This is a genomic window from Nocardia sp. NPDC050793, assembly GCF_040654065.1.
GTDB lineage: Bacteria > Actinomycetota > Actinomycetes > Mycobacteriales > Mycobacteriaceae > Nocardia.
On sequence record NZ_JBFAHG010000001.1, the window covers coordinates 344623 to 399946 of the forward strand.

Here is a 55324-nt window from a genome sequence, read left to right on the forward strand (position 1 = left end):
GTTCCGGCATGCGCCTCGCGCACTGGCACACGATTCGCTCACTTCGTTCGCTCATGCCCGCACCTCGCTGACGCTCGGCTCCGGCATGCGCGAAGCCGCTTTCCTCACACCGTTCGATCCGGTTCGCAGTCGGGACCCGGGCGGGTCGACGAGGTGTGCGCGCGCCGCGTCCGCAGGGCGTGACGAGGACGCCCCTCGGCGCTGCACGGTCTCGCGCGTGCCCCCGTCCTTCACCGCACCGGCCCTTGCCTGCATCGAGCCGCTACTGCTGGGCGGCCTGGCCCTTGTTCATCTGCGGCTGCGCCGGATTCGCCTGCGTCTGCGCGGGATTGATGGCGGACTGGCCGCCGCCCGCGGGCAGCGCTTCGCCGCGCATGGAGGCGCGGATCTGCTCTAGCTTGCTGTGGCCCGCCATCTGGATGCTGGCCTGCTGCACCTCGAGCATGCGGCCCTGCACCGAGTTCTGCGCGAGTTCGGCGGCGCCGAGCGCGTTGGCGTAGCGGCGCTCGATCTTCTCGCGCACCGCGTCCAGGCTCGGGGTGGTGCCGGGCGCAGACAGCGTCGAGTCCATCTGCTGCAGCGACGCGGAGACCTGCTCCTGCATCTTGGCCTGCTCCAGCTGGCTGAGCAGCTTGGTGCGCTCGGCGACCTTCTGCTGCAACAACATCGCGTTCTGCTCGACCGCCTTCTTGGCCTGGGCGGCGGCCTGCAGCGACTGGTCGTGCAGCACCTTCAGGTCCTCGACGGACTGCTCGGCGGTGACCAGCTGGGCGGCGAACGCCTCGGCGGCGTTGGTGTACTGGATCGCCTTCTCGGTGTCGCCCGCGGCGGTGGCCTGGTCGGCGAGCAGCACGGCCTGGCGCGCGTTGGCGTTGAGCTTCTCGACCTCGTCGAGCTGGCGGTTCAGCTTCATCTCCAGCTGACGCTGGTTGCCGATGACCGACGCGGCCTGCTGCGAGAGGGCCTGGTGCTGGCGCTGAGCTTCCTCGATAGCCTGCTGAATCTGCACCTTCGGATCCGCGTGCTCCTCGATCTTGGCATCGAAGAGGGCCATCATGTATTTCCAGGCCTTGACGAACGGATTAGCCATCGATTGATCCCGCCTCCATCTGATGTACCGCTTGACGCGGCCCGGGTACACGACCCTCGCGCACCCGCTTGTGCCTATCCTCCACCATGCGGCACCTGGACCGGGGCGACCCGGCCCAACCGACGCCTACTACAGAATCTATCCGTTTTCGGCGTCGGCCCGCAGCGTTGCCCGCGGCTGGGCGTCCGATGTTCTGTTGTCAGTTGCTCTTCACCAGGACCAGCATGTCGGCCTTCGGCGCCGGAATGACGATTCGGGTGTCCTCGGCGATCTGCGGCCGGGCAGCCGACATGCTCGCGGACGCCGGAGCCATGGCAGGCTCCTGCGCCGGGGCGACCTCGGTGGATTCCGCGGCGGCGGCCGTCTGCGCGGCATCGTCTGCGGGTGTCGCGGCGGCCTGCGCGGCATCGCCGGCCGGAACACCGTCGACGCCCGCCATGATCGTGCTCACATCCCATAAGACCCGTGACAACGGCACGTCGAGTGCGGCGCATATCGCGGCGAGCAGCTCGCTCGACGCCTCCTTGCGGCCCCGCTCGACCTCCGAGAGATACCCCAGGCTCACGCGCGCCGAGGTGGACACTTCACGCAGGGTCCGGTGCTGGGCGAGACGTGCACGCCGCAGACTGTCCCCGATCGCCTCTCGCAGCAGCGTCATCTCGATCTCCTTCGCTCCGAACACCGGGCGCCGCTTCGCGCAGTCGCCTGGCGCGCACCGTTCTTTCTGGCACAACGTCCCGGGGCGGCCCAATGGTTCCCGGCGGGCGAACTCGTCGAGCGATTACTCGCGCGACGCGCTCAGTCGCCCTGAACACACCGAAGCAGCTCCCGCACCGCGTTCTCGGTCGCGGTGAGTCTGATGGTCCACCGGTCGCCGGACAGTTGCAACCGCATCACTTCGGTGTGCCACGGGCTGGACAGCCCGAGGAAGACGGTGCCGACCGCGTGCCCGTCCTGATTGTCGGGGCCCGCGACACCGGTCAGGCCGATCCCCCAGTCGGCGGCGCAGCGGGTGCGCGCGCCGACGGCCAGCTGCTCGGCGGTGCTCGCCGCCACCGGTCCTTCGGCGGCGAGCAGGTCCGCGCTGACCCCGGCAAGGCTCGTCTTCAGGTCGGTGGCGTAGACGACCAGTCCGCCGCGCAGCACCGCGCTCGCGCCCGGCACTCCGGCGATGGTCGCGGCGACCAGCCCCGCAGTGAGCGATTCGGCGGTGGCGACGGTTTGGCGGGCCGCCACCAGGGCGCGCACCAGGTCGTCGGCGGGTACGGACGCGGTCAGCGGATCGGTCATGCTCCGCGCGCCCGGCCGGAGCCGCCCGCGAACCACACCCGCGCTGCCTGCCCGACGTAGTCCAGGCCGGTGACGACCGTCAGCACCACCGCCAGATACATCAGCGCCATGCCCGCGACCTCGAACCCGCCGGACAGCGGCAACAGCAGCACCCCGATGGCCAGCGACTGCACCAGTGTCTTCAGCTTGCCGCCGCGACCGGCGGGGATCACCCCGCGCCGCACCACCAGCAGCCGCAGCAGCGTGACGCCGACTTCGCGCCCGCAGATCACCAGGGTGATCCACCAGGCCAGGTCGCCGAGCATGGAAAGCCCGATCAGGGCAGCGCCGATCAGCGCCTTGTCGGCGATCGGGTCGGCCAGTTTGCCGAAATCGGTGACCAGTCCGTATTTGCGCGCCAGCTGCCCGTCGAAGCGGTCGGTGATGGCGGCCAGCGCGAACAGCGCGGCGGCGGCGATCCGCCATCCGGTCTCGTGGCCGCCGCCCGCGAACAGCGCGGCGACGAACAGCGGAACGATGGCGATGCGCGCCATGGTCAGCACGTTCGCGATGTTCATCAGCGGCACGGAGGTGTCGGCCGGTGCGGCCGCGAAACCCGCCCCCGAGCGCTCCGCTTCCTGGCGCAGCACTGCCGCGTCGGGCCAGCGACTATCGATCTCTTCGGGCTGCACGCTCATGCCCTCGCCTCGCGGGCGCGCGATCCGAAGACGGCCACGTCTCCATCCGGTTGCGCTACCCCGGCGCGATGCGGTGAGCGGAACGACAGGATGTGCGGCACATGTTCAGACTATCGGTAAGCGCGCCGACTACTGTGCACCCCATGACCTCTCGGGGACCACTAGGTGGTTCGACCAGCGACGCGCATCCCAGCGCGGCCTCCGCCGCGCCCGGCTCCGGGCCGATTGTGCGACGCGCCCGAACCTCCGACGTTCCCGAGATCAAGCGCCTTGTCGACGTCTACGCCGGCCGCATTCTGCTGGAGAAGAACCTGGTCACCCTGTACGAGTCGGTGCAGGAGTTCTGGGTCGCCGAGGTCGGCGGCCGGGTGGTCGGCTGCGGCGCGCTGCATGTGCTGTGGGCCGATCTCGGCGAGGTGCGCACGGTCGCGGTGCACCCCGATGCCAAGGGCACCGGCGTGGGCAAGCTCATCGTGCAGCGGCTCATCGCGGTGGCCAGGGAACTGGAGCTGCGCAAGCTGTTCGTGCTGACCTTCGAGGTGGAGTTCTTCGGCAGGCACGGCTTCGTGGAGATCGACGGCACCCCGGTGACCGCCGAGGTCTACGCCGAGATGTGCCGGTCCTACGACACCGGCGTCGCCGAGTTCCTCGATCTGAGCTATGTGAAGCCGAACACACTCGGCAACACCCGCATGCTGCTGACCCTCTGAAGCGCCGAAAGAAAGCGATACGCCGTGCCGATCTTCGCCGTCCACTACACCTACTCCGAGGCCACCGTTCCCGGCCGCGACACCCACCGGCCCGAGCACCGCGGCTGGCTGTCCGGGCTGGTCGACGCGGGCACGTTGCTGTCCAGCGGACCGTACCCGGACGGATCGGGCGCGCTGCTGATCTTCCGCGCCGACGACGAGGCGGCGCTGAAGGACCTGCTCGCGCAGGACCCCTTCGCCAGGGAAGGTCTCATCGACGCGGTGCGCGTGGTGGAGTGGCAGCCCATCATGGGGACTTTCTCCGCCTGACCTGACGAAGCGAGCCCCGCACCCTGTCGAGTGGGTGCGGGGCTCTTCGTTACACATCCCGGCAAGCCGCGGGGCTCGATACACCTACCGGGCGTCTTGCGGAGCCGTGCCTCGGGTCTTGATCAGGCTGGCGACGGTGGCAACAACCAGCACGCCGATGATGACGCCCAGCGAGACCGGGGTCGAGATCTCCGGCACGCTGACGTGCTCGCCGCCGTTGACGAACGGCAGTGTGTTCTCGTGCAGCGCGTGCAGCACCAGCTTGACGCCGATGAACGCCAGGATCGCGGCGAGGCCGTAGGACAGGTACACCAACCGGTCCAGCAATCCGCCGATCAGGAAGTACAGCTGGCGCAGGCCCATGAGCGCGAACGCGTTGGCGGTGAACACCAGGTACGGCTCCTCGGTGAGGCCGTAGATCGCCGGGATGGAATCCAGCGCGAACAGCAGGTCCGCGAAGCCGATGGCGAGCAGCGCGAGCAGCAGCGGGGTCACCGCCCAGCGGCCGTCGACCCGGGTGACGAGCTTGTCGCCGTCGTACTCGTCGGTGGTCGGCAGCACTCGCTTCGCCAGCGCGACGATGCGGCTGTCGCGCTTCTCCTCGGCCTCCACCTCGTGGCCGCTCTCGCGCAGCAGCTTGACTGCGGTGTAGATCAGGAAAGCGCCGAACAGGTAGAAGACCCAGCTGAACGCGCTGATCGCGGCAGCGCCGACCGCGATGAACGCACCACGCATGGCCAGCGCGAGCACGATGCCGATGAGCAGCACCTTCTGCTGGTAGATCCGTGGCACGGCGAAGGTGGTCATGATGATCAGGAAGACGAACAGGTTGTCCACCGAGAGCGCCTTCTCGGTGACGAAACCGGCGTAGTACTCGCCGCCGAAGGTCGAGCCCCACCGCCAGGCGACGAAGCCGCCGAAGGCAAGGGCGAGGCTGATGTAGACCGCCGACCAGAAGGCCGATTCACGGAAGGTCGGTTCGTGCGGGGTGCGCACGTGGGCGAAGAAGTCGAAGACGAACAGGCCGAGGATCACAGCGATGGTGATCCCCCATTCGAGTGCGGTCACATGCATGCTGCGGCCCGATCGGAGGCGGTAGTCATGACGGCCATAATGCCCGATTTGTCCGTTCTTGTCGGCTAGCGGGTTGGTTGCCGACCATCCTGTCACACTCCGCGGGGACGCCCGGCGGGCGCAAGAACACACGTCGGACGCCCGATATGTCGCATCGAGGTGATTGCGAGCACATTGCGGTGCTCGTCGAAATCGGACATACCAACCGGATCCGAAAAACCGGTTTCCCCTGGCGGATTCGGGTGTTAGCGTCGAAGGCGACGAAGCACCGCTCCCGAAAACCGAGAGGCACAGGCGATGACAGCGCGAATCCGGCAGCAGCGACAGTGGTCGCTCGGTGTCGCGCGCCCGAACGCCGCCCTGCGCCTACTCGACGACCGCTGGATGCGCGTCCGGAGCGGCCCCTGAGTTCTCGACCCGAGAACCTTTCCAGGGGTCATTCCGCGGCAACCCGCCGCGAATGGCCCCTTTTCCGTCTGCGGGGGTAGCTCAACCGGTAGAGCACCGGTCTCCAAAACCGAAGGTCGGGGGTTCGACTCCCTCCCTCCGCGCTGTCCAACTTCATATCGCCCCGGCAGCACGCCCGAGCGGACGACCGACCTGCTCGCGAGCCCCAAAGGTCCTGCTGCCACAAGAGTTTCGGCCTCGGGGCCGTACTCCCTCGTAGCCCAACTGGTAGAGGCACCGGCATTAGGAGCCGGGAGTTGCGAGTTCGAATCTCGCCGAGGGAACGAGTTCGCGGGAAACCGCGGACGAGCGTTTGTAGCTCAACGGGAGAGAGCGCCTGCCTACGAAGCAGGAGGCTGGAGGTTCGAGTCCTCCCAAGCGCGCCGATGGGGTGTGGTGTAACCCGGCAGCGCTGTCGAACATCGTGTCAGCGGACGTGTCAGGCATCTGTCAGGGCGGTGTCAGCCATGGCGGCGACAGTGTGTACATCGAACAAATCGACCGGAACCGGCAGCGGGCCGGTCGAAATCACAACGGATTCAAAGGAGTACACACCATGTCCACCATCACCATCACCCTCACCGACCAGGACAAGTCGACCGTCCGGACCGCCGCCTACGGTGCCGTGTCGCTGATGGCCGCCGCCGGCGCGCCTCACAAGGGCATCGCGAACGGCTCTATCGCCCTGACGTCGGCGACTGGCGCGGTCGGGCACGTCCTCGCCGCGAAGACCAAGGACATCGAACTGCGAGGCAAGTCCGTCGCCGCACTCGCCGACAACGTGCTGCCCGCACTGACCGCAGCCGTAAAGCTGCTCGAGCAGCAGGATCCGGCCGAGGCCGACAACTTCCGCGACACCGTTCTCGTCGCCATCGAAGCAGCCGCCCGGCCCCGGCAGAGCCAGCCCAGCCCCGCCGTGGCCGCGATGACCCGCAAGATCACCGCGGCGCTCGACGCCGCGTAAGCGAAGGTCCGCCGCGCGGCTCAGCTCGTCACTGGGTCCGGCCCCTCACAGCCGCCGACACACAGGGTCGCTCTCGCGCCAACCGCCGAGAGCGACCCTCTCGTCCATTCCGGTAGGCAGCCCGTCCAGCCAGTGCATCCCAGCGATGAGTTGCCATCGACGCCGACGCCGCCTGACACGCGCGTTGGATCGATTCCACGGTGGGCTACCAGTTCTTCGTATCGCCCTGCGCGGTCTATCGGTGTGACCGGGACTTCCAGACCAGCAGTGCGGCCTGCGCGATGAAGACGACGCCGCCGCCGGTGGCGTAGACGGATAGGACGTCGAGGGACGGGGACTGACCGGTGGCCTGGGCGACGTAGAACGCGCCGACCAGGAAGGACAGGCCACCGGAGATCAGGGTCGGCCATTGCTTGCCGAGGGCGGGGCCGCGGCGGTAAAGGCCGACGGCCAGTTGGGCCGCGCCGGATATCGTTGCCCAGACACCGAATACACCCAGCACCGCGGCCACACCGCCGACGGTTCCGGCAACTCCTAGGGCGATGGCGACCAGTGTGCTGAGTATTCCGTTGAGGGCGGTCACGCGACGTTCGGAGCCGTCCGGCACCGCGAGGAAGTCGATGGCGGACGACACCGCGTCGATGAGTGGATAGGCGATCAGGAGGATGAGCGCGACGGCGTTCAGGGTGTCGTGGGCCGCGGCGAAAGCGAGGGCCCACACTATTGCCAGGATGCCGCGACCCAGATACAGGCGGATCAGCGACGAGCGCCCGGATGTCGAAAGGGGCGGTGCGGCAGTGGTATTCATAGAAAAGCATCCATTCGGTAGGGGACTGAATTCCGCTCTCGCGCGGGACAGCGCGGCACGCACCCGTCAGGTTCTCGACGGATGTGACAGCCGCGGACTACGACGGAGGCGACGCCAGGGACGGGATGTACCGCCGGGTCGGACGACGGAGGCGACGCCAAGTGACGGACGTGCCGCCGGGTCGGACGACGGATCGCTAGTCGAAGAGATCCCGGACGGCGGGCCCCCGCCCGTGCAGCACCGCGATCTCCGCCCAGATCCACAGCGCCACCGGCGCAGCGAAAACCGGTGCCAGACCGGACCGGTCGCGCCAGCCGAGCGAACGAAACGAGGGCATGCCGATCATCCCTCCCGCGAGAAGACGAATTCCTTGATCACATCGGCGAAGCGCTGGGGCTCCTCCAGATGCCCCATGTGCCCGCTGTGTTCCAGGACGAGCAGGCGCGAATCGGGGATCAGCTCGTGCAGTTCCCGTCCCCAGCGCGGTCCGCAAATGACGTCGCGGCGGCCAACGAAGACCAGTGTCGGCACCTTCAGATTCGGCAGGTCGGCGCGGTCGTCGATGAGATCGGGAGACAGATCCGCGTCCAGTCCCGAGATGTAGCTCGCCCGCAGACCTTCCCGGAAAGGAGCCCACCGCTCTTCCTCGCCCCAGTAGTCGGCGAAATAAGACGGAAGGATGCCGCGTGCGACCGCGAGGGTCTGTTCGTCGCTCGAAATGTTCTGCATCGCAGCGAATGCCGCGACCACCTCGGTCAATCCGGGCCGGTCCGCGTGCGCGGCGGCGAACTCCTGGATTCGACGCGTGGCCTCGGCCCCGTGTTCGGGGCCGGTGACCGGCGCGCCCTCGTACAGGATGAGGCCCGCGAGCCCGGCCGGGCGATGCAGCGCGTGATAGGCGGCGACGAACGCACCGTGTGAGTGGCCGAGCAGATACACCTCGGGCACGCCGAGGTGGTCGATCAGCCGTTGCAGCGCACGGCTGTAGCGTTCCCGGGTGTAGCCGTGCGGATGCGTCGGCAGGCGGCCGGATTCGCCGGTGCCGAGCGCCTCGACGTACACCATGGTCAGGTGTTCCTCCAGCACGGGCATGCGCAGGTACTCCCAGAAGATCCCGGGACCGCCGGGATGGGCGAGGCAGACCGGCCCGCGGCCGTACACGTGATACCGCTGGGCGATGCCGTCGGAATCGAAGGTGTGGACGCCGGGTGCGAGCCGTTCGGTGTCCCGGATCGAGTGCGGTGCCGACATCACGCGGCCTTCAGCGGGCCTGCGAACGACTTGCGCAGTGAGGATGGGCCCACCAGCGGAAGCAGCGCCGCCAGGAGCTTGCCCTTGAACGTCCGCGGAGTCCGGGTCAGTTCGACATCGACGCGGGTGCCGTGCGGTTCGAGCGTGGCGCGGAAGACCCAGCCGCCGCCCGCGCCGAAGAGCTTGGAGTCCAGCGTGGTGATGGTGACGGTGTCGCCGGCCGGGTCCCACTGGTAGCGGGCGCGTTCCCAGGCGGCGGCGGTGCCTTCGGTGACCTCGGCCCAGGTGTCGCCACGGTCGTGGACGACGAAGTGCTCGGCGTCGATGGACGGCCACAGCTCGGCGCGAGCGGGTCCGAAGTCGGTGAGCACCCGCACGACCTCGGCGGGAGACAGAGTGGACAGGAGGTGAAAACGAACGGTAGCCATGGAAATACCTTCGCCGCCGTGGGCACGGCGGCGAATCAGTCAGATGACGCTGGGGTGACGTATTCGCTGTTTCGATAGGGTCGTGACGGGTCCCAGATGCCGTAGGGAGGATCCGGAGAAGGGATACCGCACGATGCCGATGTTCGGACGAGACACCGAGCTGAAAGACCTGGCCGCACTCGTGGACGGCCCCGGCGAGCAGAGCGGAATCCTGATCGAGGGTGAGCCGGGTATCGGGAAGTCGGCGCTGGTCGAGGAGACGATCGCCGCCGCGGCCGTCGCGCGGGTCAGGGTGCTGCGGACCGCCGGGGCCGAAGCCGAACAGAACCTCGGCTACGCCGGACTGCACCGCCTGTTGTACCCGCTCCGCCGTGGACTCGACACCCTGCCTGCACGCCAGTTCGAGGCTTTGACGAGTGCTTTGGGGATGTCGGACGGCGACTCCGATCCGAGCCCCTACCTGGTGGGTCTCGCCGCGCTCACCCTGCTGGCGGATGCGGCGGACGAGCGGCCACTGCTGATCGTCGCCGAGGACGTGCACTGGCTCGATCCCGCGAGCGCCGAAGTGCTCGCCTTCCTCGCTCGCCGGATCGACACCGAACCGATTGCCGTGATCGCCACCGTTCGAGACGGTTGCCGGTCCCCGCTGGGGGACGCGGGATTGACCGTCGTACGGCTCGGGCCGCTGCCGGACGACGACGCGATGGCGCTGCTCGACAACGCCGCACCCGAACTGCCCGCTCCGATCCGCCTGCGAGTGCTGTCCGAAGCCCATGGCAACCCCCTTGCCCTGACCGAGCTGCCCACGGCGGCCGCGAATCTCACCGAACCCGTCCCCACGCTGCCGTTGACCGAACGCCTGGAAGACGCCTTCTCGGCGCGCAGCGGCGCACTTCCCTCCCGCAGCCGAGCCGCGTTGCTGGTCGCGGCGCTGAACGACAGCGACTCCATCGCCGAAACACTCACTGCCACAGGCATTCTCCTAGGCTCGTCGGTCGAGGCCGAAATCCTCACCCCCGCGGTAACAGCCCGGCTGATCGACATCGATGCCGGCACCGTCACCTTCCGGCATCCGCTGATCAGGTCGGCGCTGACCGCCCGAGCCACGGCCGACGAGCGCCGTAACGCCCACCTCGCGCTCGCCGGGACGCTCGGCGCGCTGCCGGATCGTCAGGTGTGGCACCGTGCGGCCGGGACCGTGGGTCCCGACGAACAGGTGGCCGCTGAGCTGGAAGTCGTCGCCGAACGGGCACGCCACCGCCAGGGCGCGGTGGCGGCTCTGGAACGGGCCGCCGCGCTCAGCGACAGTCCGGACCGGCGCGCGGACCGCCTGCTGCGGGCGGCCGAATCGGCCGTCGATTCGGGTCGGCGCGACACCGCGCAACGACTGGTCGACGCCGCGCGCACGCTTCCCCTGACGGCCGGGCAGGGAGCCACCGCGCACTGGCTGCTCAGCGGTTTCGACGACGGGCTGCGCGAACACCCTTCGCGTATCGGTGAATTGGCCGATCTGGCGGCATCCGTCGCCGCCGACGAGCACATCGATGCCGCGATGCGAATCCTATGGGGCGCGGCCATGCGGTGCTTCTGGATCGAGCCCGGACCCGACACCCGCCGCTCCTTGCTCGCGGTCGCCGACGCGCTTCCCATCCCCGACAGCGATCCCCGCCTTGTCGCGGTCGAGGCGTACGTGGCTCCGTTCGACCGCGGCGACCGGGTCATCGGCCACCTCCGCGCGCTGGCCGCGACCACCGGACGTGATGCGGAAGTCGACCGCTTCCTCGGGAGTGCGGCACTCCAGGTGGGCGCGTTCGACCTCGCCGCGCATTTCTCCGCCGCCGCCGCTCCCGGTCTGCGCGCCGCCGGGCGGCTGGGGCTGCTGCCACGCGCGCTCACCGTGCAGGCATGGAGCCTGGCCCGGCTCGGGGATCTGGCCACCGCGGCGCCCGCGGCGGCCGAGGCCGCGGCCTTCGCCCACGAAACCGGCCAGCCGTTCATGCATGGACTCGCCAAGGCGGTACAGGCCGAAATCGCCGCCCTACGAGGGGACTACGCGCAGGCCGTGGCGCTCACGGCGGAAGCCGAAAGGATCGGGCTCGCCGCAGGCGCTCGCCCCGTGCTGGCCACCGTCCAGCTCACGCGCGGGCTCATCGCCCTGGGCGAGGGCCGCTTCGACGATGCCTTCGCCGATCTGCGCCGGATCCACGACCCGCGCGACCCCGCCCACGCACCGGCCCTGCGCGCGTATTTCCTCGCCGAACTCGCCGAGGCCGCGGTCCGGGCGGGACAGGCCGACCCCATGTCGGAGCTGCTGCGCGGACTGGAACCCGCGGCAGCGTCCACACCGTCGCCCGCACTGCACATCGGAATGCGCTATGCACGGGCCGTTCTCGCCGGGGACGCGGCCGAGGAGCCGTTCGGCGCAGCGCTGGCCGCCGACCTCACGGGCTGGCCCGCCGAACGCGGCCGCCTGCACCTTGCCTACGGCGAATGGTTGCGGCGCCAGCGCAGGGTCGTCGAATCCCGGACCCATTTACGCACGGCCAGAGAGACTTTCGACGCGCTCGGCTTCACCGCATGGAGCGAGCGGGCACGCCTGGAATTGCGCAGCGCGGGCGAATCGAGCCCGAACCGCAGCCCGGACGCCCGCGAACAGCTCACCCCGCACGAGCTGAGCATCGCGCACTTGGCGGCCCAGGGCCTGACCAACCGGGAAATCGGGCAGCGGCTGTACCTGTCGCACCGGACCGTCAGCACCCATCTGCACCGCATCTTCCCGAAGCTCGGGATCAGTTCGCGCGGCGACCTCGCGGCGCTGCTGCCCACCGAAACCGACACGCCGCGGTAAGTCGCGCGACCGACACCGATTACGTCATCCGACGCTCGCGACGGCCGCCACACCCTGCCTAGCGTCGGCGGGGTTGCGGTGCGGTCGCGATCCCCCGGACCTCATCGCACACCGGCCCAGTGACGACAGCTTCGCAGGAGTGCAGATGGACATCAGCAGACGATTTTTCGGTGGTGCGCTCGCAGCGGGCGCGGCGGGCCTTGCCGCGGCCTCGCTCAGTGCTTGCTCCACGGACTCCCCCACCGCGCCCGCGGCCGCGACGCCCGGTGGCGCGGATCTGCGGGCGGGATCGGGCGCGCACACCACGCTGGGCGCGACAAAGCACATCGACGCCGGTGTTCTGAATGTCGGCTACGCCGAATTCGGGCCCGGCACCGGGCAACCCGTCATCCTGGTGCACGGCTGGCCCTACGACCCCTACTCCTACGCCGATGTCGGTCCGCTGCTCGCGGCCGCCGGATACCGGGTGCTCGTCCCGTTCCTGCGCGGCTACGGCCCGACCACCTTCCTGTCCGCGCAGACCGTCCGCAACGCCCAGCAGTCGGCGATCGCGCGCGACATCGTCGACTTCATGGACGCTCTGCACATCGATAAAGCGATCCTCGGCGGATTCGACTGGGGTGCACGGACTGTCGACATCGTCGCGGCTTTGTGGCCGCAACGCTGCAAGGCGATCGTCGCGGTGAGCGGGTACATCGTCACGCAGCAGGCGGCCCAGCAGCAACCGCTGGCGCCGGAAGCCGAACTCGGCTGGTGGTATCAGTACTACTTCGCCACCGAGCGCGGTCGCCTCGGCTACAGCCGAAATCGGCACGACTTCAACAAATTGATCTGGCAGCGCGCCTCGCCGCAGTGGAACTTCGACGACGCCACCTACAACCGCAGCGCCGCCGCCTTCGACAATCCCGACCATGTCGACATCGTCGTCCACAACTACCGATGGCGGCTGAGCCTGGCACCCGGCGAGCCCCAATACGACGCCTACGAACAGCAACTTGCCACCGGACCGGCCATCACCGTGCCCGCCATCACCATCGCCAGCGACTTCGACGGCGCGGCAAAAGACGGAAAACCCTACCGCGGCAAGTTCACCGGGAAATACGAGCACCGCATCCTCGACAGCATCGGGCACAACGTCCCGCAGGAGGCCCCACGCCCGTTCGCCCAGGCGATCATCGACGCCGACCACCTCTGAAATCCCGAAGACCGCCGGGCCGGTGGCGCACCACCGGCCCGGCGGTCTCGGCAACTCGTCCCCGTCGAACCGAGGGCTGTCTCCGGAGGCGCTTCTACAGGGAGTCGCGCCGCTGGAAGCGGCCGCCGGCATCGAGCTCGACTACGGTGTCGATACCGATCCTGCGCAGGAACGGATAGTCGTGACTGACGACGAGGATCGCGCCGCGATAGTCGGCCAAGGCGTCGACGAGTTGGTCGACGCTGGCGATGTCGAGGTTGTTGGTCGGCTCGTCGAGGATCAGCAACTGCGCCGGAGGATCGGCGAGTAGCAAGCGCGCCAGAGAAACTCGGAAGCGTTCACCGCCGGACAGCGTCGAGACCGGCCGCTCGACGCTGGTGCCGCGCAAGAGCAGCCTGGCCAGCTGGTTGCGGATCGCGGCCGGTGGCGTGGCGGGGGCCACCGAGTGGACGTTCTCGAGGGCGCTGGCCTGTTCGTCCAGGCCGTCCAGGCGTTGCGGGAGATATCCCACCCGGTCCGTGAACAGGACGGCTCGCTCCGGGTGGTGACTGTGGATCAGATTCTCGATCAGCGTCGACTTTCCCGCACCGTTGCGGCCGATCAGGGCGACCCGTTCCGGGCCCTGTACCACGACGCTTCGGTCACCGTCGCGCAGTTCCGCGATCCGTCGACTGCGCGGCACATCGGGATCGGGCAGTTCGAGGTGGATGTGTTCCTCGCGGCGCACCCGAGCCGACGCGGTGTCCAGCAGTTCTTGGGCCACTCGGACTTTCGCGTCGAGCGTGGTGCGCAAGGCACCTGCCGAGCCCTGCGCCTTGCTGGCACGGTTGCCCGCCAGGATCCGGGGAATGCCGCCGTTCTGCTGGGTCGCCCGCCCCGTGCGCTCGCGTCTGGCGAGTTTGGTCTCGGCCTCGATACGCTGCCGTTTCTCGACCTTCAACGCCTGCTCGGCGCTGCGTGCCGCCTGCGCGGCCGCCGCCTGTTCCTGCTCGATGTATTGCTGCCAGGCGCTATAAGGGCCACCGAACACCTCCAGTGTCGAGCCGTGCAGTTCCGCGGTGGCGTCCATGTGCTCGAGCAGCTCGAGATCGTGGCTCACCACCACCAGGGTGCCGGGCCAGGCGTCCACGAATTCGGTCAGCCTGGAGCGGGTTTCGCGATCGAGGTTGTTGGTCGGCTCGTCGAGCAAGGTGATCGGTGTGCGCTGGATTCGCAGCCCAGTGATGGCGACGAGCACGGCTTCACCACCCGAGATCTCACCGACCTTGCGGTCGAGATCGGCCGCGCTGAAACCGATTTCGTGCAGCGCTTCGTCGGCGCGGGATTCGATGTCCCAGTCGTCGCCGATGGTCCCGAAGTGCTCTTCCTCGGTCTCCCCGGATTCGATCGCACGCAGAGCCGCCAGTTTGCCCGCGATACCGAGCAATTGCGCGATGGTGTCGTCGCGGCGGAGGGTGAGCGTCTGCGGCAGGTAGCCGACCTCGCCGGTGGTTTCGATTCGTCCGGACGTCGGGGTCAGGATTCCGGCCATCAGCCGCAACAGCGTCGATTTTCCGGCGCCGTTGCGGCCGACCAAACCGGTACGGCCGGTGGTCAGGGTCCCGGTGACCCCGGAGAGCGCGACGGTTCCGTCGGGCCATTCGAAGGACAGGTTCCGCAGCGTGATCGCGGATTGTGGGGATGTGGACATGGGTCGTCGACTCTTTCCTGCTCGCGAACGAGCGGCCGCAAGAATCGCGCCGAGGCCGCGGTGGCCATGGGCGCGCGTGATTTCGGGATTTGCGGAGGCAGACGAAGGCGAGGTGCGCGCGAGCGCGACGACCGCGGGCGGAAAGATCGCCGACGCGGTGGTGTACAGCTGCCGCTGATTCACACGAGAACATCTCGGGCCGTTCCCGATACGGGACACCCGGAGGAATGTGCAAACGGAAGCGCCGCCTTCGACCGGGCGGCTAGAGTCTGTCGACTTCCTCGATGAGCACGTCCTCACACTACCAATCGCGTCCGAGCCGTCGACGCCGAGGCTCCCCAGCGGCTTTGGCCGCAAAATCCCCCGTAGGTGATCATCTGCTTGCTCCTGGAATCGGCGAATTCTGTTGGTCGCGATAGGTTTCCAGCAGCCGCAGCCAGACTTCGCTGATGGTGGGGAACGAGGGAACCGCGTGCCAGAGCCGATCGACGGGGACCTCACCGGTAATCGCGATGGTGGCCGAGTGCAGCAGTTCGGCGACGCCCGGTCCCGCGAAGGTGGCGCCGACGATCACCTGCCGCTGCGGATCGATCAGAACACGGGCGTGTCCTCGGTAGCCGGGATCGTGTTGGATGGCGCCTGCGACCCGGCCGATGTCGTAATCGACCACCTCCACGACCCGCCCGGCGCGGGCTGCGTCCTCGGTGGTGAGGCCGACCGCCGCGATCTCCGGATCGGTGAACACGACCTGCGGCACCGCGTCGAGGTCGGCGGTCCCGGCGTGCTCGCCCCAACGGCGGGTGTCCAGCGCCAGTCCGCGCGCCCGGGCGGCGATGACCGCCCCGGCGACACGCGCCTGATACTTGCCCTGATGGGTCAGCAGCGCACGGTGATTGGCGTCCCCGACCGCGTACAACCACTCGCCTTCGACGGCGGTCACCGTGTACGTGTCATCGGTGCTGAGCCATTGGCCGGGTGTCAGGCCGACGGTGTCGAGGCCGATGTCATGGGTGCGGGGTGCGCGTCCGGTCGCGAGCAACAGTTCGTCGGCGACCAGCCGGGTGTCGTCGGAGAGGGTGAGGTGGATGCCGTCGTCGGGTCCGCCCGCGCGTTCCGCGGCGGTGATGGTGGTACCGAACCGCAGCTGCACACCCGCTTCCCGGAGCCGCTCGGCGACCAGGTCCGCGGCGAAGGCTTCCATGCGGCCCAACAGCCGAGACTCGCGGGCGATGAGCGTGACCCGCGCACCCAGAGCCTGCCAGGCGGCGGCCATTTCGGTGGCGACAACCCCCGCCCCGAGAATCGCGAGCCGGTCCGGCACTTCCCGGGCGCTGGTGGCTTCGCGACTTGTCCACGGCCGCACCGCATCCAGGCCCGGCAGCGGCGGCAGGGCCGCGGCGGTGCCGGTGCACACGGCAACCGCGTGCCGTGCGGCGAGCCGCACCGTGTCGCCCTCGGGCGTGTGGACCGTCACCCGCCGTGGTCCGTCGAGGCGGCCGTGACCGCGGACGAGTTCGACCTCGACGGAGTCGAGCCAGTCGACCTGGTCCTGATCGTTCCAGTCGGCCGCCATGCGGTCACGATGCTTCAGGACCGCGGCCGCGTCGAGCGGGCCGGTGACCGCGGCGCCGACGCCGGGAAAGCGCGCGGCCTCGCGGTAGAGCAGGGCGGGGCGCAGCAGGGCCTTGCTGGGTTCGCAGGCCCAGTACGAACATTCGCCGCCGATCAGTTCGGATTCGACGATCACGGTGCTCAGCCCGGCGGCGCGGGAACGGTCGGCGACATTCTCACCGACCGGCCCGGCCCCGATGACCACGACGTCGTAGGTACGAATTTCCTTGTCGGACATGGGTTCACCTTCGATGGGCGGATCAGCGGCCGGGCGCGCGCTGGGTGACTTCCTGCAGGAACCAGCCGTTGCCCTCGGAATCGATGAACGCGGCGAACGAACCGTAGCTGCGGCGCTGCGGATCCGCGCCCGGGACACGGCTTTCGGTTCCGGCGTGGTGGAAGACGCCGGTGGCGTCGCGGAACGGGCCGTCGACCGCGATCCCGCTTTCGGTCAGCTCCGCGACAGCGCGCTCGATATCGGTGACGATCAGGTGCAGGCCGTGCAAGCTTCCTGGCGCGGCCATGGTGACTCCGGTGCCGAAGATGATCGAGCATTCCGAGCCTGGCGGGGTGACCTGCACGACGCGATAGCCGTCGTCCACCGGGAAATCGGCGTCGAGACGGAACCCGAGCCGCTCGATGTAGAAGGCTTTGGCGCGGTCGACATCGGCGACGGGCAGGACGACGACTTCCAGTTTCATATCCATGATTCGTCTTCTCCTCGAGTCTCTTTCGCGATCGTCAGTGGCTGGTGTCCCGAGCGGCCTGCTCGATCACGTCGGCGACCAGATCGGGATGCGAGACAGCGACCGAGTGCGATGCGGCGACCTCGGTGACATGGGAACGAGCCCGCTCGGCCATGAACCGCTGCGCCGCGGCGGGGATGTTGAGGTCCTCGGTGGTGACCACATCCCAGCTGGGCTTATCGGTCCAGGCGGCGACGGTGGCCTTCTCCTCGAGCGCGGCCTGGACGATCGGACGCTGGGCCGCGGCCGCCAGAGCGGCGCGGTCGGCGGGCACGTCGGCGGCGAACTGCGCGTGGAACTTGTCCTGCTGGATGTACAGATCGGTGCCCGCACTGCCGTCGGGGTTGGTGAACGGGACCGGATCGAGCGTGCCGGGCAGGGTGGACCCGGGGAACCTGTTGGTCAGCTCGAGCGCGGTCTCACCGGACGCGGGCAGGAAAGCCGCCACGTACACCAGCGCCTTCACCTGATCGCTCCCGGCCGCGGCGGTGCTGATGACCGACCCACCGTACGAGTGCCCGACCAGGACGACCGGACCGTCGATATGGCTGATCAACCCGCGCAGTGCGGCGGCGTCGGAGGCGGGGCCGCGCAGCGGATTCGCCGCCGCGACAACCCGATACCGATCCTTGCGGAGCTTGTCGATGACGTCGTTCCAGCTCGATCCGTCCGCGAACGCACCATGGACCAACACGATGGTCGGCCTCGGCGCGTCCTCGGTCGGCCCGGCATGGGTGGTGCTCGCGGTGCACGCGACGGCGAGGCTACCGGCGGCCACTCCGGCCGTGATCGCCGCGACCGCCCGGGCAGCGCGCCGCATACGGGGGCGTCGGATGTCGACCATGTCGTTGTCCTTTCGGGGAAGCAGGTTGTGCGGATTCCACTGTGGGTCCCGCGACCCTGCCGCCACATCTGTCAACTGACGCCGACGATGACGTAGTCAGCACCCGCCGCTGGCCCGCGTCCGGCCTACGCACTTCCCGTCCCGAACCGGTTTCGACCGTCATCGATTAGGCCATTTGACGTTCGCCGAGACTCTCGAGGCTTGTGCGACGCCGGTGCGGTGACGCCGCCAGGCTGGTCCAAGCAGCGCGCGGCCTCGGTTGCGGCATCTGGCGGCCACTACACGGGTAACGTCGCAAGAGGGAGCCATCGGCGGAGGAGTACGTTATGAACGAAATTCCACCGAACGAAGTCGGGCGCAGGTTGCGCGAGATCCGTGCATGGCGCGGGCAAAGCCTCGAAGTTGTCGCGGGTCTGGCTGGTATCAGCTATGGGTACTTGGGCCGCCTCGAACGTGGCGAGCAACCGCTATCGAATCGGGCCACTCTCGAGGCGCTGGCGCGGGCGCTGAAGGTGTCACCCTCGGAGTTCAACGGTCAGCCGTGGGAGGTCGCCGATGGGCCGGCGGCCGAAGCGTACGCCGGTCTGATCGCTGTCGAGAATGCCTTGGAGGTGTGCGAACTCGGCATCGACCCCGGAAAAGAAGTACGCGAATGGCCCGAGATCGCTGCGGATTTGGCTGAGTTGGAAGTTGTGCGAGAGTCCACGGACTACGCCGCTGCTTGTTCCTTGGCCCCTGGGCTATTGACCGAGCTGCACTCGGCGTATGTCCGACGACCGCAGTGGCGGCGTCAGGTTCTTGTCGGCATCATCCGTTGCTACTACGCCCTGGCGCAGACAACCAAGCGCCTCGGTGTCCGAGGCTTACCGATCATGATTGTCAAGGCGGCGAACGCCTGCGCCGAAGAACTCGAGTCACCGGCTTGGATCGGGTTCGCGGTGTGGTTGCGTGGCAGCATTGCGGGTTCGCTTTCACGCTCGCAGCAGTACACCCGCGCCGTAAACACCGCTGATCGGCTAAGGCCCTATCTTGATGACACTTCGGCATTGCAGGCGTATGGAATGCTCCACCTGTCTGCAGCACTCGCGGGCGCAGTGCAGTCCGACCGGGACACCGCCAATACCCATCTTGCGGAGGCCGAAGCAGTCGCGATACGGATGGATGACGAAGTTGGCAGTTTCGCCCGACTGTGGTTCGGCAGAACGAATGTCGGCATGTGGCGCTCATCTATCGGCATGGAGCTCGGAGATGGGGCGCATGCGGTGGAGCTGGCACGAAACCTCCCCGTCGATGCCATCCCGTCGCCTTCTCGCCGTGCTCATTTCTACGCCGAGGCCGGCCGGATATTGCTGGCGGAGCCGAAGTATCGAGACAGTGGACTCGCGATGCTCTTGAAGGCCGAAGACATTGCACCGCAACAAGTTCGCACCGACTTCTTCGTTCGTGAAGCCATCGCAGATCAGCTACGCATTGCCCGCCGTGACGCGGGAGGCCGGAATCTCCGCGGTTTGGCCTGGCGTCTCGGGATAGCGCCGGACCTTGGGGCAACGAGCTAACGAATTCAGCGTCTGTCCTTTCAGGACAAATCCTTTGTGGCCCTTCTCATAACGTCAGTCCTGGCCCCGTCGTCGGGTCGATGTGGTGCCCTTCATCCCCGGCGGCGGGTGCTCCCAAATGTTGACCTAGCAGGGAGGGGTTCCGCCGATGGGTTTGTCCGATGAGATGAGTCTGGACGATACAGAGACTCCGCAGCAGTCCTATTGCGCGCGAGTGTGTTTTCTTCGCCGGTACACGTTGCAAGCGCTCGCGCAATTCACCGCTGGCGGGCCGCCGCCCCGCGTGAAGGCGGACGGAGCGCGCGGACTGCTGCTCTGGCACGAACGCCACGTGCCGACGGTCGAGGAGTTCGCCCGGTTGCTGGCTCAGATGGAAGCTGAAGGGTTGTTGTCCGTGGTGAACTCCAGCGCCTGCACCCAGCCGTCCGCCGATACGGTCGCATCGCTGAAAGCGCTGGTTAGCGAGAGCGGTACCGCCCAGGCCCGCCGACATGGAGCACAGTCGTGAACGCCGCTCGAACACCGCAGTCATCCGGCAATGCTTTAGCAGGGGATACGCCGCGCTCACGGGTGGACTACTACCGCAGCGTATGTCATCTGCCCGCCGTGCTCGAACCCGCCACGGGCAGAATCGGTTTCATCGCAGGCATGGTCTGGGCCGTCGCTATGCCGTCGGAGGTGGGACAGATGGTCAAGGCCGACCTGGACACCAAGAAGCAGGGCGGTGGGCCGATCGTGACCCATCCCCGCTCGCATACCTGGACTTTCCTTGTGCGCTCGGACATTCCGGCGACAATGATCGCAGCCGAGGCGGCATTGTTCCGCGGTCGCCGGATCGCGATCTTGGGCAATGGTGATCGGGTGGCGTTGCCCTCCCCGACCGATCAGGGCTCGGACTATCGCGGGTGGATCACCGCCGCGCATTCGGCGTTCCGGCCCTCTGGGCGTGCAGTGCTCTACTCGGTGCACGCCTGCCTGACTCCGGCCCGTCAGAGCGCGTTATGAGTGCTACCGCATCGCCGTTGCCGGACGAACCAGATGTGCACTTGAGCGTGTTCTTGCACGGTTTGCGTTTGGACTTCGCGGCCTGCCTTACCGCCGCGATGCTGTTCGTGCAGGAGTATCAAGCCCAGCATTACGCCGACGCCGTCACAGTCGCGTTGACCGACACCACAGGGTTGCCGCGCCTACCCTGTGAACGGCTCTACCTGGAGCCCTGAGCTTTGCGACACTGGCATGTTCGGGACTGAATAAGTACAGGAGCTGGCCATGCCCAATGACAACCCAGTTGGTGTGGCTCATCGTCTGTTGGCACCGCGGATCGCGTATCTGGTCGGCACACGAAACGAGAACGGCGCACCCAACCTCATTCCGGTCTCCAACCTCACCTCGGTATCGACGAAGCCGCAGCAGGTGGCGGTTGCGGTGTACAAGGAATGGAAGACGCACCAGAACCTCCAGACGGCAGCAGGATTCACGGTCAGCGTGCCGACGCTCAAGCAACTGGACGGCGTCTGGAAACTGGGCGCGCGGTACTCCAAGTTCCCCATCACAGAACCCGCCGACAAGCTGGCCGCCAGCGGCTTGCCCCTGGATTACGAATCCTCGAGCTACGGCCCGGTGGTGCCCTCTGGCCTTGGTTGGATGGCGTGTCGCATAGTCGCGCGGCTCGATCTAGGCGGCGACCACGGGCTAGCGATCGGTGAAGTAGAGCAGGTTTGGTTCAGTGCCGAATACCTCGCGCCCGATGGGGTGCCGCACAACGTGACCCACCCCCTGATGCAACAGACCGGGAACCAGTTCACAACTACTGCGGATGCTCCGTTGAAAATCTCATACTTCTAGCAACAAAGTCGGCTACCCGGCTGCGCAGTAGTTCGTATCGCAGCCGAGTGCTTTCGTGGGAGAGGCAGTACTCGCGAGTTGATGAGTAACGGCCTGGCTTTGCTTTCGGCGGCGTGAATGTGGTTCCTTCCGGGAACTGCTCACGGGTCAGGTCGATCGTCTGGCCATCGACAACGTTGAAATAGTGCGAGATCGTTTTATTGCCTGGCAACGTGGCGACAGTATTGAGAATATCCCCGCCGAGATAATCTTGAACGACGCATGCGGTGACGGCGCATTGGCCCTTGGCGATATTGGCTTCCGTCCAGTCCGGAGCGCTACTGGTGTCTGCGGACCAGGATTTGCGGAGCGCACGTTTCAGTGTCTCCAGTTTTCCAACACCCACCGGGCAAGCCTACCGCGCGGGGGACCGGGGTCGGAATATTCACGTGCGGCAAGCGGGCGAGGGTGCGACAGTCGATGACGTGACCGACGACTATCGCACCCTCAACAGGGCGAACTGGGATGAGCGGGCGCCGATGCATGCCGGGTCGCCGGATTATCGGGTGTCGCGGTTTCTCGCCGAGCCGGAGTACCTCAGTGAGGTAGTGCGTTTCGACTTACCGCTGCTCGGTGACGTGCGCGGTCTGCGCGGGGTGCATCTGCAGTGTCATATCGGCACCGACACGATTTCGCTGGCTCGGCTTGGCGCTCGGATGACCGGGCTCGACTTCAGTCCGGCGTCCCTCGCGCAGGCCCGCAAGCTCGCGGAACAAACGGGGTCCGACGTGGATTTCGTCGAAGCCGATGTGTACGACGCGGTTTCGGTGCTGGGCGAGGAGCGATTCGATCTGGTGTTCACCGGGATCGGCGCGCTGTGCTGGTTGCCGAGCATCGAGCGGTGGGCGCGGACCGTGGCGGGGTTGCTGCGGCCGGGCGGCCGCCTGTTCCTGCGCGAAGGCCATCCGATGCTGTGGGCCATAGACGAAACCGTCACTGATCGATCGACCATCGGCTACCCGTATTTCGAGACACCCGAGCCGATGGTGTTCTCCGAGGACACCACCTATGTCGAGACCGACGGCAGTCTCGAGCAGACCACTACCCACGAGTGGAACCATGGTCTCGGCGAGATCGTCTCCGCGCTGCTGTCCAACAGCCTCGCGATCACCGGCCTCACCGAACACCGCAGCGTGCCGTGGAATGCCCTGCCGGGCCGGATGACCTGCGACGAGCACGGCGAGTGGCGCATGATCGACCACCCCGAACGCCTCCCCCTCAGCTACAGTCTGCGAGCGCGCAAGAACTGACCTCGATGGGCATCGCCGCTGCGCGCGCCCACGACTATCGCACGGCCGAACGAGGCGTGGACGGAACAGAACCGGTCGACGATCCCGGCCGCGTCTGCCTACGCGTACTGGCGCTGGGCTACGGCATCGCGGCCCTCGCGTATGTTCGGTGTGGTCATGGTGACTCTGCTCTTGGCGCTGACCGGCTTCGCCTTCCTCGATTCGCTCGATCTGCTGCTCGTCGGCGTCACGGTGGCGATCGTGTACGACAGCAAACTCGCGCGGCGGTCACCGCTGCCGGGCGGTCTGAGTTTCGTCGCGGGTGTCTTCGCGATGACCACCACGTTCGGGATCTGCGCCGTGCTCGGCATCAACTGGCTCACCTCGCTGATCGGCTTCGACCTGACGCCGACCATCCGCTACTGGGGTGAGCTGGCGGTCGGCGCCGTGCTGCTGCTGTTCTCCGTGCTGCCTTCCGGCGCTCGCCGCGACCCGCCCGCGTGGGCGACCAGGGCCCGGCGACGGCCCATGGTGCTGGCGCTGGTCGGCGTCGCGATCGGTTTCGCTCAGGCGCCGACGGCGGTGCCGTATCTCGCGGGTCTGGCCATGCTGTCGGCGCACGACCCGCTGCCGACGCTGTGGCCGCTGATCATCGTCACCTACTGCGCTGTCGCCCTGCTGCCGCCGCTGCTGATCCTCGCGCTGTCCACCCGCGGCAGTGCGCGCGCCCGCCGCGTGTACCGCGCGATCGTGCGCGTCCTGACCGCATACGGCCCGCTCTCGGTGCGAATCATCTTCGGCCTCTTGGGCATCGCGCTGATCGCCGACGCGATCGTGCACCACGCGCACCTCTGGTGACCGCGGGGAAACCGCAGTCACGATGGGCGCCTGCTCGCAACCTCTCGTCTAACGGCGATCTCGGATCCATCCTTATCGCCACCGACGGCGGATCACCTGCTCACCGCCGCGTCCGTCCACCACGCGCACCCGTTCACCGACACCGAGACCGACCTGACGATCGCCTGCGCCGCCGAGGCCGGCATCGGTCCTGCAGGCGAAGTCGACGGACCGCCACATCAGGAGCGGAGCCGTTGGGACGCTTACTCCTCGCCGTCGCCCGACTCCCCGCCCCCACCGCGGATCGACCACAGCAACCCCTCCAGCTCGTCCGGCTTGACGAGCACATCGCGCGCCTTGGACCCTTCACTGGGACCGACGACACCGCGGGTCTCCATCAGGTCCATCAGGCGGCCCGCCTTGGCGAAACCCACGCGCAGCTTGCGCTGCAACATGGAGGTGGAACCGAACTGGGAGGTGACGACCAGTTCGATGGCCTGCAGCAGCACGTCGAGGTCGTCGCCGATGTCGGGGTCGACGTCTTTCTTCTCCCCGGCCTTGGCGGCGGTGACGCCCTCCTGGTACTCGGGTTCGGCCTGGTTCTTGGCGAAGTCGACGACGGCGTGGATCTCCTCGTCGCTGATGAACGCGCCTTGCAGGCGGGTGGGTTTGCCCGCGCCCATGGGCAGGAACAGGCCGTCGCCCATGCCGATCAGCTTCTCGGCGCCCGGCTGGTCCAGGATGACCCGGGAGTCGGTGAGCGAGGAGGTCGCGAACGCCAGGCGGGACGGCACGTTGGTCTTGATCAGACCGGTGACCACGTCCACCGACGGACGCTGCGTCGCCAGCACCAGGTGGATGCCCGCGGCACGGGCCTTCTGGGTGATGCGGACGATCGCGTCCTCCACGTCGCGCGGCGCGGTCATCATCAAATCGGCGAGCTCGTCGACGATGGCGAGGATGTAGGGGTAGGGCCGGTAGACCCGCTCGCTGCCCAATGGCGCGGTGATCGCCCCCGACTTCACCTTCTTGTTGAAGTCGTCGATGTGGCGCACCTTGTTGGCCTGCATGTCCTGATAGCGCTGCTCCATCTCCTCCACCAGCCAGGCCAGCGCGGCGGCGGCCTTCTTCGGCTGGGTGATGATGGGCGTGATCAGGTGCGGAATACCCTCGTACGGGGTGAGCTCGACCATCTTGGGGTCGATCAGGATCATCCTGACCTCGTCCGGGGTGGCGCGTTGCAGCAGCGAGACCAGCATCGAGTTGACGAAGCTCGACTTACCGGAACCGGTGGAGCCCGCGACCAGCAGGTGCGGCATCTTGGCTAGATTCGCCGAGACGAACTCGCCCTCGATGTTCTTGCCGAGACCGATCACCAACGGGTGGTGGTCGTTTCGGGTGGACGGCGCTTTCAGCACGTCGGCCAGCCGCACCAGTTCACGGTCGGCGTTGGGCACCTCGATGCCGACGGCGGACTTGCCTGGAATCGGCGCGAGCAGCCGGACGTTCTCGGTGGCGACGGCGTAGGCGATGTTGCGGGCCAGCGCGGTGATCTTCTCCACCTTCACGCCGGGGCCGAGTTCCACCTCGTACCTGGTGACCGTCGGACCGCGCACGAATCCGGTGACCGCCGCGTCGATCTTGAACTGCACCAGCACCTCGGTGATCGCCTCGATCATCGATTCGTTGGCGGCGCTGCGCTTCTTGGGCGGTTCGCCGTCGGTGAGCAGCGTCAGCGGCGGCAGCGTGTAGTCGCCTTCGATCACCCGGTCGGCGACGAACTCGGGTTCCTTCGGCGGCGGCGGGGTCTGGTCCTGCGCCTTCGGCGCCGGGCGCTTCTTGGGTTTGGGCGGTTCCGGCGGCGGTTCGGTGGCGATGGGTTTGGGGTCGCGCAGCGGCGGCTCGCCCAGCACTTCGGTGACTGCGTCGGATCCGGCGAATTCGTCGGGCGGATAGTTCTCGACCGGGGTGCGACCGCGGCGCCGGGACGCGGTGCGGCGCACGGGAAAGCCGTCGGCATCGTAGTCGGCGGGCTCGTAGTCGCGTTGCGGCTCGAGGTCTCCGTACTCGTCGCCGCCCGCCGCGGTGCCGAAGTATTCGCGCAGCCGCTGCGGGACCTCCCTGACCGTCGTCCCGGTCAGCAGCAGCACGCCGAAGACGATGGCGAGCAACAGGATCGGCACGGCCAGCCAGGCGGTGAGCCCGCTCGCCAGCGGTCCGCCGATGACATAACCGACGAAACCGGAGGCGCGGGAACGGCCGTGCGCATCGGTGGGCGCGCCCGCGGCGAGATGCCAGATGCCCAACAGCGGCAGACCGACCAACAGTCCGCCCAGCACCAGCCGCGGCCGAATCTCGGGGTGCGGTTCGGTGCGCATGAGGATGATCGCGATGCCGGTCGCTACGAACGGCAGTGCGGCCGAGGCCGACCCGGACACCGCCCGGATCGCTTCCTCCACCCAGTGCCCGATCGGGCCGCCCGCCGAGAGCCACACCGCGGCGGCGATGACGCCGCTGAGCGCGATCAGCGCGAGCGCGACGCCGTCGCGGCGGTGTCCGTGTTCGATCTCGCCCGCCCGGCTGAGCGTGCGAGTGGTGGCGCCGAGTCCACGGGCCAGCATGTTCCAACCGCTGGTGATGGCGCGGCCGAAGACGGCCAGCGGCGCGGTGTCGGACGGGCGCCGCACGGGTCTGCGGGCCGGTGTGGCGCGCCCGCGTGGTGCGGAACCACCCCGGGGTGTGGTGGAACGAGACCGCGCCGTGGTGGTCCTCCCCCGGGCTGATCCCGCCCGCGCACGAGGTGTCGTGGTGCTGCGGGACTTACCTGCCATGGACCCAGGCTAGCCGCAAACGCCCCATCCAGACCATCCGCAACACCCGTATCGCCCGCCTCGAGCGCGGCGGATCACAGTCGAAGCCCCCGCTCGAGCGGTGGATACGGGCGGTTCAGAACGAGCGGTCGAGTTCCAGCACCACGCGCACGGCGTCCTCGTCGCCCGCGGTCTCGATGCGCACCTTGTCGCGGCCGAACGCGTGCAGAACCAGTTCGGAAGGCTTACCGGTGAGTGTCACCGCGGCTCCCTCAGCCGACTTCACTTCCGCACGGCGGCCATCGGGCGTCGCCAGCACCACCGGCACCGGGGCGGAACGGTAGGCCATCTTGCCGACCCGTCGCACCACCTTCCACAGCTGGGACTCGTCGGCGTCGGAGAGTTCGCGCGGCTGCCAGTCCGATCCGGCGCGGCGCACATCCTCGTGGTGCACGAACATCTCGCTCAGGTTGACCAGCGCGTCCACCGGCTTCAGCGGCGACCACCAAGGCGGGCCGGTCCGCACCAGGTCGAGCAGCTCGGGAAACGGCTTGCGCGCCACGCGGTCCTGCACCGACTCGAGGTAGCCCGCGAAGGGCTTCAACAGGATGCCGGGCGCGGCGTCGGGGCGGCGTTCCCGAACGATCAAGTGCGCCGCCAGGTCTCGCACGGTCCACCCGCCGCAGAGGGTGGGAGCATCCGGACCGGCCGACGACATCGCGGCCACCAGCGCTCGACGTTCCCGTTGTGCCATGCTCACGTGCCGACCATAACCGATACCGGAAGGTCGCTTGGGTGCCCGGCCGGGTCATCCGGACCCGCGCGATCCCGAAATGGAATGCGCCGACTGGATTCCCGAATGGTTGCTCGGTAGCTTGTCACTGGTCCATAGGGTCGTGGACCTCTCAGTTCGAAGGGATTCACCTTGAAGAAGTTCTTCACCGCTGCCGCGGTCATCGTGGCAACGGTCGGTTCGATGCTGGCCACCTCGGCACCGGCGCAGGCCGGATACGGCTACTACGGCGCGATCGCCGTGTCGAGCGACGGTAGCTACGGCATCGCCAACAACTACGGCAGCTACAGCGCCGCCGAGGACGCCGCGGTCGACGTCTGCGGCTACGGCTGCTCCACCCTGGTCTCCTGGACCAACGGCTGCGGCGTGCTCGCCAGCTCCGACACGCGCTGGAGCGCGTCGGCGCGGCCGAGCTACTCCGAGGCCCGCTCCGCGGCGCTGAGCCGCCTCTCCGGCGGCTGGGTCGTCGACTGGCGCTGCACCTCGGGCTACTCGCTGTAAATCCGACACCGTCGCGTCGTCAACTCTGCGACCGCGACACCACTTCACCAGGGGAAAATCGTGAAACACCGCACCATTCGCGCCGCGGTCGCCGTGCTGCTGGCAGCCTCGGCGTTCGCGCTCGGCGCGTGCAGTTCCGACAGTGACTCCTCCTCGAGCGCGGGCGCGAGCACCTCGCCCGCAGGCAAGTTCGAGGAAGGCAAGAACGAGGACAAGGCCGTCGACGGTAAGGCGCCCACCTCCACCACGCGGCCCAACCTGCCCAAGCCCGCCGCTTCACTGCTCAACGAGCGCATCAACCGCGCCTTCGATCCCTCGGTGAGCGCCGAGGAGAAGATCAGCTGGATCCAGGACGCCGAGCGCGATCCGCAGCTGGTCGACAAGCTGGTCGACGCGGCCAAGCGCAACAAGGTGACCGTCCAGATCACCAATGTGCAGGAACCCAAGGACGGCAAGCTGAAGGCCGACGCGAAGGTCACCATCGACGGGCAGCCGGTGGAGAACGCGTTCGTCGAGTTCGTCGCCGAAGGCAGCGACTGGAAGGTCTCCCACCAGTTCACCTGCAACATCGTGCGCTCGGCGAAGCTGGACTCCGCGGCCTGCCAGGCTCAGTAAGAGACGCGAAAAGCGCCGGAGGGGAATCCCTTCCGGCGCTTTTCGCGTTTCGGGATCAGACGCCGATGACGGTCGGCACGATCATCGGACGGCGGCGGTAGGTCTCGGCGACCCAGCGCCCGACCACCCGGCGCACGCCCTGGGCGATGCGGTGGATGTCGGTGACGCCCTCGCCCGCCAGCCGCAGCAGCTCGGCCTCGACGAGTTCGGCGGCGTCGGCCAGTGCGGTCGGGTCGTCGGAGAAGCCGCGCCCGCTCACCTCGGGCGTGCTCACGGCCTTGCCGGTGGTCTCGTCGATGGCGACGGTGATGGCGATGAAACCGCCCTCGCCCAGCACCAGACGGTCCGACAGCGTGGACTCGCCGACATCGCCGACGGACAGGCCGTCCACGTAGACGTGGCCGACCGGCACCCGGCCGACGATGGACGCGATGCCGTCCACCAGATCGACCACCACGCCGTCCTCGGCGAGCACCACCCGGTCCTCGGGGACGCCGGTCGCCACCGCGAGCGCGGCGTTGGCCCGCAGGTGCCGCCATTCGCCGTGCACCGGCATGGCATTGGTGGGTCGCACCGCGTTGTACAGGTACAGCAGCTCGCCCGCGGAGGCGTGTCCGGAGACGTGCACCTTGGCGTTCTGCTGGGTGATGACCGTGGCGCCCAGCCTGGCCAGACCGTTGACCACGGCGAACACCGAGTTCTCGTTGCCGGGGATCAGCGAGGAGGCCAGCACCACCAGATCGTCGGCGCGGATGTGGATCTGCCGGTGCTCGCCGCGCGCCATCCTGGACAGCGCCGAGAGCGGCTCGCCCTGCGATCCGGTCGAGATGAGCACCAGGCGGTCGCCGGGCAGGGTCGCGGCCACGTCGAGGTCGACGACAACGCCGTCAGGCACCGTCAGGTAGCCGAGATCCTGGGCGATCTGCATGTTGCGGACCATCGAGCGGCCGATGAAACAGACACGGCGCCCGTACTTCTGGGCCACGTCGACGACCTGCTGGATGCGGTGCACGTGGCTGGCGAAGGACGCCACGATCACCCGGTTGCGCGCCTTGCCGATCACATTGTCCAGCACGCCGCCGATCTCGCGTTCGGGCGTGACGAACCCGGGCACCTCGGCGTTGGTGGAGTCCACCAGGAACAGGTCGACGCCCTCGTCGCCGAGCCGGGAGAAACCGGCCAGGTCGGTGAGCCGCCCGTCCAGCGGCAGCTGGTCCAGCTTGATGTCGCCGGTGTGCAGCGCGACGCCCGCCGGGGTGCGGATGGCGACCGCGATCGCGTCCGGGATCGAGTGGTTGACCGCGAAGTACTCGCACTCGAACGGACCGTGGATGGTGGTCTCGCCCTCCACGACCTCCATGAGCTTGGGGTGCAGCCGGTGCTCGCGGCACTTCGCCGCCACCAGCGCGAGGGTGAACTTCGCGCCGATGACCGGGATGTCGCCGCGCATGCGCAGCAGGAACGGCACCGCGCCGATGTGGTCCTCGTGACCGTGGGTGAGCACGATCGCGACGACATCGTCCATCCGGTCCTCGATGGGCCGGAAGTCGGGCAGGATCAGGTCGACGCCTGGCTGCTGGTCCTCGGGGAAGAGGACGCCGCAGTCGACGATGAGCAGCTTGCCGTCGTATTCGAAAACGGTCATGTTGCGGCCGATTTCGCCGATGCCGCCGAGCGCGAAGACGCGCAGACCGTTCTTGGGCAGCTTCGGCGGGGCGCCGAGCCGGTCCTGCGCCGCCACCACGGGCGGCTTGGCGGGCGCCTGTTCGCCGCGGCCGCGGCCTTGCCGACCGCGCCCGGAGCGGCGGCCCTGACCGTTCTGCCGCGTGGGTTCGGGCTGCTGAGCCTGGGCGGTCTGCGACTTCTTGGCGCGGTCCGACTTTCGCGCGGACTCGGCGGCCGCGGGCTGCTGGACCGCTTCACGCTGCGCGGTGGTTTCGGGCTGCGCGGTGGTTTCGGGCTGCGCGGCGGTCTCGGGCTGCGCGGCGGCTTCGGGCTGCGCGGCGGTTTCGGGCTGCGCGGCGACCGTTTCGGCGGCGGGCTTTTCGGTGCGTTCCGGCTCCACGGGAGTCGGTTCGGGGGCGCCCGCGGGGCGGGACGCGGCGCGGCGTGGGCGGCGCGGAGTCGTCATGACGACCTCTCCTGTTCGGTGACGGATGCGCCCTCGGCTAGGTCACTGTGTTCGCTCATGCCTGCGCCTCGCTGACGCTCGGCTTCGGCATGCGCGAAGCACGCTGGCACATGATTCGCTCACTGCGTTCGCTCATCCCAGCACCCCCGCGGTCTGCAGGTCGGCGGCGAGACGGTCGAGCGCCTCGGTGTTCGGCATCAGCTGCGGCAACCGCGGCTCGCCGACTTCGACGCCGAGCAGGCGCAGGCCGCCCTTGGTCATCGCGACGCCGCCGAGGCGCGCCATGGCGTGGTTCAACGGGACGAGCCGGGCGTTGATGTCACGGGCCCGCGCCACGTCGCCCGCCGAGTAGGCGTCGACGAGTTCGCGCAGGCGCTCGGGCACCAGATGGCCGATGACGCTGATGAATCCGACGGCGCCGATGGACAGCCAGGGCAAATTCAGGCTGTCGTCGCCGGAGTAGAAGGCCAGGCCGGTTTCGGCGATGAGCTCGGCACCGGCGTTCAGGTCGCCCTTGGCGTCCTTCACGGCGACGATGCGCGGATGCTCGGCAAGCTTGCGAATCGTGTCGGGGCCGATCGGGATGATAGAGCGCGGTGGAATGTCGTAGAGGGTGACCGGCAGGTCGGTGGCGTCGGCGACCGCGGTGAAGTGCGCGATCAGGCCTTCCTGCGAGGGGCGGGAGTAGTAAGGCGTCACCACGAGCAGACCGTGCGCGCCGGCCCGCTGCGCGTTGCGCGCGAGTTCGATGGAGTGGGCGGTGTCGTAGGTGCCCGCGCCCGCGATCACAGTGGCGCGATCGCCCACGGCGTCGACGACGGCGTGCAGCAGGTCGAACTTCTCCGACTCGGTGGTGGTCGGCGACTCGCCCGTGGTACCGGAGATCGCGAGCAGGTCGACGCCGCGGTCGACGAGACGGGCCGCCAGCGCGACCCCGGCATCGACATCCAGCTTGCCGTCGGCACTGAAGGGGGTCACCATCGCGACACCTACTGTGCCGGACGCGCGCAGCTCCGTTGGCGTCGATTCACCGTTCGTCATGGTCAGAAAGGCTACCCGGTCCTAGGAGCGCCCTCGACACCCTGACCGGCGATCCGGCTGCCCGGCCGGGTGATTCGCCTCCCACCGACGCCGCGAAGACATCAATGTTTTCCTTGTATGACGCCAAATGCGGCGTCACACTGGTGTCATGGATTTGAACAAGTACACCGCTCAGCTGCGCGAGAACCTGGTGGCCGCCGCGGCGCTCGGCGACGAGAAGACCCAGGCCACCGCCGCTGCCCTGGCCGCGGCGACCGAGTCGTCGGCGCGTCTCGTGCTGCTCGCGGCCCTCTCCGAACTGGCCGCCGAGATCAGCACGGAATTGACGGACCGCACCGTACGCGTCTCGGTGGACGGCACCGACGCCACGGTGGACGTGCGCAGGAACGCCGCCGAGGAGCACCCGACCATCGAGGAGATGACCGGCGACATCAGCCGGGTCACGCTGCGCCTCGTCGAGCAGATGAAGGCGAAGGCCGAGGAGGCGGCCGCGGCCAACGGGGTCTCGCTGAACTCGTGGTTGTCCAACGCGGTGTCCGGCGCGCTGCGCGACCAGATGCGGGGCCACGGACCCAAGCGCGACATCTGACATCGGTCGCCGCGCCCGATCCGGTCTGCTACCTCCCTGCGATCACAGCCGCCTCCCGGCCGATCACAGCAGCGCGGCCAGATCTCCGCGTTCGCCGATCACGACATCGTCGAGTTCGAGCCAGTCCGCCATCTCACGCAGAGTCGTGCGCAACGCCGCCGCGGTCTCCGCGTCACAGCGGCCGGGCTCGGCGAACGCGCCGGGCACCAGCAGCCGTCCCTTCGCGCGTTCGGCGCGCAGGTCGACGCGGCCGACCAGCTCCCCGTCCTTCAGGAAAGGGAAGACGTAGTAGCCGTGCACCCGTTTGTGCTCCGGGGTGTAGATCTCGATCCGGTAGTGGAAGTCGAAGATCCGCTCGGTGCGGGGCCGGAAGAAGACCAGCGGATCGAACGGGCACAGCAGCGCGGCGCCCTCGACACGGCGCGGCGTGGCCGCTCCCGTCCACAGGTATGCGGGTTTGCCCCACCCGGCGACCTCGACCTCTTCCAATTCGCCCGCGTCCGCCAGTGCCGCGATCGCGGGCTCGGTCTGGGTGCGGTGCATCCGGTAGTAGTCGCGCAGGTCGGCCTCGGTGCCGATGCCGAGCGCGGTGGCCGCGCGGCGGACCAGTTCCAGCACGGCGTCCGCCTCGGAGACGTTGCGCGCCAGCACCTCCGGCGGGATCACCCGCTCGGCGAGGTCGTAGTGCCGCGCGAAGCCGACGCGCTTGTCGACGGAGAGCTCGCCCGCGGCGAAGAGCTGTTCGCAGATCATCTTGGTGTCGCTGAGGTTCCACCAGGAACCCTTGGGCCGCGGCTTGTCCAGCTCGAGATGCCGTTCCACCTCACCGGCTGTCGCGGCGCCGACGTCACGGATCACGTCCAGGATGTCCTTGCCAAGCGTCGGATTCCGTTCCAGCACCTTGCGCATCCCCGACCAGCGGCCGTGCCGGTACCGCTCCATCCGCCAGCGCATCAGCGGCCAGTCCTCCACCGGGATGAGCGCGGCCTCGTGCGCCCAGTACTCGACCAGCCGCCGCGGCCGCCCGGCGCTGTGACTCCAGGCGAACTCGTCGAGCAGCGCGCGATCGTAGGCGCCGATCCTGCTGAATACCGGGGCGTAGTGCGCGCGCACCACCGCCGAGACCGAATCGAGTTGCAAGAGTTGAGTTCTGGCGAGCACGTCGGCCACAGTGCGCCGGGTGACTGTCGCCGGCCGTCGCCTGCCGAACCCCTGCGCGGCCAGGGCCGTCCGCCGCGCGGCCGCTGCACTCATCTTCCGCATACCCGAACAATGCCACGGGGGTCCGACACGAATCGGACGGCACATCCGCACAGTCCCGTCCACAGGTCGGGACGAGCACGCGACCCCGGCGACAGACAGTGTCGAGCGTCACATATCGTGCGGTCACAGCGGGACTCAGCGGTGTGTCGAAACGGGTGTCAGCAACGAAGGGAATGGCCTACCGCGCCACACCCACGATCCCTAGGGAGCAGCATCGTGCCCACCGTCGACGTTCTCGACTCGTTCATCTCCTACACCGACACCGACACCGGCGCGGGTTCCGTGCCCGTGGTGTTCCTGCACGGCAACCCGACCTCGTCCTACCTGTGGCGCAACGTGATTCCGCACGTCAACGACCAGGCCAGGGCGCTGGCCCCCGATCTCATCGGCATGGGCGCGTCGGGCAAACCCGACATCGACTACCGCTTCGTCGACCACCTCCGCTACCTGGACGCCTGGTTCGACGCGCTCGGCCTGGACGAGGTGGTCATCGTCGGCCACGACTGGGGCGGGGCGCTCGGCATGGACTGGGCCGCGCGGCACCCGGGCCGGGTGCGCGGCATCGCGCTGATCGAGACCTTCCTGCGACCGCTGGCCTGGGAGGAGATGCCGCCGCTCGGCGCCGAGCTGTTCCGCAAGTTCCGCAGCGCCGAGGGAGAACGAATGGTGTTGGAGGAGAACATGTTCATCGAGTTCAACCTGCCGCACGGCGTCGCGAACCTGTCGCAGCGGGATCACGACGTCTATCGCGCCCCCTACCCCACGCCCGCCACGCGCAAGCCGCTGCTGGCGTGGCCGAGGGAGATCCCGCTCGGCGGCGAGCCTGCCGACGTGGTCGCCATCGTGCACAACTACAACCGGTACCTGGCCGAGACGGGGATCCCGACGCTGATCATGGCGCTGGAGAACGGTGTCGGCCTCGGCTCGCCCGAGACGGCCCGCTGGGCCGCAACCACTTTCGCCGACGCCGAGGTGGTCTCGATCCCGCCCGCCGGGCACCACGCACCGGAGGATCGGCCGGACGAGATCGGCACGGCGGTGGCGGAATGGCTGCGCAGGCGCGCGCTGGTTTCGGATGTCGCGCGGGCCTGAATCCCGTCGGCCGGGGCGGCGTGCGGGGCGACCGAGCCGGTCCGTCGGCCTGGTCGCCCGCCGTGACGAACCATCCGCGCTTGCGGCACGACGGCGCGCTGCCGAAGATTGCCCGATGAGCAGTGCAGACACACCGGCGGGCGACCCCGGCCACGATGCGGCGACGGAGGTCCGTCGCGCGGAGGCGGCGCTGGTCGCCCGCGCGGTGGACGGCGACCGGGACGCGATCGCCGAAATCGTTCGCATGCTGCAGGATCCGCTGTTTCGGCTGGCCCTGCGGATGGTGGGGCGGCCCGCCGAGGCGGAGGACGCGACCCAGGAGATCCTGATCCGCGCGGTCACCCGTCTCGCCACCTTCCGCGGCGAAGCGAAGCTGCTCACCTGGGCGTACCGCATCGGCGTCAACTACTTGATCAACCTGCGCACGCGGTCGCCACAGGAACAGCGCGAGCTCAGCCTGGAGGAGTTCGGCGCGGGGCTCACCGACGGCCTGGCCGCCGAGGACTATCGCGGGCCCCGCGCCGCGCTGCTGTCCAGCGAGGTCCGGCTCAATTGCAGCCAGGGCATGCTGCAATGCCTGGCCCGCGAGGAACGCGTCGCGTTCGTGCTCGGCCAGGTCTTCGAACTCGGTTCGGCGGAGGCGGCGTGGATTCTCGACATCACCCCGGCCGCCTATCGAAAACGATTGGAGCGCGCCAAGAAACGTCTCGGCGCGTTCCTGAGCTCCGCGTGCGGCCTGGCCGACCCGCGTGCGGCGTGCCGCTGCTCGCGGCGGGTGGAGAAGGCGGTCGCGCTCGGCCGCGTCGACCCGGCGGCGCCGCAGTACGCCACCCATCCGGTGAGCCCAGGCGGCCGGACGGTGCTCGAAGCCGAGGAGCAGATGATCCGCCTGCACGACGTGGCCGCGGTGCTGCGCGGGCATCCGGACTACGCCGCGCCCAGCGAACGGATGGAAGCCATAGCGACGCTGTTGCGATCGGGACAGTTTCCGCTGCTGTCCTGAGCGGGACCGCCGACGTGGCACACATCACAGAAGGGAGTAGTCGGACCGCGTCGAAAACCTGTGTCGAACCGGAGTGACAGGGCACAACACCGGAAAGGACGCCCCCATGGCAACCATCGACGTTCTCGACTCGTTTCTCCATTACCACGACACCGGATCGGGCGAACTGCCCGTGGTGTTCCTGCACGGCAACCCGACGTCCTCCTACCTGTGGCGCAATGTGATTCCGCATATAGCGGATCAGACCCGTTGCCTGGCACCGGATCTCATCGGCATGGGCGCTTCGGGCAAGCCGGACATCGCCTACCGGCTCGACGACCACGCCCGCTACCTCGACGCGTGGTTCGACGCACTCGGCCTCGATCGGTTCGTCGTCGTCGGCCACGACTGGGGTGGCACCCTCGCGATGGATTACGCGGCGCGGCACCCGGGCCGGGTCAGCGGCATCGCGTTGATCGAGACCTTTCTGCGCCCGATGCGCTGGGACGAGCTGCCGCAGGGATCGGCCGAGATGTTCCGCACCTTCCGCTCGCCGGAAGGGGAAAAGGCCGTGCTGGAACAGAATCTGTTCATCGAATACAACCTGCCCAAGCTCATCGCCGGACTCACCGAGGCCGACCTCGACGCCTACCGCGCGCCCTACCCGACCCCGGACACGCGCAAGCCGATGCTGGCGTGGGCCCGCGAATTCCCGCTCGACGGCGCGCCCGCCGACGTCACCCAGCGGGTCCGCGAATACGGGCGGTGGATGGCGGAGAGCGCGGAGGTGCCCAAGCTGCTGATGCGTGTCGAACCCGGGGTCGGCCTCGGCTCCCCGGAAGTGATCGACTGGGCGGCACGGACTTTCGCCGCCGTCGAGGTCGAGTCCGTCGGGACGGGCGCACACCACAGCCCGGAGGACCAGCCCGACGCCATCGGGCGAGCGGTCGCGAACTGGCTCCGCAGGCACGCCTTGGCCGCGCAGCCGACTGCCGTGTGAAACAGAGAGGATGCCAACGATGCGCTGTGCGGCGCTGTCGAATTCGACCCGACCCGATTGTCCTGCGCTCTCCCGGCGAGGGGTGTCGTGAACGGCCGAACCGGTGCCGGCCTGACCGATTCCCCTGTGACAGGCCCGGATCCGGAAGAACTGCGGCTCGTCGCGCGCGCCGTCGACGGTGACCAGGCGGCGTTGCGGAAGGTGATCGGCCGCCTGCAGGATCCGCTGTACCGGCTGGCGCTGCGCATGGTCGGCCGCCCACCCGATGCCGAGGACGCCGTGCAGGAGATCCTGCTGCGCGTCGTCACCCGGCTGTCCACATGGCGCGGCGAGGCGAAACTGCTGACCTGGGCCTACCGCGTCGGCGTCAACTACCTGCTGAACCTGGCCAGGCGGTCACCGCAGGAACGCGATCAGATCGGCCTGGACGATTTCCGTGACGACCTCGCCGACGGTCTCGCCATCGCCGACTACCAAGGCCCGGAAGCCGCCCTGCTGGCCGAGGAGGTGCGGCTGAGCTGCACGCAGGGGATGCTGCAATGCCTCGGCCGTGAGGAACGCGTCGTCTTCGTGCTCGGCGAGATCTTCGAACTGAAGGCCGCCGAGGCCGCCTGGATCCTCGGCACCACCCCGGCGGCCTGCCAGAAGCGCCTCGAACGCGTCAAACAGCGCCTCGGCGCGTTCCTGCGGTCGACCTGCGGGGTGGTCGAGCCGACAGCGTCGTGCCGCTGCCCACGCCGCGTCGACAAGGCCCGCGCCCTCGGCCGCGTCGACCTCGGCAACCCCGCCTTCGCGACCCACCCGGTCAGCCAGGGCGGGCGCGGAGTCGCCGAAGCCGCCGCCCAGATCGACCGGCTCCGCGACGCCGCCGCCGTGCTGCGCGCACACCCGGATTACGCTGCGCCGCAAGCGAAGATCGATGCCATCACCGGTTTGCTCACCTCGGGCCGGTTCCCGTTGCTCGAATGACCGAGGTCAGGTGGTGACGATGATCTCGCCCGCCGCGTCGATCTCGGTGCGGCGGGCGTTGGCGGGAGCATTGGCCAGCACCGTGGCGAGGATGCGCCGACCCATCGGAAGCACGCGGACCGTGACCGAGCCCGCGTTCGCCGCGTCCAATTCCCTGATCGCCGCGTCGATCACCCGCTGCCGCACCCAGCGCGGGACGCCGGCGAAACCACCGTCGTCCAGCAGCACCACCTCGACGCCGCGGCAGCGCGCGCCGCGGGCGGCGCTGCTGAGCTCCTCGGTCACCAGCTGGGGCGCGCGCAGACCGTCGCGCAGTTCGGCTTCCAGCAATCGGCACTGTTCGCGCTCGGCCGCGGTGAGTTCCACACCGTCGGCGATGCGCTCCAGAATCGGCCGCGCCACCTTGTCCAGCCGGGCCAGCTGCCGATCGCGTTCGCCGTTCTCCGCGGCCATCGTGGCCTCGGCCGCCGCGCGCATGGTCGCCTCCTCGCGCAGCAGCCGCAGCGAACGCTGGGTGGGCCGCATGATCGCGGCGCACACCGAGACGCTGGCGACGGTCGCGATCGGCACCGCGGTCCCCGCGAGGACCCCGCCGCGCAGCTCCGCCGTCGCGGTGACGGTCGCGACCACCCCGGCCACGCCCGCAACGCCGAGCCAGGCGGCTCCGAGCCTGCCGCGCAGCACCAGCACCGCGAGCACATACGAGGAGGCGAACGCCGACCACACCGGCTTCGACCAGCCCTCCTCGATGTGCAAGGTGTTCAGCGCGGTCGCCGCGGGCCCGGAGGCGGCCACGAAAACCGTTGCGGGCCATGGCAAGGGGTCGACCGGGATGACGAGCACCACGGCCCCGGCCACCGCGAGCAGGACGATCCCGGTGATGGCCGCGAACGGAGACGCGTCGGAGAAGTTGCGGACCATGTACAGGACGATGGTCACCTCGAGGATGATCAGGAACAGCCAGGCCGCCCCGTCGCGCAGGCCGAGCAGATCGCGCACCCCGAGATCGGAATCGGCGTCAACCATCGCTACCCCACACCAACGTCACCGACGTGCCCTCGCCGGGCTGCGATTCGACGAACGCCGCGCCGCCCGGCAGCCTGCGCATGCGGCCAAGGATGCTCACCGAGATGCCGAGCCGGTCGACGGGCACCATGGCCGGGTCGAAACCGGCGCCGTCGTCGCGGAAGACCACCCGGATCCCGCCCGCGCTCACGGTGACGGTAACCGTCCGCTGCACCGCGCGCCCCGGCACCGTGGCGTGCCGCAGGCTGTTGCGCACCGCCTCGGCCAGCGCCGCGGCGATGGTTCCCGCCGCATCCACCGGAAGCCGCAGGTCGTCTACCCCGGACCAGCGGCGAATGCCGAACGCGATGCCCTGGTTGACCTCGTGCACCGCCGCGCGCAGGAAGCCAACGGCCGCTTGGGTGTTGAGCCGGTCGGGTTCGGTTTCGCGGCCGCGCAGTCGATCGAGCTGGGCGAGGGTTCGTTCGGCCTGTTTGCGCAGCACCGGGGAATCGGTACCGGTGCGTGAGGCGTCCAGCAAGGTGGACAGCACCGCGTCGTGTATCAGCGCCGCGAAACGGGCGCGCTCCCGGTCGCGGGCGGCCGCGCCCGCCGCGGCGGCGGCACGGCTGCTCGCGATCGCCGATTCCCGGTCGACGCGGGCAGCGGCCGCCCTGGCGTAGACGTAGCACCACAGGAACAGCGCGCACAGCCCGACTGAACGCGCGAAATCGCTGAGCAGCGACCAGCTCGTGCCGTGCGGCACCACGTTCATATTGGCGATCGCCGAGACCACACCGCCGAAGATCAAGTAGCACACCGCGATCGACCGCCGCCACGCCAGTGACGCCGCGAGCACGCCCAGCGCGAACACGCGGTACAGCCACACCGAGGTGGCGTCGGTCACGGGCTGGTGGTACGCGAATGGGATGAGCGCCATCGCGACGATGTAGCTGATCGCCGCGGCGCCCGCGACGGCCTGGATGACCCGCCTGCCCATGGCGACCGAGACGATCGCCAGCACCGGGGACCACCCGAAGGCCAACGCGAACGCGAGCACCGTCCAGCCCAGCGGCGCGAACCGGCTCTGATCGGCGATTTCCGGCAGCTCGACCACCGCGGCGATCATTCCGGCGATGGCGACGGTCAACCCGAGCCTGCGCAGGATCCGGTCCGAGGCGGGCTCGCCGGCGTTGTTGCCCACCGCTCCCAGCACGCGACGCCACCAGCTCGCCGACGTCGAGCCGGGTCGGGGTTCGAGTGCGGTCGACGCGGTGTCCAGCGTGCTGGACGGGATCATCCGCGCGGGAGCCGCTCGGGAACCGGTAGCCATCCGTCCTCCACGGCGCGCTTGTAGAGGTCGGTCTTGGTCGGGGCGGGGCGGCCCGCGTCGGCGTACTTCTGGCGGATACGGCCGAGGTAGTCGTTGACGGTCTGCTCGGAGAGGCCGGTCAGCCGAGCCACGCGGGAGGCCTTCTCGCCCGAGGCATACAGGGTGAGCACTTCCTCTTGGCGGGGACTGAGGCCTACGTCGGACAGTTGCGGGTCGCCATCGATGGCGGCGGCCCAGTCGGTGGTGACCACCTGCTCACCCGATGCGGCGCGGCGCACGGCCGCTACCACGGTCGGGACGTCCTCGGATTTGCGCACCACGCCGAGCACGCCCGCGCGGGCCGCGGAGCGCACCAGGAACGCGTTGTCGGCTCCGGTGAACACCAGCACCTCGGTGCCGCGTTCACGCAGCGCGCGCACGTTGTCCTCGGGCGCGGAGCCGTCGGCCAGCCGCAGATCGAGCACCACCAGATCCAGCGCGGGCGCGGGACCGGCCACCGCGAGCAGGTCCGGCACGGTTCCCGCCGTGTACACCAGATCGAGGTCCGGTTCCGGCGCGAGCATCGCGGCGAGCCCGATCGCGACCGATTCGTGGTCCTCGACCAGCCCGATCCGTCGCGCTGTCCTCTCGCCGCCGCCGTCGGCCCACGTCACCTCGACACTCCTATCCCGAACGAACTCGTCCACAGTCCCCCCGCTTCAACGTCACGTCGCAGTATGACGGTCGCGAGGGCAAAGCGGTCAGACACCAAAAATCGGGGCCGATCCACGCCATCGGCTGTGCGGTGACCGCAGGGCCCAGCTCCCAGTTGTTCCAGGTCCGCCTCGTGGGCTCCGAAACGATAACCGGCGCGACCACTTTCACCCAGCCGAGGCCCGTGGTCAGGCGGTCGATGCCCTCGTTACCGTGCAGGTACAGGCCGTACGGGCGGCCCTTGGTGGAACCCAGCCACGGGGGTATCAGCCCATCAGCTGCGCGGCGACCGTCGCCCCCAGTTCCCAGCAGTGCTCGAGATCGTCCTTCGTCGGCGGCCCGGACACCACCACCGGCGCGACAACCTTCACCCAGCCCAGACCGGTCGTCACGCGGTCCACACCGAGTTCGGCGCCCTCGGTCCCTTCGTTGCCGTGCAGGTACAGGCCGTAGGGGCGGCCCCTGGTGGAATCCAGGCACGGGTAGTAGAAGGTGTCGAACGCGTGTTTCAGCGCGCCCGACATGTAGCCGAGGTTGGCCGGGCTGCCGAGCAGGTATCCGTCGGCGGCGAGCACGTCGCTCGCGGTGACCCCGAGCGCCGCACGGCGCACCACCTCGACGCCCTCGATCTCGGGATCGGTCGCGCCGGACACCACCGCCTCGAACATCGCCTGCATGTGCGGCGACGGGGTGTGGTGGATGATCAACAGTCGGGCCACTGTTCGCTACCCTTCGCGCTGCTCGCGTTCCAGTTTCTCCAGCGCCACCGCGCGGCGCATGGTTTCGCGCGCCCGGGTGCGGTCGCCCGCGTAGTCGTAGGCGCGAGCCAGGCGATAGGAGACCCGCCAGTTGTCCGGGTCGGCCTCCCACTCCTGCTTCACCTGCTCGAACAGCTCGTCGGCCGCGGCGCGTTCGATGCGGCCGGACGGTCGCCGTGCCAGCGTCGAGGTGTCCAGCTCCAGGCCCTCCTCGTGGATGCGGCGGGCCAGGTGCTGGTGGGCCAGTGCCGCACGGACGGTCGCGGCCACCACCCACACGCCGATGATCGGCAGCAGCAGCACGCCGACACCCATCGCGACGCCCGCGGGCTTGCCGGAGTCGATCAGGGCGAACGAGATTCGGCCGAGCAGCAGGAAGTAGAACGCGAGCGCGAGTACCAGTGCGGCGATCAGTCCCACGACACGCGCGATCTCACCGCGACTGGCGTTGGCCTCGGCGTTCACGGGCGCGCCTTCGTCGCGGCCATCGGGTGTGCGGCGCGCGCGGCCGCGGACCGCTCGACGCTCGTTTCGAGGATGCGCGCGCTCATAGATCCAGGAACGGATCGAGTCCGACGGTCAGTCCCGGTCGGCCCGCGATCTCCCGGACGCCGAGCAGCACGCCCGGCGCGAACGAGGAGCGGTCGATCGAGTCGTGCCGGATGGTCAGGGTCTCGCCCTGGGTGCCGAACAGCACCTCCTGGTGCGCGACCAGCCCGGCCAGCCGCACCGAGTGCACCCGCACGCCATCGACGTCGGCGCCGCGCGCGCCCTCCAGTTCGGTGGTGGTCGCGTCGGGGCTGCGGCCCACGCCGGCGCGCGCCCTGGCCTCGGCTATCAGGCCCGCGGTGCGGTAGGCGGTGCCCGAGGGCGCGTCGGCCTTGTTCGGGTGGTGCAGCTCGATGACCTCGACCGATTCGAAGAACCGCGCCGCCTGCTCGGCGAAGCGCATGGACAGCACCGCGCCGATGGCGAAGTTCGGGGCGATCAGCACGCCGGTCTCCGGGCGGTGGGCCAGCCAGCCGCGCACCTCGTTCAGCCGCGCCTCGTCGAAGCCCGTGGTGCCGACGACGGCGTGAATGCCGTGCTCCACCAAGAACTTCAGGTTGCCCATCACCACGTCGGGGTGGGTGAAGTCGACGACGACCTGGGCGCCGTTCGTGCTGAACGTCTCCAGCGCGTCGCCCTTGTCGACTTCCGCGACCAACTCCAGGTCGTCCGCCGCCTTCACCGCCGCACAGATCGCCTGTCCGACCTTCCCGCGTGCTCCGAGCACTCCGACCCGAATGGTCACCGCACCTCCTCGTTCCGCTGGTATCGGGGCAAGCCTATCGAGCGGTGCGGGGACGGAATGCCCTGGGCATCTCCGTGCCCGTGCCGCGGTGCATGAGGTGACGGCACCGAGCCGCCGCCGCCCTGCGGCACGGGCTCTATCGTTCAATGCGCATAGCCCCATATTGCTATGTCGTTCGGCAGACGATCCGCACGCCCTGCGCAGCGGAAGCGCGGACGTTGCCAGGGACGATGCCCCACCCGCATGATCGAGCGCCGCGGCCCGCCGGTGTCAAGGAGTCCGACGGACGCCCTGACCCACTGTTTCGGACTCGCTGTGTGAAAGGTGGCCCTGCAGGCCGAACCTTGCGGCCTCGATGACGGTGGAGGAAATCGCGCCTGGCTGGTCGGCGTCCGCTGCGATCGACTCGAGCGCGGCATCGACGGCGCCGACCAGTGCGCCGGTGAGCGCGGCTGCGTGCAACGGGTCGAGGTCGGGACAGGTCCGCCTGAGCGCGGCGGTAAGCCGTTGCCGTAGAGCCGAATTGCGGAGCAACGCACCTGCGCGCAGGACCGGCACGTCGGCGATCAACCTGGCCCGTATCCGGGTGAGTTCGTGGTCGAGCGGGAAACTCCATGCCTCCGACGTGGCGAGGTGCTCTACCGCGCGCAGCAGCAGATCGGCGGGGCGTTCGTCCGGCGCACGGCTGTCGTCGAACGCAGTGCGCCATCGTCGGCGGCGGCCCGGCCGGCATGATGCTGGGCCTGCTGTTGGCACGCGCCGGTGTCGACGTGACGGTGCTGGAGAAGCACGGCGATTTCCTGCGGGACTTCCGTGGTGACACGGTGCACCCGTCGACGCTGCGGATCCTGGATGAACTCGGGCTGGGCGAACGATTCACAGGCCTTCCGGCAGGTCGGCTCGAACAGATGCGCATCCAGGTCGGCAACTCCACGGTCGTGATGGCCGATTTCCGGCGAATCCCGGGGCGGCACAAGTGGTCGCCAGAGCAAGTGGAAGCGATCCGATCCTGGAACGATGTGAAACTACTTCGGGCCGAGATGAATCGGCTGCAACGGTGGTACATTTCGCACGCCGCCAACCGATTCCGGTGTAAGAAATACACTGCGATCGTCGCTGGGCGATGCGGCTGCCATCGAGTTAGACGGACCGGTCGACTACACCCTAATCCCACCTCGCTCCGGCGAGATTTCCGATCATCCGTTCCAGGACTCGCAGCGTGGTCGCGAACTGATCGGGTTCCACACCCGACGCCATCGTGCGGCGACGTTCTCCGATGCGGACGAAGGTCTCGTCGTGAGCAGTCCGGCCCGCGGCAGTCAGCGTGAGCGCGCCCGCCTCACCGCCGATCAACCCGGCCGACGACATGTCGCGAATCTCGATCTGCCACTCCCCCTCGGCCTTCCAGAACGGCGCCAAGGCTTCGCGCAGCTCGTCCGCCGAGCGCGGCCCCTCCGACAGCGTGTGCAGCAGCTGCCAGCGCCGGCGACTCAGCCCGCCCGCCGCGAGATCGTCGTCGAATCGCGCCTCTATCAGCCGGTCGAGTTCCTTCAGCAGGTATCCGATTCTCCGCTCGGCCATCAGCCCTCCAAGTACATGTACTATGACATTTATATGTAGTTTGACATGGAACTGGGTGCGATGGAAGAGCACAGTGCGTACACCGAGGCGGTCGCGGCGGCCATGGTCCGCATCCGGCGCAGGCAGACGCGGGGAGCGCTGGCCGAGGAAAGCCGGGTTCCCGCAGCGGTTTTCCGGACCCTCGACGCGGTGTCGAGCATCGATGACGCCACCGTGGGAGCACTGGCCCCGGCACTGGGCGTCGACCAGCCGCGGGCGAGCCGCCTTGTCGCCCAAGCCGTTTCGGAGGGATGGCTGGAACGTGTCGCCGACCGGCGTGACGGACGCAAGGCGGTGCTGCGGCCGACCGAGCTCGGCCGCGAGATCCTCGCCGCGGCCCACCGCAGGCGCGCGGCGGCGACCGCGGCGGCGATGGCCGACTGGACGGAGCGTGAACGCGCCGAATTCGCCCGGCTGCTCGGTCGTTTCGTGGACGCGATGGACGCTAGGCCGCCGACGTCTTGAGCACCTCGATCAGCGCCGTCACACTGTGCTCGCGATGCCCGCGCGCGACCGCGCGGCGGAGCAGCTCCGCCATGGGCGCGTGCCAGGACATGTCGACGCCCGATTCGGCGCCCACCGCCAGGTCGTCGCCGATGGCGTCGTGGAACAACCCCACCGAAGAACCGAGCTTCGTGTAGTCACCGGTGTCGATCTCCTCGGCCAGCAGCGGGAGCAGCGACTCGATCATCCGCAGCCACTTCGCCGAGTACGGCACCATCGCGCGGGCCTCGATGCCGCGCGCGGCGAGCACCGCGGCGCCCTCGAAGAAGCCGAGCAGAGCGGGCAGCAGCGTCGCGCCGACGGCCGACTCGTACAGCGCGGCGAGATCCGGTTCCTCGCCCAAATGCACTGTCTCGCCGCCGAGTACACGCAGCGTCGGCAGGTACTCGTCGTACACGGCGCGGTCACCGCCGTAGTACAGCAGCGTGTCGGCGGCGCCGACGGCCGCGGGCACATTCTTGACCGCGCCGCCGAGGAATCGCGCCCCGCGCGCCTCGGCCCACGCGGCGACGCGCCGCGCGCCCGCGGGTGTACCGCTGTTGAGGGTGATCAGGGCGCGTCCGGCCAGCGCGTCGTCCGCCGGGGCGAGCGCGTCGAGCGTGGCCTCGAACCCGGTGAGCACCGAAACGACCAGCGGGCTCGCCGTGACCGCGTCGCGGATCGTCGTCGCGTGCCTCGCGCCCAGCGGCGCGGCCTTGCCGGGGGTGCGGTTCCACACCGTGGTCGGATGTCCGGCCCCGACGAACGCCGCGGCCACCGCACCGCCCATCGAACCGAGCCCCAGCACGGTCACCGGCCCCCGCGCTCCGTCGGTCATCTTGCCTCCCAAGCTGTTTCGTCCCCGTCCTGGGGCTTGCGAAGGCAAGTGTGCGAGGGGCCGCGACGAGCGGCAAGTACCTACTTTTCTGTCGAATACGCACGTCCGGGTAAGCAACGAGCGCACGGCGCTTGACCGGTGACGACGATCACCGGTCAGTCGAAGACGATCACCTGACGCAGCGCGTGCCCGGCCGCGAGTTCGTCCATGGCGCGGTTGATGTCGTCCAGCCCGATGTGCGCCGACACCAGCCGCTCGACCGGGAGCCGGCCCTCGCGCCACATCCGCACGTACTCGGGGATGTCGCGTGCGGGCACCGCCGAACCGAGGTAGCTACCCACGATGGAGCGTCCCTGCGCCACCAGGCCCAGCGGGGAGATGCTCGCGCGGGCGTCGGGGGCGGGCAGGCCGACGGTGACCGTGGTGCCGCCCGCCGCGGTCGCCGCGACCGCGGTCTCGAAGGCGCGCACGTTGCCCGCCGCCTCGACGACCACTTCTGCCTGCACACCCTGTTCGGCGAGCTCGGCCGGGGTGTAGGTCGCCGTAGCGCCGAGATCCTTTGCCAGCGAGAGCTTTTCGGGAACGGTGTCGACGGCGATCACCTCGGGCGCGCCCAGCGAGACGGCCACGAGCACCGCCGCCATGCCGACACCGCCGAGTCCGACCACCATGATCCGGTCCGCGGGCCCTGGCCGCGCCGAATTCAGCAGCGCGCCACCGCCGGTGAGCACCGCGCAGCCGAGCACCGCCGCGACTTCCGGCGGCACGTCGTCGTCGACAGGGACGACCGAACGCCGGTCCACCACCGCGTGCGTCGCGAACGCCGAGACGCCCAGGTGGTGGTGCACCTCCGCGTCGTCGCGGTGCAACCTGCGTCCGCCGTTGAGCAGTTCGCCTGCGTTGTTGGCCGCGCTGCCCGGCACGCACGGGGTGCGACCTCCGCTCGCGCAACCCGCGCACTCGCCGCAGCGAGGCAAGAACGTCATCACCACGCGCTGCCCGACGGCGATATCGCTGTCGCCCGCACCGACGGCGACGACGCGGCCCGCCGCTTCGTGTCCGAGCAGCATCGGCACCGGCCGCACCCGGTTACCGTCCACGACCGAGAGGTCCGAGTGGCACAGGCCGGCGGCCTCGATCCGCACCAGCAGTTCACCCGGCCCGGGTTCGCCGAGGTCCAGCTCACAGACGCTGATCGGCGCCGACTCGGCGAACGGTATCGGCGCCGCGATCCGCTCCAGGACCGCCCCACGAATCTTCATGGTTGCGACGCTACCGGGCACCACGCCGAGCGGAGCCGACACCGGCGAAACTCGAGCGACGCGACGCTCTCCCGAGAACCGGCTACTGGCGTGACCGAAGATCGACCGCTATTGTCGATCGGCGTGACGGTGCTCCTGTTGGCCGCCTTGTACCGAGCCCAGGGTCGGGACCGTCACGATTCGAGGAGAATATCCTGTCCATTCAGTTCAATCACACCATCGTCGGCTGCCGCGACAACCGAGTTTCCGCGGAATTCTGGGCCGACATCCTCGGCCTCCAAGTCGGCCAGGAATGGGGTCCGTTCATCGAGCTTCGGATGAGCAACGGCGTCAATTTCGACTTCGCCGCCGTGCCCCCCGACATGTCGGAGATCCAACCCCAGCACTACGCCTTCCTCGTCTCCGAGGCCGAGTTCGACGCGGCCTACGCCAAGATCCAGCGCTATGGGCTGGAGCACTGGGCCGACCCGCGCCAGCAGGCGCCCGGCGAGATCAACCACAACGACGGCGGGCGCGGCGTGTACTTCCTGGACCCGAACGGCCACTACATGGAGTTGATCACCGTTCCGTACGGGGGTTGGCGGGAGTAACGGCGCGGTAAGCCGGATTCCGGTGCAGGGCCGGGTGAAGGCGGAGGTGCGAGTAACGCACGAGCGGGCGGCATCCATTTCGGGTGACGCCCGCCGCGCTGAGTTCTAGGCGCTCGCCGTGGGCGCGGCTTCCGGGACGGGCGGCCACGGATTCGGCTGGACCGAAGCGGGTTTGCCGGTGGGGTTGTCGTCCCAGTCGAAGCGCACGCCGACCCATGCCTTCGGGCGATCGAAATGCGTTTCCCCGGCGGTGAACCGGGTGGCGACGAAGGAGATCTCGCCGAAGAAATCGCCCTCGCGAAAGTCGGCGGTGCGCCCGGCGATGGTGCTGCGGGCGAAGCTCACCGCGCCATGGAATTCGGCTCCGACGAAGTCGATTTCGCGGGTGACGCGGCGGCGCAGGCGCTGGGCGGCGCCGAGTTCGGCTTCCTCGAACGTGACTGCCGTGGCGTAGAGCTGCGCCGCGGTGAACGCGACGCGCTGACCGGAGAAGACGGCCCGCTCGAAGCTGGCCTGCTCGCCGTCCAAGGTCGCCTGCGCGAAGGAGGTCAGCTCGGCTTGAAATAGGGCCGCCCGCCACGATGTTCGCGCACCGAGGAATCGCGCGCCGACGAACCCGGTGCGAGCGCCTGCGAAGGTCGCGTCATCGAAGCAGGTCCGCGGACTCTCGAAGGTCGCGCCGTCGAAAGTTGCCCGCTCGGTGCGGAATTCGGCGTTCTCGAAGTTCACGATCGGCACGGTGAAGGTGGCGTCGCGAAACGTCACGTGGTGGCCGGTGAAACGGGCACGGTTGAAGTCGGTGAAACGGTCGCCGATGAACCTGGCTCTGGCGAAAGTGGTCCAGCGCCCGCCGAATTCGGTCGCCTCGAAGTCCGCGTTCTCCAGCACCGCGCCGGTGAAATCGAAATCACAACGCGACCAGGACGCTTCGGTGTACGGCCGCAGGTGTTCGGCGATCACGCGCACGATGGTGGCGCGCACTTCGCGATCGTTGTGCCGTATCCGATACACGCGCTCGACCTCGCGGCCCGATTCCTGCGCGGTCTCGGCGCGCGAGATCAGGTGGTTGCCTCCGTCGTCCGGTTCGTAGGGCAGACGCAGGTATCCGCACAGCACGTCGATGCACTGCTGACGCCGCACGGGAGCCGAGAACTCGTCCGCCACACCGGCCATCGCGTAGACGCCGGCCAGCCGCACGGCGGGATCCGCATCGCCCAGCTGTCGCGCCGCCGCCCCGAACAGCTCCGCGAACCGGCCGCGCTCCAGGTCGCGCTGCCGCCGGTATGCCACGACCAACGCCACCGCACCGCCGACACCCGCCGACACCGACAACGCAATCTTGGTGAGCTCCACCTGGTTCGGCGTCTCCGCCTTCGCGCCGAGCCCCCACCACAACAACCACCAGGTCACCCCGGCGACGGCAAGTCCACCGATCACCGCACCGAACACCGCTAGCAACAACGCCGCACGGTGCATTCGGCGTCCCAACCTCCCCCACCATCGCATGAGCTGCATGGTAACCCGATCGCCGCGCTCCCACTACCGAGCGCCGACTCAGTCCTCGCAGAGCCTCGCTACGTGTGTAGTTGCCGCGCGGCGCGCGAAAACGCTGCGAGGCATGATTGGGGAATGACCGGAAATGAGAAGGACATCGTGAGTGTGGTCGAATCGCTGCACGCCGACCTCGCCGCTTGGCTGGGATCGGCCGCATCGCCCGAGGTCTTCGAGCGGTTCGCCGAGGGGCAACACGAGCGGTTCTCGATGGTGGCCATCTCCGGTGCGGTGCTCGGCCGCGACGAGTTGCTGGCCGGGTTGCGGGAAGCGCGGAATACGGAGCCCGGCTTGCGGATAGAGGTGTCCGAGGTGACGGAGCTGGCCCGCGACGGTGTGCTCGTGGTGGTGCGGTTCTTGGAGCGCCACCTCTCGGATGGCGGCTCGTCTTCGCGCTGGGTGTCAGCCGTGTTGTGCGCGACGGAGGATTCGAGCTCCGGCTATCGCTGGTTGACCGTGCACGAGACCGCTGCGGACGAGTGACTCGGGAGCCATCGCTCACCAGGTCTTCTCACCTCGACGTGCCAGGCGGCAGCGCTAGTCCGAAACCCCCACTGCCTCAGCCACCTCCGCCTGACTCCCCCGGATTCCCAACCCGGCCGCCGCAAGGCAAGCCACCGCCACCACCCCGACGAACCACGGGAACACGGTGTCCAGCCCCCAGGTTGTCGCCGCCCAGCCGGCCAGGATCGTCGGCAGCGCCATCGCCGAATACGCGAGCAGGTAGTACGCCGACATCGTCTCCCCGCGCTTGTGGTGCGGGACGACATTCGACAGGTGGCGCAGCGACCCGCCGAAGCCGAGGCCGAAGGTGGCGCCGAGTGCTACGCCTGCGCCGAGCACCGCGACCCAGTTGTGGGTGGCGAGGGCGGGCACCGTGAGCAGCAGGGCCAGCGCCATGCCGGTGTCGCCGAGGACGGCGGCCCTGCGCGCCGGGATGCCGGTCGCGAACAGCTGTGTGGTGGCGCCGGACATGGCCGTCGAGGCGACGACCGCGCCACCGAAGACCAGGTTGTGGATGCCGGTCTGCTGCGCGGCCAGCGACGGATACAGCGAGAGCAGCACGCCGAGCACCGACCATGCGGCCATCACGCCGATCGCCGAGAACCAGAAGTCCGCCCGGATCTCTTGCGGTACGGCAGGTTTGGCGATGCGGATCCGTCCCGCCTGCCGGGCGCTGTGCGGTTCGCGCAGCCCGAGCACGCCAACGGCGATCGCCAAGCAGACCACCGTGATGACGACGTAAGGCGTGCGCAAGGGATGCGGCGCGTACTGCGCGAGCAGCGCCGAACCCAGAATGGCCACGGCCATACCGACATTGAAGGCGACGCCACTCAGCTGTCCGGAGCGCGCGCCGCGGTGCGGGCGCAGGTCGAGCAACGCGGCGGCGCCAGCCACCACGGTGGAGCCGACGGCCATGCCGTGCAATGCCCTGGCCAGCAACAGCATCGGGACGGAGTCGGCCAGCACGAACACCACCAGCCCCGCGATCATGGTGGCGAATGCGCCGAGCAGCACTGGCTTTCGGCCGACCACGTCCGAGATGCGGCCGGACACCAGGACCGCGCCGAGCGCGGCGACGGCGTATACCGCGAAGACGATGGTGGTGGTGAGCGGCGAGAGGTGCCACTGCGTTTCATAGATGCCGTACAGCGGCGCGGGCGCGCCCGACACGCCGAGCGCAACACCGCTGGCGACCAGCACCAGCGGGTAGGCCCAGCGTTGCGTGGTCCGTTCGTCGGCGGCCACTGCCATCGCTGCCATCTATAACCCCATCAGGTAAGTTTGATATTGATCGAACTCCATCGACCATACAACCCGGTTCGATGATCATCAAACCCCCGAGTGAGGTAGATCATGACCGACGCCAGCGAAGCCGCTCCGCCCATCGCACAGCTGCCCGCCGTGCTGGGCGCCCTTCAGGATCCGGTGCGCCTGGAGATGGTGCGCCGCCTGCGCAACGCGGGGACCGCCGTGCGCTGTTGCGAGCTCTACGACATGATCAACAAATCGACCGCCACCCACCACTTCAAGATCCTGCGCGAGGCGGGCGTCATCGAACGCCTCGTCATCGATGGACAGACTTGTCAGCAGCTACGCACCGACGACCTCGACTCCGCGCTCCCGGGACTCCTCGACGTGGTCGTCGCCGCCGCCAACCGAGCGCACGACGACGCGACGGCCGGCTTCACCCGGTAATTCAGGACGGCCCGGTGAACGTCTCGGCCGCCATCCGCAGAAAGCTCCACCGCGTCCCGAGCACCGCAAGAGCGAGCAGCGCCAGCAGCACGGCGCAGTAGACGACCGGCCGCCGCCAGTACCTCGGCCCCACCGCGAAGACGAGCAGCAGTTCCAGCAGCAATGTCACCACCACGACGCCGAGCAGCGCCGCGAGCACCGGGAACGCTTCCGGCGCCCGCGACCACGAGCGCAGTGCGCCGAGCACGCCGAGCACCACGAATCCGAAACACACCAGGGCGGTAACGCTCAGCAGGGCGTAGCTCTCGGCGGCGTCGCGGTCGGTCTCGTCACCGAAGCGGCGCAACCACGCCGCGAAGAGCAGCAGGTGCGCCAGGCTCGCGCCGAACACCCCGACGATCAGCAGCGCGTAGCCCACGCCGACCAGCGAACTACGCAAGACCACCGCGCCGAGGTCGGCGATCAGGCTCGCGAACACCAGACCGCACAGTCCGAGCAGCGCTTCGGGGCGGCGCAGCAGCCGCTTGCGCAGATAGCGCGGCGGCAGCTGTCCGCGCAGGGAGCGGAACACTCGAATCCACGCGCCGAGCACGACGACGAACAGCACCGGGGTCACGACCCGCAGCACACCGGGACCGACCCACATCGACAGCGCGGCGACCGCGACCGCGAAGAACCACACCCACGCCGCCAGACGCAGCAGCGCCCGCCACATGATCTCGGCGAGCAGCCGCCGCGCGGGCGCGTGGTCCGGGCTGGCGCCGAGCAGTCCGCGCAGTGTCGCCACCGCCTTGTCGCGGGTGGAGAAGTCTTCGAACTCCAGCCGGGCACGCAGTTCCAGCAGTTCGACATGCAGCGGATTCTGGGCGAGTCCGCGCTCCACGAGGCGGCGCGCCTCGGCCGAATCGGCCAGCTTCCGGTAACTTTCGGCGGCATGGGCGAGGACGTCGGCGTCCAGCGGCGCGTATTCGCACGCGCTGTGCAGCGCGGCACGGGCCTCTGCTCGCAGCTCGTCCGTCTTCGGACCGCCCGCGATGATCTGGGCGAGGGTGAGCAGCGCGCTGACGCTGTTCGGGCCGACCCGCAGCGCGGCGCGGACGAGCCGCAGCGCCTCGTCTCGTTCGTCGTCCAGGTGCAGGACGAGGGCTGCCGTCAGGTAGGCATCGATGCGGTTGGGATCGGCGGCGATCGCCGCCCGCGCGCCGCGCAGCGCCGCGTCGTGGTCGCCCAGCCGGTAATCGATATCGGCCAGTTCGGTGAGCAACAGCGAATCGAACGGATCCGCCGCCAGCGCGTCACCGAGGATGCGCCGCGCCTCCGGCAGCCGATCCAGATCCCGCGCGGCGCGCGCCCGCCGCACCGCCTCCCATACCGTGCTCAATCGACTCCCCCTCGCCACATACGTCGCCCGCACGCTACCTGTTCGGCCTCAATGGACGCACGCCGGCAGCGGGCGGGAACAGCACCGCGCGCAACAACTTACGTGCGCGCCGCCTCAGTGGTCGACGAGTCGGCGCACCGCGGCGGGCAGGTCGCGGGAGCGGCGGTACGGTCCGGCGACCGAAGCGCCGAAGGGCCGGGCGAGCAGCGTGCGAGCGATGGCGGTGACTTCGTCGGTGGTGACCGCGTCGATCCGCGCCAGCGTCTCCGAGACGCTCCGATGGTTGCCGTAGCTGAGTTCGCTGCGACCGATGCGGTTCATCCGTGAGGCCGAATCTTCCAGGCCCAGTACCAGTCCGCCGCGCAGCGAGCCCTTCGCGCGAGCGCATTCGGCATCGGTGACGCCGTGCTCGGCGACCTCCTCCAGCACGCCGCGCGCCAAACCCGCCACCTGGCCGAGATTTTCGGGCTGGCAGCCGATGTACACCGAGAACGCGCCGGTGTCGGCGAAGGTGTCCACGCTGGAGTACACCGAGTACGCCAGCCCACGCTCTTCCCGGATCCGTTGGAACAGACGAGAACTCAGCCCGCCGCCGACAACGGTGTTGAGTACCGAGAGCGGCCACCGGAGATCGCCCTCGTGGCGGCCGAAGGCGCGGACGCCGAAGGCGAGGTGGGCCTGTTCGCTGTCGCGGTAGCTCCGCTCCAATTCCGGTACGCCGTGCGGACGGAACCGGCCCTCCCGGCGCGGCGCCGGTTCGACGTCCGGATCGAGGCGGCTTTCGAACGCGCGGTGCACCAGCTCCACCGTGTGGTCGTGCTCCACATTGCCCGCGACCGCGACGACCATCCGGTCCGGCCGGTACCTGCGCACGTGAAAGCTCCGCAGCTGACCGGCCTGCATGGCCTCGATGGACTGCACGGAACCGATCACCGGTCGTCCGATCGGATGGTCGCCGAAGAGCGCGGTGAGGAACGCGTCGCCGACCAGATCCTCCGGGTCGTCGTCGCGCATCGCGATCTCCTCGAGCACCACCTGACGCTCGACGTCCACGTCCACCGCGCGGCACAGGCCGTTGAGCACGACGTCGGAGACGAGATCCACCGCCAGCGACAGGTCCTCGTCGAGGACGTGCGCGTAGTAGCAGGTCTGCTCCTTGGCGGTGAAAGCGTTCAGCTCACCGCCGACGGCGTCCATGGCCTGCGCGATGTCCAGCGCGCTCCTGGACGGAGTCGCCTTGAACAGCAAGTGCTCCAGGAAGTGCGCGGCGCCCGCCACCGTGCGCCCTTCGTCGCGCGAGCCGACGCCGACCCACACGCCGATCGAGGCCGATCGGACGCCCGGCACGTGCTCGGTGACCACCCGCAGCCCCCCGGGTAGCACCGTGCGCCGCACCCCGGTATCCGACATCCGTGCCTCGTCCACCCGCCGCTGTAGTGACGAACCCCCCTGCCCGGTCGGGAGCAGGGGGGTTGCCGTCTTCTTCTTCGTCACACCGACAAGTACTACTCGGTTCCGGCGTCTACGGCATCCGAGTCGCCGGTCTCCTCGGCGCCCTCGTCGACCGGGATCAGCGAGATCTTGCCGCGGTTGTCGATGTCGGCGATCTCCACGCGCAGCTTGTCGCCGACGTTCACCACGTCCTCGACCTTGGCGACGCGCTTGCCGTTGCCCAGCTTGGAGATGTGCACCAGACCGTCGCGACCCGGCAGCAACGAGACGAACGCGCCGAAGGCAGTGGTCTTGACGACCGTGCCGAGGAAGCGCTCGCCGACCTTCGGCAGCTGCGGGTTGGCGATGGCGTTGATCGCGTCGATCGCGGCCTGCGCCGACGGGCCGTCGGTCGCGCCGACGAACACGGTGCCGTCGTCCTCGATGGAGATGTTGGCGCCGGTGTCCTCGGTGATCTGGTTGATGACCTTGCCCTTGGGGCCGATCACCTCGCCGATCTTGTCGACCGGGATCTTGATCGCGGTGACGCGCGGCGCGTACGGGCTCATCTCGTCCGGGGTGGTGATGGCCTCGGCCATCACGTCCAGGATGGTGGTGCGGGCGTCGTGCGCCTGGCTCAGCGCACCGGCCAGCACCTGCGAGGGGATGCCGTCCAGCTTGGTGTCCAGCTGCAGCGCGGTGACGAACTCGCGGGTGCCCGCGACCTTGAAGTCCATGTCGCCGAAGGCGTCCTCGGCACCGAGGATGTCGGTCAGCGCGACGTAGCGGACCTCGTCTTCGCCCTTGTCGTTCTTGACGGTGTCGGAGACCAGACCCATCGCGATGCCCGCGACCGGAGCCTTCAGCGGCACACCGGCGTTCAGCAGCGCCAGGGTGGACGCGCACACCGAGCCCATCGAGGTGGAACCGTTGGAGCCCAACGCCTCCGAGACCTGACGGATCGCGTACGGGAACTCCTCCTGGCTGGGCAGCACGGGGATCAGCGCCCGCTCGGCCAGTGCGCCGTGGCCGATCTCGCGACGCTTCGGCGAACCGACGCGACCGGTCTCACCGGTGGAGAACGGCGGGAAGTTGTAGTGGTGCATGTAGCGCTTGGAGGTCTCCGGGCCGAGCGAGTCGACCTGCTGCGCCATCTTGACCATGTCCAGCGTGGTGACGCCGAGAATCTGGGTCTCGCCGCGCTCGAACAGCGCCGAACCGTGCGCCCGCGGCACCACGGCGACCTCCGCGGACAGCGCGCGGATGTCGGCGAGGCCGCGGCCGTCGATGCGGAATCCGTCGGTCAGGATGCGCTGACGCACCAGCTTCTTGGTGACCGAGCGGAAGGCGGCGCCCAGCTCCTTCTCACGGCCCGCGAAGTCGTCGCCGAGGCGCGCGAGCACGTCGAGCTTGATCTCGTCGATCTTCGCCTCGCGCTCCTGCTTGTCGGCGATGCTCAGCGCTTCGTTCAGCTCACGCTTGGCGGTGCCCTCCACGGCCTCGAACACGTCGGCCTCGTAGGGCGGGAACAGCGGGAACTCGCCGGTCGGCTTGGCGGCCAGCTCGGCGAGGTCGGCCTGCGCGCGGCACAGGCGGGCGATGAACGGCTTGG

General features: G+C 68.8%; 57 protein-coding genes, 3 tRNA genes and 1 pseudogene (1 of these 61 cut by a window edge). 27 read left to right on the forward strand and 34 right to left on the reverse strand.

The features are described 5' to 3' along the window. Positions 1–262: 262 nt before the first annotated feature. The 4 genes from AB0H50_RS01465 to pgsA form a co-directional block, all read right to left on the reverse strand. On the reverse strand, positions 263–1090 hold the full coding sequence (locus AB0H50_RS01465) for a PspA/IM30 family protein (protein WP_357444967.1): 828 nt from the start codon (positions 1088–1090) through the stop codon (positions 263–265). 199 nt (positions 1091–1289) lie between these two features. Further along, complete coding sequence (locus AB0H50_RS01470) at positions 1290–1748, reverse strand: helix-turn-helix transcriptional regulator (protein ID WP_357444970.1); 459 nt, start codon at positions 1746–1748, stop codon at positions 1290–1292. Positions 1749–1888: 140 nt separating this feature from the next. Continuing rightward, on the reverse strand, positions 1889–2380 hold the full coding sequence (locus AB0H50_RS01475; RefSeq protein ID WP_357444974.1) for a CinA family protein: 492 nt from the start codon (positions 2378–2380) through the stop codon (positions 1889–1891). Further along, positions 2377–2937, reverse strand: coding sequence for a CDP-diacylglycerol--glycerol-3-phosphate 3-phosphatidyltransferase (gene pgsA, locus AB0H50_RS01480; RefSeq protein ID WP_357447175.1), 561 nt, complete (start codon positions 2935–2937; stop codon positions 2377–2379). Before pgsA ends, AB0H50_RS01475 begins: the two co-directional genes overlap by 4 nt. Positions 2938–3200: 263 nt before the next feature. Between pgsA and AB0H50_RS01485 the strand changes: the two genes are divergently transcribed. Then, the gene (locus AB0H50_RS01485) at positions 3201–3767 is read left to right on the forward strand and encodes an amino-acid N-acetyltransferase (RefSeq protein ID WP_357444977.1); all 567 of its coding nucleotides are present in this window, start codon (positions 3201–3203) and stop codon (positions 3765–3767) included. Positions 3768–3791: 24 nt separating this feature from the next. Next, positions 3792–4076, forward strand: a complete 285-nt coding sequence (locus AB0H50_RS01490; protein WP_357444980.1) for a YciI family protein — start codon at positions 3792–3794, stop codon at positions 4074–4076. Positions 4077–4160: 84 nt separating this feature from the next. Here the strand turns inward: AB0H50_RS01490 and AB0H50_RS01495 are convergent, their stop codons facing one another. Further along, a complete protein-coding gene (locus AB0H50_RS01495; RefSeq protein ID WP_357444983.1) occupies positions 4161–5150 on the reverse strand; it encodes a TerC family protein in 990 nt (329 codons plus the stop codon). Between the two features lie 478 nt (positions 5151–5628). On the opposite strand from AB0H50_RS01495, the gene AB0H50_RS01500 reads away from it, so the two are divergent. From AB0H50_RS01500 to AB0H50_RS01515, 4 genes are all read left to right on the forward strand, one after another. Further along, positions 5629–5701, forward strand: a tRNA-Trp gene (locus AB0H50_RS01500). Positions 5702–5807: 106 nt separating this feature from the next. Then, a tRNA-Leu gene (locus AB0H50_RS01505) sits at positions 5808–5881 on the forward strand. 25 nt (positions 5882–5906) lie between these two features. Then, a tRNA-Arg gene (locus tag AB0H50_RS01510) sits at positions 5907–5980 on the forward strand. A 173-nt stretch (positions 5981–6153) separates the two neighbouring features. Further along, positions 6154–6561, forward strand: a complete 408-nt coding sequence (locus tag AB0H50_RS01515; RefSeq protein ID WP_357444986.1) for a hypothetical protein — start codon at positions 6154–6156, stop codon at positions 6559–6561. A 235-nt stretch (positions 6562–6796) separates the two neighbouring features. On the opposite strand, the gene AB0H50_RS01520 is transcribed toward AB0H50_RS01515, so the two are convergent. From AB0H50_RS01520 to AB0H50_RS01535, 4 genes are all read right to left on the reverse strand, one after another. Beyond that, on the reverse strand, positions 6797–7369 hold the full coding sequence (locus AB0H50_RS01520) for a DUF308 domain-containing protein (protein WP_357444989.1): 573 nt from the start codon (positions 7367–7369) through the stop codon (positions 6797–6799). A 196-nt stretch (positions 7370–7565) separates the two neighbouring features. Beyond that, a complete protein-coding gene (locus AB0H50_RS01525) occupies positions 7566–7706 on the reverse strand; it encodes a hypothetical protein (RefSeq protein WP_357444992.1) in 141 nt (46 codons plus the stop codon). A gap of 5 nt (positions 7707–7711) precedes the next feature. After that, positions 7712–8620, reverse strand: coding sequence for an alpha/beta hydrolase (locus tag AB0H50_RS01530; protein ID WP_357444995.1), 909 nt, complete (start codon positions 8618–8620; stop codon positions 7712–7714). Next, positions 8620–9048 (reverse strand): hypothetical protein, encoded by a 429-nt coding sequence (locus AB0H50_RS01535; protein WP_357444998.1) that lies wholly within the window; start codon positions 9046–9048, stop codon positions 8620–8622. Before AB0H50_RS01535 ends, AB0H50_RS01530 begins: the two co-directional genes overlap by 1 nt. Before the next feature lie 82 nt (positions 9049–9130). Here AB0H50_RS01535 and AB0H50_RS01540 point away from each other — a divergent pair, with 82 nt between their 5' ends. Together AB0H50_RS01540 and AB0H50_RS01545 are read left to right on the forward strand one after the other, a co-directional pair. Beyond that, complete coding sequence (locus tag AB0H50_RS01540; protein WP_357445001.1) at positions 9131–11896, forward strand: AAA family ATPase; 2766 nt, start codon at positions 9131–9133, stop codon at positions 11894–11896. Between the two features lie 145 nt (positions 11897–12041). After that, positions 12042–13091, forward strand: coding sequence for an alpha/beta hydrolase (locus AB0H50_RS01545; protein WP_357445005.1), 1050 nt, complete (start codon positions 12042–12044; stop codon positions 13089–13091). A 94-nt stretch (positions 13092–13185) separates the two neighbouring features. Here the strand turns inward: AB0H50_RS01545 and AB0H50_RS01550 are convergent, their stop codons facing one another. The 4 genes from AB0H50_RS01550 to AB0H50_RS01565 all read right to left on the reverse strand — a co-directional run bounded on the left by AB0H50_RS01550 (position 13186) and on the right by AB0H50_RS01565 (position 17982). Then, positions 13186–14781 (reverse strand): ATP-binding cassette domain-containing protein, encoded by a 1596-nt coding sequence (locus AB0H50_RS01550; RefSeq protein WP_357445008.1) that lies wholly within the window; start codon positions 14779–14781, stop codon positions 13186–13188. A 373-nt stretch (positions 14782–15154) separates the two neighbouring features. Beyond that, positions 15155–16630 carry an NAD(P)/FAD-dependent oxidoreductase gene (locus AB0H50_RS01555; RefSeq protein WP_357445011.1) on the reverse strand — a complete coding sequence of 492 codons (1476 nt, stop codon included), beginning with the start codon at positions 16628–16630 and terminating at the stop codon, positions 15155–15157. A gap of 22 nt (positions 16631–16652) precedes the next feature. Continuing rightward, entirely contained in the window at positions 16653–17099 is a 447-nt protein-coding gene (locus tag AB0H50_RS01560) for a VOC family protein (RefSeq protein WP_357445014.1), read from the reverse strand. Positions 17100–17133: 34 nt separating this feature from the next. Next, positions 17134–17982: an alpha/beta hydrolase gene (locus AB0H50_RS01565; RefSeq protein WP_357445017.1), complete on the reverse strand. Its 849-nt coding sequence runs from the start codon at positions 17980–17982 to the stop codon at positions 17134–17136. Between the two features lie 326 nt (positions 17983–18308). Here AB0H50_RS01565 and AB0H50_RS01570 point away from each other — a divergent pair, with 326 nt between their 5' ends. The 5 genes from AB0H50_RS01570 (at position 18309) to AB0H50_RS01590 (ending at position 21383) form a co-directional block, all read left to right on the forward strand. Further along, positions 18309–19538 (forward strand): helix-turn-helix transcriptional regulator, encoded by a 1230-nt coding sequence (locus AB0H50_RS01570; RefSeq protein WP_357445020.1) that lies wholly within the window; start codon positions 18309–18311, stop codon positions 19536–19538. A 148-nt stretch (positions 19539–19686) separates the two neighbouring features. Then, complete coding sequence (locus AB0H50_RS01575; RefSeq protein WP_357445023.1) at positions 19687–20046, forward strand: hypothetical protein; 360 nt, start codon at positions 19687–19689, stop codon at positions 20044–20046. Beyond that, complete coding sequence (locus AB0H50_RS01580; protein WP_357445026.1) at positions 20043–20543, forward strand: DNA-directed RNA polymerase subunit beta; 501 nt, start codon at positions 20043–20045, stop codon at positions 20541–20543. Before AB0H50_RS01575 ends, AB0H50_RS01580 begins: the two co-directional genes overlap by 4 nt. Further along, positions 20540–20758, forward strand: coding sequence for a hypothetical protein (locus AB0H50_RS01585; protein WP_357445029.1), 219 nt, complete (start codon positions 20540–20542; stop codon positions 20756–20758). Before AB0H50_RS01580 ends, AB0H50_RS01585 begins: the two co-directional genes overlap by 4 nt. A gap of 49 nt (positions 20759–20807) precedes the next feature. Further along, on the forward strand, positions 20808–21383 hold the full coding sequence (locus AB0H50_RS01590; RefSeq protein WP_357445032.1) for a flavin reductase family protein: 576 nt from the start codon (positions 20808–20810) through the stop codon (positions 21381–21383). Here the strand turns inward: AB0H50_RS01590 and AB0H50_RS01595 are convergent. Beyond that, positions 21346–21768: a hypothetical protein gene (locus AB0H50_RS01595; protein WP_357445035.1), complete on the reverse strand. Its 423-nt coding sequence runs from the start codon at positions 21766–21768 to the stop codon at positions 21346–21348. The genes AB0H50_RS01590 and AB0H50_RS01595 overlap by 38 nt on opposite strands. Before the next feature lie 79 nt (positions 21769–21847). Between AB0H50_RS01595 and AB0H50_RS01600 the strand changes: the two genes are divergently transcribed. After that, positions 21848–22672 carry a class I SAM-dependent methyltransferase gene (locus AB0H50_RS01600; RefSeq protein WP_357445038.1) on the forward strand — a complete coding sequence of 275 codons (825 nt, stop codon included), beginning with the start codon at positions 21848–21850 and terminating at the stop codon, positions 22670–22672. 156 nt (positions 22673–22828) lie between these two features. Further along, a complete protein-coding gene (locus AB0H50_RS01605) occupies positions 22829–23509 on the forward strand; it encodes a GAP family protein (RefSeq protein WP_357445041.1) in 681 nt (226 codons plus the stop codon). A 242-nt stretch (positions 23510–23751) separates the two neighbouring features. On the opposite strand, the gene AB0H50_RS01610 is transcribed toward AB0H50_RS01605, so the two are convergent. Both AB0H50_RS01610 and AB0H50_RS01615 read right to left on the reverse strand, forming a co-directional pair. Beyond that, complete coding sequence (locus AB0H50_RS01610) at positions 23752–26109, reverse strand: DNA translocase FtsK (RefSeq protein WP_357447178.1); 2358 nt, start codon at positions 26107–26109, stop codon at positions 23752–23754. A gap of 325 nt (positions 26110–26434) precedes the next feature. Then, complete coding sequence (locus AB0H50_RS01615) at positions 26435–27058, reverse strand: TIGR03085 family metal-binding protein (RefSeq protein ID WP_357445045.1); 624 nt, start codon at positions 27056–27058, stop codon at positions 26435–26437. Between the two features lie 165 nt (positions 27059–27223). On the opposite strand from AB0H50_RS01615, the gene AB0H50_RS01620 reads away from it, so the two are divergent. Together AB0H50_RS01620 and AB0H50_RS01625 are read left to right on the forward strand one after the other, a co-directional pair. Beyond that, entirely contained in the window at positions 27224–27592 is a 369-nt protein-coding gene (locus AB0H50_RS01620; protein ID WP_357445048.1) for a DUF4189 domain-containing protein, read from the forward strand. A 60-nt stretch (positions 27593–27652) separates the two neighbouring features. After that, entirely contained in the window at positions 27653–28207 is a 555-nt protein-coding gene (locus AB0H50_RS01625; RefSeq protein WP_357445051.1) for a hypothetical protein, read from the forward strand. A gap of 55 nt (positions 28208–28262) precedes the next feature. Here AB0H50_RS01625 and AB0H50_RS01630 read toward each other — a convergent pair whose 3' ends face one another. Next, complete coding sequence (locus AB0H50_RS01630) at positions 28263–30338, reverse strand: RNase J family beta-CASP ribonuclease (protein WP_357445054.1); 2076 nt, start codon at positions 30336–30338, stop codon at positions 28263–28265. 132 nt (positions 30339–30470) lie between these two features. Next, complete coding sequence (gene dapA / locus AB0H50_RS01635) at positions 30471–31379, reverse strand: 4-hydroxy-tetrahydrodipicolinate synthase (RefSeq protein ID WP_357445057.1); 909 nt, start codon at positions 31377–31379, stop codon at positions 30471–30473. A 148-nt stretch (positions 31380–31527) separates the two neighbouring features. Between dapA and AB0H50_RS01640 the strand changes: the two genes are divergently transcribed. Next, complete coding sequence (locus AB0H50_RS01640) at positions 31528–31968, forward strand: toxin-antitoxin system HicB family antitoxin (protein WP_357445060.1); 441 nt, start codon at positions 31528–31530, stop codon at positions 31966–31968. 63 nt (positions 31969–32031) lie between these two features. Here the strand turns inward: AB0H50_RS01640 and AB0H50_RS01645 are convergent, their stop codons facing one another. Then, positions 32032–33231: a crosslink repair DNA glycosylase YcaQ family protein gene (locus AB0H50_RS01645; protein WP_357445063.1), complete on the reverse strand. Its 1200-nt coding sequence runs from the start codon at positions 33229–33231 to the stop codon at positions 32032–32034. Between the two features lie 216 nt (positions 33232–33447). Here AB0H50_RS01645 and AB0H50_RS01650 point away from each other — a divergent pair, with 216 nt between their 5' ends. The 4 genes from AB0H50_RS01650 (at position 33448) to AB0H50_RS01665 (ending at position 37274) form a co-directional block, all read left to right on the forward strand. Further along, a complete protein-coding gene (locus AB0H50_RS01650) occupies positions 33448–34323 on the forward strand; it encodes a haloalkane dehalogenase (RefSeq protein WP_357445066.1) in 876 nt (291 codons plus the stop codon). Between the two features lie 115 nt (positions 34324–34438). Then, a complete protein-coding gene (locus AB0H50_RS01655; RefSeq protein WP_357445069.1) occupies positions 34439–35326 on the forward strand; it encodes a sigma-70 family RNA polymerase sigma factor in 888 nt (295 codons plus the stop codon). A gap of 106 nt (positions 35327–35432) precedes the next feature. Further along, positions 35433–36305 carry a haloalkane dehalogenase gene (locus AB0H50_RS01660; protein ID WP_357445071.1) on the forward strand — a complete coding sequence of 291 codons (873 nt, stop codon included), beginning with the start codon at positions 35433–35435 and terminating at the stop codon, positions 36303–36305. Between the two features lie 126 nt (positions 36306–36431). Further along, complete coding sequence (locus tag AB0H50_RS01665; RefSeq protein ID WP_357445074.1) at positions 36432–37274, forward strand: RNA polymerase sigma factor; 843 nt, start codon at positions 36432–36434, stop codon at positions 37272–37274. Positions 37275–37280: 6 nt separating this feature from the next. On the opposite strand, the gene AB0H50_RS01670 is transcribed toward AB0H50_RS01665, so the two are convergent. The 7 genes from AB0H50_RS01670 to AB0H50_RS01700 all read right to left on the reverse strand — a co-directional run bounded on the left by AB0H50_RS01670 (position 37281) and on the right by AB0H50_RS01700 (position 43113). Beyond that, a complete protein-coding gene (locus AB0H50_RS01670; RefSeq protein WP_357445077.1) occupies positions 37281–38300 on the reverse strand; it encodes a hypothetical protein in 1020 nt (339 codons plus the stop codon). Then, a complete protein-coding gene (locus tag AB0H50_RS01675; protein WP_357445080.1) occupies positions 38293–39612 on the reverse strand; it encodes an ATP-binding protein in 1320 nt (439 codons plus the stop codon). The genes AB0H50_RS01670 and AB0H50_RS01675 overlap by 8 nt, the downstream gene beginning before the upstream one ends. Beyond that, positions 39576–40265 carry a response regulator transcription factor gene (locus AB0H50_RS01680; RefSeq protein ID WP_357445083.1) on the reverse strand — a complete coding sequence of 230 codons (690 nt, stop codon included), beginning with the start codon at positions 40263–40265 and terminating at the stop codon, positions 39576–39578. Before AB0H50_RS01680 ends, AB0H50_RS01675 begins: the two co-directional genes overlap by 37 nt. Positions 40266–40571: 306 nt before the next feature. Beyond that, positions 40572–40982 (reverse strand): flavodoxin family protein, encoded by a 411-nt coding sequence (locus tag AB0H50_RS01685; protein WP_357447181.1) that lies wholly within the window; start codon positions 40980–40982, stop codon positions 40572–40574. Positions 40983–41030: 48 nt separating this feature from the next. Further along, positions 41031–41528, reverse strand: coding sequence for a hypothetical protein (locus AB0H50_RS01690; protein ID WP_357445086.1), 498 nt, complete (start codon positions 41526–41528; stop codon positions 41031–41033). 82 nt (positions 41529–41610) lie between these two features. Continuing rightward, complete coding sequence (gene dapB, locus AB0H50_RS01695) at positions 41611–42357, reverse strand: 4-hydroxy-tetrahydrodipicolinate reductase (protein ID WP_357445089.1); 747 nt, start codon at positions 42355–42357, stop codon at positions 41611–41613. 270 nt (positions 42358–42627) lie between these two features. Further along, positions 42628–43113 carry a hypothetical protein gene (locus tag AB0H50_RS01700; protein ID WP_357445092.1) on the reverse strand — a complete coding sequence of 162 codons (486 nt, stop codon included), beginning with the start codon at positions 43111–43113 and terminating at the stop codon, positions 42628–42630. Here AB0H50_RS01700 and AB0H50_RS01705 point away from each other — a divergent pair. Then, a pseudogene (locus AB0H50_RS01705) lies at positions 43089–43334 on the forward strand (FAD-dependent monooxygenase); the annotation flags it as partial. The gene AB0H50_RS01700 and the pseudogene AB0H50_RS01705 sit on opposite strands and share 25 nt — an antisense overlap. 187 nt (positions 43335–43521) lie before the next feature. On the opposite strand, the gene AB0H50_RS01710 reads toward AB0H50_RS01705, so the two are convergent. Further along, positions 43522–43938 (reverse strand): MarR family transcriptional regulator, encoded by a 417-nt coding sequence (locus AB0H50_RS01710; RefSeq protein WP_357447319.1) that lies wholly within the window; start codon positions 43936–43938, stop codon positions 43522–43524. A gap of 60 nt (positions 43939–43998) precedes the next feature. Here AB0H50_RS01710 and AB0H50_RS01715 point away from each other — a divergent pair, with 60 nt between their 5' ends. Next, positions 43999–44442: a MarR family winged helix-turn-helix transcriptional regulator gene (locus tag AB0H50_RS01715; RefSeq protein ID WP_357445095.1), complete on the forward strand. Its 444-nt coding sequence runs from the start codon at positions 43999–44001 to the stop codon at positions 44440–44442. Here AB0H50_RS01715 and AB0H50_RS01720 read toward each other — a convergent pair. Together AB0H50_RS01720 and AB0H50_RS01725 are read right to left on the reverse strand one after the other, a co-directional pair. After that, positions 44423–45298, reverse strand: a complete 876-nt coding sequence (locus AB0H50_RS01720; protein WP_357445098.1) for an NAD(P)-binding domain-containing protein — start codon at positions 45296–45298, stop codon at positions 44423–44425. The two genes, AB0H50_RS01715 and AB0H50_RS01720, sit on opposite strands and share 20 nt — an antisense overlap. Positions 45299–45453: 155 nt before the next feature. After that, positions 45454–46560 carry a zinc-binding dehydrogenase gene (locus AB0H50_RS01725; RefSeq protein ID WP_357445101.1) on the reverse strand — a complete coding sequence of 369 codons (1107 nt, stop codon included), beginning with the start codon at positions 46558–46560 and terminating at the stop codon, positions 45454–45456. A gap of 194 nt (positions 46561–46754) precedes the next feature. Here AB0H50_RS01725 and AB0H50_RS01730 point away from each other — a divergent pair, with 194 nt between their 5' ends. Next, on the forward strand, positions 46755–47150 hold the full coding sequence (locus AB0H50_RS01730; RefSeq protein WP_357447184.1) for a VOC family protein: 396 nt from the start codon (positions 46755–46757) through the stop codon (positions 47148–47150). A gap of 105 nt (positions 47151–47255) precedes the next feature. On the opposite strand, the gene AB0H50_RS01735 is transcribed toward AB0H50_RS01730, so the two are convergent. Then, a complete protein-coding gene (locus AB0H50_RS01735) occupies positions 47256–48656 on the reverse strand; it encodes a pentapeptide repeat-containing protein (protein WP_357445104.1) in 1401 nt (466 codons plus the stop codon). Positions 48657–48779: 123 nt separating this feature from the next. On the opposite strand from AB0H50_RS01735, the gene AB0H50_RS01740 reads away from it, so the two are divergent. Continuing rightward, on the forward strand, positions 48780–49184 hold the full coding sequence (locus tag AB0H50_RS01740) for a hypothetical protein (protein ID WP_357445107.1): 405 nt from the start codon (positions 48780–48782) through the stop codon (positions 49182–49184). A 54-nt stretch (positions 49185–49238) separates the two neighbouring features. Here the strand turns inward: AB0H50_RS01740 and AB0H50_RS01745 are convergent, their stop codons facing one another. Beyond that, positions 49239–50456 (reverse strand): MFS transporter, encoded by a 1218-nt coding sequence (locus AB0H50_RS01745; RefSeq protein WP_357447187.1) that lies wholly within the window; start codon positions 50454–50456, stop codon positions 49239–49241. 102 nt (positions 50457–50558) lie between these two features. Here AB0H50_RS01745 and AB0H50_RS01750 point away from each other — a divergent pair, with 102 nt between their 5' ends. Further along, positions 50559–50900 carry an ArsR family transcriptional regulator gene (locus AB0H50_RS01750; protein ID WP_357445110.1) on the forward strand — a complete coding sequence of 114 codons (342 nt, stop codon included), beginning with the start codon at positions 50559–50561 and terminating at the stop codon, positions 50898–50900. Position 50901: 1 nt separating this feature from the next. Here the strand turns inward: AB0H50_RS01750 and AB0H50_RS01755 are convergent, their stop codons facing one another. The 3 genes from AB0H50_RS01755 to AB0H50_RS01765 all read right to left on the reverse strand — a co-directional run. After that, entirely contained in the window at positions 50902–52281 is a 1380-nt protein-coding gene (locus AB0H50_RS01755; RefSeq protein WP_357445113.1) for a hypothetical protein, read from the reverse strand. 114 nt (positions 52282–52395) lie between these two features. After that, entirely contained in the window at positions 52396–53691 is a 1296-nt protein-coding gene (locus AB0H50_RS01760; protein WP_357445116.1) for a pitrilysin family protein, read from the reverse strand. A 95-nt stretch (positions 53692–53786) separates the two neighbouring features. Next, on the reverse strand, positions 53787–55324 hold the 3' portion of the coding sequence (locus tag AB0H50_RS01765; RefSeq protein ID WP_357445119.1) for a polyribonucleotide nucleotidyltransferase. The gene runs 733 nt beyond the window's last position; the window shows 1538 of its 2271 coding nt (coding positions 734–2271); the start codon falls outside the window, past its right edge; the stop codon is at positions 53787–53789.

Coding starts and splice junctions, on each gene's coding strand:
- AB0H50_RS01465 (WP_357444967.1), bottom strand. CDS start 1,090: ATGGCTAATCCGTTCGTCAAGGCCTGGAAATACATGATGGCCCTCTTC.
- AB0H50_RS01470 (WP_357444970.1), bottom strand. CDS start 1,748: ATGACGCTGCTGCGAGAGGCGATCGGGGACAGTCTGCGGCGTGCACGT.
- AB0H50_RS01475 (WP_357444974.1), bottom strand. CDS start 2,380: ATGACCGATCCGCTGACCGCGTCCGTACCCGCCGACGACCTGGTGCGC.
- pgsA (WP_357447175.1), bottom strand. CDS start 2,937: ATGAACATCGCGAACGTGCTGACCATGGCGCGCATCGCCATCGTTCCG.
- AB0H50_RS01485 (WP_357444977.1), top strand. CDS start 3,201: ATGACCTCTCGGGGACCACTAGGTGGTTCGACCAGCGACGCGCATCCC.
- AB0H50_RS01495 (WP_357444983.1), bottom strand. CDS start 5,150: ATGCATGTGACCGCACTCGAATGGGGGATCACCATCGCTGTGATCCTC.
- AB0H50_RS01515 (WP_357444986.1), top strand. CDS start 6,154: ATGTCCACCATCACCATCACCCTCACCGACCAGGACAAGTCGACCGTC.
- AB0H50_RS01520 (WP_357444989.1), bottom strand. CDS start 7,369: ATGAATACCACTGCCGCACCGCCCCTTTCGACATCCGGGCGCTCGTCG.
- AB0H50_RS01525 (WP_357444992.1), bottom strand. CDS start 7,706: ATGCCCTCGTTTCGTTCGCTCGGCTGGCGCGACCGGTCCGGTCTGGCA.
- AB0H50_RS01530 (WP_357444995.1), bottom strand. CDS start 8,620: ATGTCGGCACCGCACTCGATCCGGGACACCGAACGGCTCGCACCCGGC.
- AB0H50_RS01535 (WP_357444998.1), bottom strand. CDS start 9,048: ATGGCTACCGTTCGTTTTCACCTCCTGTCCACTCTGTCTCCCGCCGAG.
- AB0H50_RS01545 (WP_357445005.1), top strand. CDS start 12,042: ATGGACATCAGCAGACGATTTTTCGGTGGTGCGCTCGCAGCGGGCGCG.
- AB0H50_RS01550 (WP_357445008.1), bottom strand. CDS start 14,781: ATGTCCACATCCCCACAATCCGCGATCACGCTGCGGAACCTGTCCTTC.
- AB0H50_RS01555 (WP_357445011.1), bottom strand. CDS start 16,630: ATGTCCGACAAGGAAATTCGTACCTACGACGTCGTGGTCATCGGGGCC.
- AB0H50_RS01560 (WP_357445014.1), bottom strand. CDS start 17,099: ATGGATATGAAACTGGAAGTCGTCGTCCTGCCCGTCGCCGATGTCGAC.
- AB0H50_RS01565 (WP_357445017.1), bottom strand. CDS start 17,982: ATGGTCGACATCCGACGCCCCCGTATGCGGCGCGCTGCCCGGGCGGTC.
- AB0H50_RS01570 (WP_357445020.1), top strand. CDS start 18,309: ATGAACGAAATTCCACCGAACGAAGTCGGGCGCAGGTTGCGCGAGATC.
- AB0H50_RS01575 (WP_357445023.1), top strand. CDS start 19,687: ATGGGTTTGTCCGATGAGATGAGTCTGGACGATACAGAGACTCCGCAG.
- AB0H50_RS01585 (WP_357445029.1), top strand. CDS start 20,540: ATGAGTGCTACCGCATCGCCGTTGCCGGACGAACCAGATGTGCACTTG.
- AB0H50_RS01590 (WP_357445032.1), top strand. CDS start 20,808: ATGCCCAATGACAACCCAGTTGGTGTGGCTCATCGTCTGTTGGCACCG.
- AB0H50_RS01605 (WP_357445041.1), top strand. CDS start 22,829: ATGGTGACTCTGCTCTTGGCGCTGACCGGCTTCGCCTTCCTCGATTCG.
- AB0H50_RS01610 (WP_357447178.1), bottom strand. CDS start 26,109: ATGCTGGCCCGTGGACTCGGCGCCACCACTCGCACGCTCAGCCGGGCG.
- AB0H50_RS01630 (WP_357445054.1), bottom strand. CDS start 30,338: ATGACGACTCCGCGCCGCCCACGCCGCGCCGCGTCCCGCCCCGCGGGC.
- dapA (WP_357445057.1), bottom strand. CDS start 31,379: ATGACGAACGGTGAATCGACGCCAACGGAGCTGCGCGCGTCCGGCACA.
- AB0H50_RS01640 (WP_357445060.1), top strand. CDS start 31,528: ATGGATTTGAACAAGTACACCGCTCAGCTGCGCGAGAACCTGGTGGCC.
- AB0H50_RS01645 (WP_357445063.1), bottom strand. CDS start 33,231: ATGCGGAAGATGAGTGCAGCGGCCGCGCGGCGGACGGCCCTGGCCGCG.
- AB0H50_RS01655 (WP_357445069.1), top strand. CDS start 34,439: ATGAGCAGTGCAGACACACCGGCGGGCGACCCCGGCCACGATGCGGCG.
- AB0H50_RS01660 (WP_357445071.1), top strand. CDS start 35,433: ATGGCAACCATCGACGTTCTCGACTCGTTTCTCCATTACCACGACACC.
- AB0H50_RS01670 (WP_357445077.1), bottom strand. CDS start 38,300: ATGGTTGACGCCGATTCCGATCTCGGGGTGCGCGATCTGCTCGGCCTG.
- AB0H50_RS01675 (WP_357445080.1), bottom strand. CDS start 39,612: ATGGCTACCGGTTCCCGAGCGGCTCCCGCGCGGATGATCCCGTCCAGC.
- AB0H50_RS01685 (WP_357447181.1), bottom strand. CDS start 40,982: ATGCAGGCGATGTTCGAGGCGGTGGTGTCCGGCGCGACCGATCCCGAG.
- AB0H50_RS01710 (WP_357447319.1), bottom strand. CDS start 43,938: ATGGCCGAGCGGAGAATCGGATACCTGCTGAAGGAACTCGACCGGCTG.
- AB0H50_RS01715 (WP_357445095.1), top strand. CDS start 43,999: ATGGAAGAGCACAGTGCGTACACCGAGGCGGTCGCGGCGGCCATGGTC.
- AB0H50_RS01720 (WP_357445098.1), bottom strand. CDS start 45,298: ATGACCGACGGAGCGCGGGGGCCGGTGACCGTGCTGGGGCTCGGTTCG.
- AB0H50_RS01725 (WP_357445101.1), bottom strand. CDS start 46,560: ATGAAGATTCGTGGGGCGGTCCTGGAGCGGATCGCGGCGCCGATACCG.
- AB0H50_RS01735 (WP_357445104.1), bottom strand. CDS start 48,656: ATGCGATGGTGGGGGAGGTTGGGACGCCGAATGCACCGTGCGGCGTTG.
- AB0H50_RS01740 (WP_357445107.1), top strand. CDS start 48,780: ATGACCGGAAATGAGAAGGACATCGTGAGTGTGGTCGAATCGCTGCAC.
- AB0H50_RS01745 (WP_357447187.1), bottom strand. CDS start 50,456: ATGGCAGTGGCCGCCGACGAACGGACCACGCAACGCTGGGCCTACCCG.
- AB0H50_RS01750 (WP_357445110.1), top strand. CDS start 50,559: ATGACCGACGCCAGCGAAGCCGCTCCGCCCATCGCACAGCTGCCCGCC.
- AB0H50_RS01760 (WP_357445116.1), bottom strand. CDS start 53,691: ATGTCGGATACCGGGGTGCGGCGCACGGTGCTACCCGGGGGGCTGCGG.